Raw genomic sequence first — 56,189 nt, 5'->3', positions numbered from 1 at the left:
AAAAAAACTCGTTTACTCAGCTTCTTAATTCCAGTAGGAAGTTTTTTATCGGTTCTCTTTGTTCTAATTTTAGTTTATTCTCATGAAACTGAAGTAAATGGTAACGTCATTACTTATCAAGAAAAAGCAGAAAAGGCTGCTTTAGCAGGGGAATATAACAAAGCATTAGATTTTGTAGAAACCGGTCTTTCATATCGTAATAATTACGATATTCTAATAAATGAGAAAGAATTAATTTTAACAATTATCGAATTAAATGAAGATCTTACGGAAGTTGAACAAAAAATAATGGATGAACAGTATGAAAGTGCTCAGCGGGATCTTGATTTACTTAAGCGCCAAATGGCTACGAATCGATCACCATTATTTGTAAAACTTAGTCACGAAATTAAACAAGCCGAAACTTCCGTCAAGGTTGGGGAAATGAAAGAAGAAATAAATAAACTTGAATCTATTGATGAATTGGCTGATAAATTGGCCACTTTTTATTCGTTAGAATTACAAGAAGCTACTGAATTAAAACAACAGATTTATACGAAAATGGTCACAATTAGTTCGGTTAAAGCTGAAGAAAACTTGGCAAATAAACATTTTAACCAAGCGCTAAATATAGTAGATGAGGCATTACAGTATGTTGTCAATAATGAGAAACTGTTATCGCTAAAAGATCGAATTATAGAGGAAAAAGCCGGTTTTGAAAAAGCTGAACAAGAGCGAATTAATAAAGCTCTTCAAGCAGCTAAAATGGAAGAACAACATAATCTTACAAAAGCCGTGGAATTAACAGCAATCAATATAAAAGTTGATAAGTATGGTGATGCTTATATCAATGGTTCTGTGAAAAATAATGGGACAGAAACAGTACATTCCATTGTTATTGAGTTTACAGTTAGCGATGAAAAAGGAAAGGAATTAGAATCAGGTAAAACAAATGTGTTTCCAAATAAGCTGGAGCCAGGTGAAACTGGTGATTTTGAACATGTAACATATTCAACAAAAGAAAATGCAAAAGTTAACATTATGAATATTTCATGGCTATTAGAAGAGAAGAAAGGATAATTTATGAATAAGAGAATGATATATAGTATCATAGTATCCCTTCTAATTTGGATAGCAGGTGGGTTTGGCTATTTTTATATTAAAGAACAAACAACCAAAAATGTTTTTTCTGAGTCAACGATATTAAATAAAGTCGAAATTTCGAATAATGATCAAACTGTTCCGGAGATAAAGGAAATTATTCGTGAGGCTCAAAAGAAAGTTGTAATGGTGGAATTAGATGATGGTACTGTTGGTTCTGGCTTCTTATATAACGATAAAGGTGATATTATTACGAATGCACATGTTGTTAGTGGAGCTAGTGAGGTGAAAGTTAGAACAACAGATGCAAAAGGTTTAGATGGAAAAGTAATTGGAATAAGTACAGAAACTGATGTAGCAGTCGTTCGAGTTGAAGGTTTAAAGGATGTGGAGCCATTAAGTATATCACCAAATACCAAACTAGAAATTGGCGATGAAATATTGGCACTAGGTAGTCCATTAGGGTTTCAAAATACGGTTACAACTGGAATTATTAGTGGGACGGACAGAGAACTAAGTGTTGATCCGTATATTTATGAAGATGTGTATCAAATATCTGCACCCATTGCTCCAGGTAATAGTGGAGGTCCTCTGATTGACCGGCAAACAGGAGCTGTTATTGGAATTAATTCCGCTAGAATTGAGCAAGGAAATATCGGGTTTAGCCTCCCAATTAGTGCAGTATTACCACTTGTTAATAGTTGGTCGGAAACACCAATGAAGAACCTTCCTGTTGAACCTTCTATTGACGCAACCGTTGATATAGACGAAAATAAGATTATAGAAACATCAGATTATTTAATTAGCTACTTCATTGAGAGTATAACCTTTAATGATTTTGTCACTGCTTATTCCTTGTTAGGAAGTGAATGGCAGTCAAATGTCGATTATCAATCATTTCGTAAAAAGTATTTGAATATTTTATCTATAAGTATAAAAGAATTAAAAACCGTAAAAAAAGAAGAACAAATAGTCGTTGAAACAGTCCTTGAGATTGTGAAAAGAACAGGTAGTGGTCAAGAAACTTCTTCAACTTCTGTGAATTATGTGGTAGCTTACGAGAATGATCAGGCCAAAATTATATCAGAGAAAAAGCAGGATTGATTATTCATATATATATTCCTTGGATTGCTTAATAATATAAGGGGGTTATTATGAAAAACAAATTTGTTTTAATGGGAGTTGCAGCCATCATTATTGCGCTTATTTTCGGTGGAATTGCCTATCAGCATTTAGTTGCAGAAAATATGGATGAGGTGTACTTAAATGTCGCCTATAGCACATTGTGTTTGAGTATCGCAGTTTATGTATGGCATATTAAAGATGAAAAGCAAAAACATAAAAGTGAGAGTTAATTTATTAAAATGAGAGGGAAATCCCTCTCATTTTTTGTACACTAAAAGCATTAATTAGCAGCATTTGAAGAATTCCCACATAGTGCTAATTCTAAGTATAAAGTGTAAATGCAACTACTCATCACGCTTCATCTTTCAGGCTCACCAGTCAGCGAGCTTTCTAATTTAAATGTTTTATGATTATTCTGCTTCTTCTTCAGTTTGTTCAGTGCCCTCTTCAGTTTCTTCAGTACCTTCTTCAGTTTCTTCTACATTTGTTTCTTCTTGTTCAGTATCCTCTGTGTTGTTACATGCAGCCATTAAAAATACAGCAAGTAAAGAAGCTCCAACTTTTAATAATAAACTTTTATTCATTGTCTTTTCCTCCCATGTAACGTTGAGTAATTTATATGTGAACCAGTTGGCTCAACTTAATAATAATGGAAATTTCAGGTGTGCATAGACTTTTTACAGAATTTGTACATGATCTTAAAAAATTAAAAATCAATTAAAAATTCATTAATGATCTTTACAGTAATTTATTGTAAAACTAGTTCAATCGATACTTCCATTCCCTCTTCAATCAGACTGTGGTAGGAAAGTTTTTCATTTATTCATTGTCTACATAATTTCATCTTAAATGGAAAAAATGATGATAGCTATTAAGTAAAGGAGAGATAAGGTTGAAAAACAAAAATAAAAAATTAAGTTATGAATCAGATGGGAAAATGGGGAAGAAAGATGTGAAGTCCTCAAAAAAAGCCAAAACAGAAGACCCGATGTTTTTTAATATGACTCAAAATAGTGAGTGAAGAAAAGTGGAATAGATCTGCTCTTGACAGATTCTATTCCACTTATTTTCGTGATGTTAGTAAGACTGATTTATCTGTGCTCTTTTCACAAATGATATTTCGTCTTCAATTAAACCACAAGTTCCGCACTGTACTCGATAATTAGGACCTTTATATGAAACATGGAACGGATCTAAATTTGACTGCTGGAGCTCTTCTACTATATCTCCTGTTTGTGGGTTTAATTTAACCGGTTTTGCAAGCTGTTCAATAATATTAAACCGGGTCCGATTTGTTTTACAGTTTGGGCATAAATATGGTGAAGACATGATTCTGACCTCCGTAATAATTCTTATTTTCTTTAGTATGTATAAATTATTTTTTTATATGTAAAAAAGCTGTGGTTTGGATGTTCCACTCAAACCTACAGCTTTTAACAAATATATACTATTCTTTTAATAGTTTTTTAAATAATATAATGAAGTTTGCAATATCTTCATCACTAAAATCATTAAATTTTTCTAACAAAAAGTCCGTTTTCTTTTTTTCATATTGCTCAAGAATGCTCTTCCCATCTTCCGTTAAATGAATATCAACAATTCTACGGTCTTTGACAGAACGAACACGCTCAATCCAATTTTTTTCGATAAGCGAGTCAGTTACTGCTGTAATATGAGAAGCAGAAACATTTAGTATTTTGGATAAGTCAGATGACTTTTTTGGGCCAAGTTCATACAAAGTTTTTAAAATGAAAAATTCATTTCTAGACATTTCATTGTCATAAACTTGGTTCATTTCGTGACGAGTTTTCTTATAAACATCACGCATTAGGGCTTCCATCTCATACATCTTTTCTTGACGATTATTCAACCTAGTTTCCTCCGTACTATCAAAGTATCCTTTTAATTAGACTAAGGAATGTTATAGAAAGTGTCAAGGTTTATTAAAGAAAATGATGTTGGATGATAATATAGAGACTTTGCATAAAAAAGCTGTTTACTTTCTAAGTTTTATTGCATGATATATAATAGAATCCATTAGTTAATAGGAGGGAAGATAATCGATGAATAAGCACAAGTTGGAACTCGCTACATTTGCTGGTGGTTGCTTTTGGTGTATGGTCCAGCCCTTCGATGAGTTACCAGGTATCGAAAGCGTTATTTCGGGCTATACCGGGGGAAATAAGGAAAATCCTACATATGAGGAAGTTTGTTCAAATACAACAGGGCATCTTGAGGCTGTACAAATAACGTTTAATCCTGAAATATTTCCTTATGAAAAGCTGTTAGAATTATTTTGGCAACAAATTGATCCAACAGACCCAGGTGGTCAATTTTTTGATAGAGGAGAATCTTATAAAACAGCTGTTTTCTATCATACAGAAGAACAGAAGAAGTTGGCAGAAGCCTCAAAAGAGGAGTTAGAAAAAAGTGGAAGATTTTCGAAGCCTATTGTTACAATGATTCTTGAGGCAAAACCATTTTATCCTGCGGAAGAATACCATCAGGATTTCTATAAAAAAAGTACCGGTCGTTACAAACAATATCGAACAGGATCTGGTAGAGACCGATTTATACAAGAGCATTGGAAAGGTAATAACAAAGAAGATTTAAAATCTACTTTATCTCCTATCCAATATGAAGTGACTCAAAACAATGGCACAGAACCTCCTTTTCACAATGAGTTTTGGAATCACGAAGAAGAAGGTATTTATGTAGACATTGTTTCTGGAAAACCGTTATTCAGTTCAAAAGACAAATATGATGCAGGATGTGGGTGGCCTAGTTTTACAAAACCAATCCAAGACTTTGAAGTTGTCGAGAAAATGGATACAACGCATGGAATGATTCGTACAGAAGTTAGAAGTAAAACAGCTGATTCCCATTTAGGTCATGTATTTGATGATGGACCAGGTCCTAATGGTTTAAGATATTGTATTAATTCGGCTGCTTTAAGATTTATCCCTAAGGATGATTTAGAAAAAGAGGGGTATGGTAAATACGCTCAATTATTTGATAAATAGTGAAAAAGGCTGAATTGAGTTCGGCCTTTTTCTAGTATAGACACTCTTGCATTCTTTGTATTAAAATGGGAATAAAATAGAAAAAGAGGAGTAGAACAGATGTCAGTATTAGGCTTTGAGCATGTTGGAATACAAGTGGAAAATATTGAAAAAAGCATTACATTTTACAAAGATGTAGTTGGTCTTGAATTGCTCGATCAATTTTTACATACAGATGGAAAAATGAAGCTAGCATTTTTAGGTGTGGGAGGCAATATTATTGTTGAACTTATAGAAGGATATAATCCTAATTTACCTGATGAAGGAAAGGTTCATCATATTGCTTTTCAAGTTGATAATATTGAGAAAGAAAGAGATAGATTACGTGCGGCAAACGTAGAATGGATCTTTGAAGAGATCACAGAGTTGCCAAATGGAGCAAAGTATATTTTCTTTAGAGGTCCAGAAAAAGAATGGATCGAATTTTTTGAACGTTAAAGAAAGGAAACCGGGCTATGGATGTAGCCCGGTTTTTGCAATTCTTTTAAAAATTAGTTTTTTACCTACAAATAGGCGAATGCACATACGATACAACCCACCCATGACATAAAGTAAAGGGAAATCTAAATTCGATACGAGGAGTGAAACAATATGCATTGCTATTATGATTATGGATACCCAAGCACAGGTGGATATGGTTATGGAAATAGCTTCGTATTAATTGTTGTGTTGTTCATTTTATTAATTATCGTTGGTGCGGCTTACATTCACTAATTTTTTTGAAAAGGAGCTCCGATGTGAGCTCTTTTTTTGAGCCGATATAAGTTAGTTCATAATATAGCATTAAGTGTGCACCTATATTAGGAAAATATTATGCTTTTTATGTTAACTATAACGATAAAATGGTTGACATAACAATACCCATTCATTACCATTATTATAAGTAACCTAAGGGGGAATGGGAAAATGAATTGGGGATTATTGGCGGACGATGTGATAAATGGAAGAGCTTTAACCAGGGTAGAAGCGAAATCAATTTTAACGTGTGATGATGATGACTTATTATTACTATTAAATGGTGCATTTAAGATTAGAAAACATTATTATGGAAAAAAAGTGAAACTTAATATGATTATCAATACTAAATCAGGATTATGCCCTGAGAATTGTGGTTATTGTTCACAATCAGTTGTTTCAAAGGCACCAATAGAGAAATATAGAATGCTAGATAAAGAATCTATTTTAAAAGGTGCAGAGCAAGCTCATAACTTAAAAGTGGGTACATATTGTATTGTTGCAAGTGGCCGGGGGCCAAGTGATAAGGAAGTTGATCAAGTAACAACTGCTGTTGGTGAAATAAAGGACAAATATGGATTGAAAATTTGTGCATGCCTAGGTATCCTAAAACCAGATCAGGCAAGGCGTTTAAAAGAAGCTGGAGTAGATCGTTATAATCATAATATAAATACATCGAAAGAACATCATTCTTCTATCACGACTTCGCATACATACGAAGATCGTACGAATACAGTTGAGTTGGTAAAGCGAAGTGGTATTTCACCTTGTTCAGGTGTTATTGTTGGAATGCGTGAAACATTAGATGATGTGTTGAATATGGCATATAGTTTAAGAGAATTAGATGCAGATTCAATCCCGGTAAACTTTTTACATGCAATAGATGGCACACCTCTTGAAGGGACAAATGATTTAAATCCTAGATATTGTTTGAAAGTACTAGCTTTATTTCGTTACATAAACCCAACAAAAGAAATTAGAATTTCTGGGGGCCGTGAAGTGAATTTAAGGTCTCTACAACCACTTGGCTTATATGCAGCAAATTCCATATTTGTAGGAGATTATTTGACAACAGCGGGGCAAGAAAGCACTGCAGATCATAAAATGCTTAAGGATCTTGGATTTGAGATAGATTTTCAGTATGAAGAAATGAGTGTTTAAAATGAACCGAAACTAAACCACAGTAAATCTCCTGTGGTTTTACTTGTTTTATTTAAGAAATAACATTAATTAAGGGAGAAAATATAATCGAGGCTTGATTAAAGTTCTTCAGTTGTATTATCCTAGTCTTTAATAAGCAAAAACAACGGGGGAATAACGGATGAAGTCTTTTTATCATTATTTAATGAAATATCGTCATCCAAAACCAAAGGATGATTTATCTAAATTTGCCAATGATGCATATCTTGATCATGCTTTTCCGAAGACAACTGATCGTTATGATGAGCTGAGTTCTTATTTGGAGATGAACGGTCATTATTTACAAAGTATGTCAGTTTTCGACGATGCCTGGGATCGTTATCAGAATGAAATTTTAAGAAGAATATAACTAAAAGGACAAAGATGAACAAACGCTCATCTTTGTCCTTTTGGTTTTCCTTGTAAAAAACTATCCATGACGAATTTTAAGTTTCAGCATATACTATCTTATCCTTACAATCACGACAAAGGAGAGATGGAAATGAAAAATAAAAACAGACCAAAATTTAAAATAGGGGATATTGTCGTGATTATTATGTATGGAACCGTGGGTACCATAACTAAGCTCCATTTTGTTGATCATCAATATGCGTACGAAGTGAATTATGGTGATATTTTGTATTATGAAAATGCCCTTCAATTATTTTCTGATTATGAAGGATCTCTTATTGAGACAGAAAAAATAAACATTGATGTTCACTATCAAATAGGTGATATTGTTTTAGTTAAAGGATACGGAAGCTCTTTATTTCGCATTGTAGGTGTGAGAACAGAAGTGTGGAGATATGCGGAGGACGGGTGGGAAGAACTAACGTATGAATTAAACCGTATGTCCGATGGAGAATGGTTAGAAGCTACTGAGGATGAAATGAGCCTAATGATCAGCAATCAAGAGGCTGAGTCTTTTATGCAGCAGCTTCATTTGCATAATACAATTTCAGACGAAAGTCGATATTATGCTTCTATGATTCATAGTTACATTGGTCTTGAGTCAACAAAACAACCTGTTGAAGAAGAAAATTATAAAAAATTAATAGATGAAATGCTTGATATCTATAACGATTATGAAACCTTATTTAAAATGTTTCACGATGAAGAATACAAGGATATGATGAACTTAATTTTAAAGAGCTTATATAGATATAAAGACTAGTTTATAAGGCCAAAGAGATAATGAGATAAATAAGGTAAGGAACACAGAAAAAGACCATTCCATAAAATAGTGCTTTTAATGAAATCTCTAAAAGAGAATCAAAGCCGTTGCCATCAATAAAATCTAGTACACGTTGTTTAGAATTTTGTTGTTTCTTTTCACTATAAACTGAAGGATATTGAATGTCTTTTAACATATTGATTTCCGCCCCTTTTTTAGCTTGTCCACTTAAAACTATCTATATGTTGTCACTCTTTATTTATTCCTGTTCATTTTATAAAGTCCTATAAAAAAATTATTCATTGATTTGCATATGTCCCTTCAAATGGACATAAAAAATAGAAGGGGGGCGATATTGTGAAGGAAATAGAAGTAATTATTGATACTGAGGAGATTGCTGAGTTCTTTTACAATGAGCTCACAAAAAGAGGGTATGTTCCAGGTGAAGAAGAACTTGGAGAACTTGCAGATATAACATTCGATTACCTTCTTAACAAATGCATTATCGATGAAGATTTAGACTATGAAGAGAATGAATAGGAAGAATACTAGGGAGGCTGACATGAATGTATGTCAGCCTTTTTTATTATGTTAATAGATCTTTCATAGTTGACAATGCCTTAATAAGTTTTAAATCATGTTTCACATTTTTTGAGATAACCTGAAATTCAATATTAAATGGGGTATGAAAATGTCTTATTTGTGAAAAGTCAAAATACCAATCCTGGTATTTTTGGAATATGTGTGGAACATCCTCCCAAGCCTTACTTAGTGGTGGGCTGTAAATTTTATTAGCATTCATTTTGTTATTGGTGAAAATATGAGGCCAATAATCATGACGTGAAGCTGTGTGTTCATATTTAGTAGCAAATTGAGAAAATGAAGTAAGCCAATTTTTTGAAAAAAGGATGCTGTATAGTTTCTTACCAGTATCTATTCTAGTCTTAACAGAAGAAAAGTCATGAACTTCTAAACCTGCTAATGAATGCTTATTTAAAAAGCGATAGCGTTTAAAAGGAAAAAGCACATGTGTGAATCCTAATTTTTCCTGAAGCAAATACGTAAATGAATGTAGAACAGTTTTTTTTGTGAAAGGAAGTGTCATTAAGTGTTTTTCAACATAATGCTGTTCATTGGTTATTAATGCATATGTTAGCAGTGAAGATTGTTGTGAAGTAAAGAAGAATTTCCAAATTGGGATCATGAATTTAGAAACATGAAAATAAGGTAATAAATCGAAGTAATCAGTAGAATCTTCTTTGCTTTTTTTATAAAGTAATAGCTGTGGATAAGCATCATGAAAAATCAGAGCATTAGCTCTTTCTAAAAAATGAAACAGAATGGTTTGTTGCTTGCTTTCAACAAAAGATTCAAGTAAAGGACTTTTCAAATCAGTCATATTGTATCCACCATTGCGTGAAACCATATGCGCAAGAAAAGCCCAATGAATCTCTGGATGTTGATGATAAAATGTTAAATACGCATTTGTTCTAGTAAGATTATTTTTATTGTGAATTTTTGTTTCATTAGAAATAGTGTTGATTATTTCTCTTTCTTTTTGTGTAATAACAAAAGGAGGAGATTTTTTCAATATGTTCTTTAGTTGCTGCTCAAGAAACTGGTCGTTTGCTTTTTTATTTCTAAATTCGTCAATCATAATTAAACCGTCCTTTAAAGTAGGCTGTTTATTACAGTAGTTGTAGTTAAATTCCTATTTTATTTGTATGAAATTTTTGAAACCTTTGTTCTTTCTTGTCGTATATACTAATGAGATATAATAAAAAAAATAAAATTTTTAGAAAGAGGGATTTAATATGTTAAAGAAAATCCTTAAATCTTTATTATCTTCAAGTAAACATTCACATTCATATCGAAGAAGTTACAGTTCGAGTGATTTTAAAAGAAGAAAATCTCATCATTATCACCCGTCAAAATATGGACATCAACACTACAAAAGAAAGCATAAATCAAGTGGGTTTTTTAGTTCATATAGTAGTTAATGAATAAGTTCACCAAAAAGTGGATTGAACTAACAGAGCAACCATTAAAAGCTCATCAAACTGTAAATGAGAAATATGTCATTAAGAAGCTTTTAGGTAAAGGTAGCTATGGGTTCACATATTTAGTGAAAGATGAAGAAAATCAGCATAAAGTGCTAAAGCAATTACGGAAATATAAAATGCTTGAAAAGTCTGGAGAAGAATCTTTTAAACATGAAGTCACTATTTTAAGAACTTTAAACGATTCTTCTATTCCAGCTTTTTATGATGAATTTATAGAAAATCAAAAACACTTTATTGTGATGGAATATAAACAAGGTAAAACATATGAAGAACTTATTTTTTTAGAAAATATGACTTTTTCAGAAGAAGAAGCATTGAAGGAGCTTTATGACGTACTTGAATTAGTAAAATTGTTTCATGATATTGGATGGGTTCACCGCGATTTACGTATTCCTAATATTTTAAAAAACGGAGCAGAAAAGTACATTATTGATTTTGGTCTGGCTAGATTCATAAAGGATGATACTTCTGAACAATTTGATTCTTTAGAGAAAAAGTTGTTTCGAGAAGTTTCATTTAAAAGTGATTTTTATGCATTAGGTCATTTTCTTTTATTTTTGCTTTATTCCTCATTTCAACCAAAAACTAGGGAAAAAAGGTCATGGGAAGAAGAGTTGGATATTACAGACCATTCAAAAAGAATACTGCGTAAAATGCTTCAATTAGATGAACCATATGCTGAGGTCAATCAAATTATGAAGGATATTAAAGGGTTATAAAATGAGGAGGAAACAGAATGTCATTTTTTAATAAAATCCTGGCAAGTGTTGGAGTTGGTTCTGCAAAGGTTGATGCTAAACTTTCTAAATCATCCATCACGATTGGTGAAAAAGTAGAAGGAGTTATTGATGTACAAGGTGGAAATGTAGAACAAGCGGTAGATGAGATCTATTTAACAGTCAACACTAATTATGAAAAAGAACAAGATGATCGCGTAATCAATAAGCATGCTGTGATCGCAACCATTAAGTTAAATGAACCGTTTGTCATTATGCCTGGAGAAACTAAAACATTCCCTTTCCAAATTGAAATGCCATTAGACACACCGGTTAGTGTAGGTTCATCACAAGTATGGATTCAAACAGGTGTGGACATAAAAGGTGCTGTTGATCCACAAGATCGAGATGTTGTGACAATTTTACCTAATAAAATGATGGATCACATTTTAAATGTTTTGAAAGAATTAGGCTTTTCCTTAAGAAAGGTCAAAAACGAAGAGGCTTCATTTAAATTAAGAAAAAGATTACCGTTTGTACAAGAATTTGAATTTATTCCAACATCGGGTACGTATTATGGAAAATTCGATGAAGTGGAAGTTATGTTTTTCTTAATTGATGATCAAAAAATAGAAGTTGTAGTAGAAGTCGACCGCCGTGCAAGAGGGCTTGCTGGTCTTTTTTCAGAAGCACTTGATTTAGATGAATCTATTATTAAATTTACAATAGAAGAAAATGAACTAAATCAAGTTAAAAGCATTTTTAAGGAAATTCTAGAAAATCATAGTTAGAAAAGAAAAACTATTGGAACAGAATAGTGTTCCAATAGTTTTTGGCATGTATTTAAGCTGTTACATTATTTAATAATGTTTCTATATCCTGCTCCATGTCAATAGGATCTGTTGTACATTCAAAACGTTTTACAACGTTACCGTCCTGATCAATTAAGAATTTTGTGAAGTTCCATTTAATTGAGTAATTATCTGTTAAATATTCTGGGTGTTTTTCATTTAGTAACGGAATTAGTATTTTTGCAACAGGATGGAAAGGATTAAATCCCTCAAAAGGTTTACTTTGTGATAGATAATCGAATAATGGGTGAATGTTTTCATCTCTTACATTTGTTTTTTGGAATAATGGAAAACTAACCCCATAGTTTAATAGGCAGTTCGCTTGAATGGTATCATTTGAATCAGGTTCTTGGTTATCAAATTGATTACAAGGAAACCCTAAAATGACAAAATCTTTTTCTTTATAGCGATTGTATAGCTTCTGTAAGTCTTCATATTGATATGTAAATCCGCATCTACCTGCAGTATTAACAATTAATAATACTTTTCCTTTATACTCTTCAAGAGATCTTTCCATTCCATTCATTGCTTTTGCTGTAAAATTGTATATACTCACAAAAATTCCTCCACGGTTAATAGTTATTTTTTCCTAGGAAATTTGACTCAAACCCATTATACATGATTAATTTAATCAGTTAAATATAATTCATTCATACTAATCAACTTTTTTTGTACTAATAAAACATAAAGATTTACGATAGAATAATAGTGTAGGTAATTTGTTTTAAAAAAATGTAACAATTAGGTAGAAAATATCGTTATATGTATATTAAACTATTCTTATTTAAGCTCTAACTTATAGTTGCATTTATATGTTGAAGTTTTAGGTTTTAAAGTATGCTACATAGAGCACTTTTGTAAAAAGGGGAAAAAGAAATGGACGAGAAACATGCATCTCTATCAAGGGTAACAAATCGCAGGAAACGTAGAAGACTAAAAAAGGTTTATAGAAGGATTCTTTTTGGGATTATTTTTATTTTAATAGTTAGTTCTGCTTATTCACTCCTAAAATCAGAAAAATCAGCAGTTGTAACGACCTCAGAGCATGATGGAAAAGAGAGTGTTATATCTGAAAAACAACTAGTGGAAGTGCCAAGTGATGTAGATGCATCAATAAAAATTAGTGCTGCTGGTGATTTTACTCTAGGTATGGATGAAAACTTTGATTATAACGGTTCATTTGTTCAAACAGCTTCTACAAATGGTCTGTCTTACTTTTTAGAGGGACTTAATGATGTTTTTAAAGAAGATGACTTTACTACTGTTAATTTAGAAACAACCTTAACAAATGCAACAGAAAAAGCTGAGAAAACATTTCGTTTTAAAGGAGATCCTGAATATGCCCAAATTCTAAAACTGGGTGGAATTGAGGCAGTCAATTTAGCAAATAATCATATCTTTGATTATAAGCAAAAAGGATATGAAGATACAATTGAAGCTTTAAAAGAGAAAGAGGTTGGGTATTTTGGTTATGAAAATCAATATATAACAACCATTAATGAAGTTGAAATTGGTGCACTTGGTTACGAAGGATGGGAAGATACCGAAGAAATCCGTACAACAATCGAAAAAGATATACAGTCTCTAAGAGAGCAAGGAGCTCAAATCGTGTTGATCCACTTTCATTGGGGAGATGAGAAACAATATGTTCCAAATGAGGATCAAAAATCACTTGCAAGATTTAGTGTGGATGCTGGAGCAGACTTAATATTAGGTCATCATCCACATGTTTTACAAGGAATTGAAGAGTATAACGGAAAGTTTATTGTCTATAGTCTTGGGAACTTTATGTTTGGAGGAAATAAAAACCCTTCAGACAAAGATACGTTTGTTTTTCAGCAAACGTTTCATATAAAAAATGGAAAACTTACTGATAAAAAAGAAATTAATGTCATTCCGTTTTCGATTTCATCGGTTTCAACTCATAATGATTATCAACCAACCTTATTAAGTGGGGCGGAATATGAAAGAGTTAAGGATAAAATCATTCATTTTTCTAATCAAGTAAATGGATCTGATTGGATTGTTTATGATACAGAGGAAGTTTCAGAGTAATTTCTAGGGCAGGAAGGCTTTATTGCTTTTCTGTCTTTTTGTCATACTAATTAGTTTTTTTACTTTCCTTTTTCAACATTTAATATCTTTTAACATAATGAGTAAATAAGGTATAATAGAGTTTAGTGATTATGTTTAAAGGATTACAATATATAAGTTTTTAGTAGTAGATTTAACGTTGAAAGTGAGTGTTTTTAATGGGTCGTAAATGGAATAATATTAAGGAAAAAAAAGCTTCTAAGGATGCAAATACTAGTCGTATTTATGCGAAATTTGGTCGAGAAATATATGTTGTAGCAAAGCAAGGTGAGCCAGATCCAGAAGCTAACCAAGCATTAAAGGTTGTTCTTGAGCGTGCAAAAACATATAGTGTTCCAAAAACAATTATTGATCGAGCAATTGAAAAAGCAAAGGGTGGAACAGAAGAAAGCTATGATGAGCTTCGATATGAAGGATTTGGACCAAATGGTTCTATGGTCATCGTTGATGCTCTTACAAATAACGTGAATCGTACAGCTTCAGATGTTCGTGCTGCATTCGGAAAAAACGGTGGAAATATGGGCGTTAGTGGGTCTGTAGCTTATATGTTTGATGCAACAGCTGTTATTGGGGTTGAAGGAAAAACAGCTGATGAGGTGTTAGAACTTTTAATGGAAGCAGACGTTGATGCAAGAGATATTTTAGAAGAAGATGATTCTGTTATCGTTTATGCAGAACCGGATCAATTTCATGCTGTACAAGAAGCATTTAAAAGTGTTGGTGTAACGGAATTTACTGTCGCTGAACTAACGATGCTTGCGCAAAGTGATGTAACATTATCAGATGATGCAAAAGCTCAATTCGAAAAAATGATTGACGCGTTAGAAGATTTAGAAGACGTAAAACAAGTCTTTCATAATGTGGACTTAAGTGAATAATTCTTATACTAAACCTTCGTTTCTATTCTACGAAGGTTTTTTATTTGGATTGCTATGAAATGCATTAAATATAGTGAAATATTTCTAAAAAGAAGATCACAAAAAAGACCGATAAAAACAACGCTCTAATAGGATAAATATAATGAAATCTAATCATTGGAAACATAATTATGATAAAAAGAAATGACCATGCTAAGTTCCACCCATGATGATAGGTTAGAATTTCTGTCATCCTTCCAAACCATTCTCCAATAAAAAAAATTAGTACCCAACGTAAAATATAAAGAAATTTCTTAAAGGGAATAGTAGGATAATTTGATAAAAAGATAAAAGCTATTAGAGGGTTAATAATTAAATTATGTAAAAAATGAACATTCATATGTGAAATAAAAGGACCAGTTTCTAACTCCCAAAGATGGTAATGAGTATGCGATATATATTCATATAAAAAGCTAGCTAATGACATATAAAGCATTGTTGGATAATATTGCTCCCATTCATTCCACTTAGCTTTTTTAATAGCTAGATATATAACAAAGGATAAAATTAGGAAGTGCATATAATTACTCCTTAAATCATACTGAGCTTTATTATCTACATGTAATTTACAAATAATACCATAATTTAGTGTCGGTAATTTTTTTGAGCCTTTTTACCTATAATTTCTTTTGAAATAAGTTATTTACATTAACGTAACGTAAGGCTTTATGATTTTTATAAGGGGGGGCTAAAGATGGAATATACAGTAAAAAAGCTAGCAACATTAGCTGGAGTGAGTACAAGAACATTACGATACTATGATGAGATTGGAATTCTTAAGCCGGCAAGAATCAACTCATCAGGCTATCGTATATATGGACCTGCTGAAGTTAATATACTACAGCAAATCATGTTTTATCGTGAACTTGGGGTTGAGTTAGATTGTATTAAGCAAATCTTATCTTCTCCATCATTTGATCAAACAGCGGCCCTTGAAGAACATTTAGAAAATCTTTTATCTAAACGAGCACAACTGAATGTTCTAATTGAAAATGTAAGAAAGACAATTGCTACAGAGGAAGGGAGAATGAAAATGACTGACAAAGAAAAGTTTGAGGGCTTTAAAGATCAATTAATTGAAGAAAATGAACAAAAATACGGAGAGGAAATTAGATTAAAATATGGTGATGCAACAGTTGACAAATCAAACAATAAATTAAAAAACATGACTCAAAACCAATATTATCAAGTTGAACAATTAGGTGCTGAAGTTTTAAGCAGTATTAATGAGGCATTTAAAACAGGAGACCCAGGAAGTGAGATTGCTCAAAAAGCAGCAGATTTACATCGCCAATGGTTAAGTTTTTATTGGGATCATTATACAAAGGAAGCCCATGCAGGACTAGCACAAATGTATGTTGAAGATGAACGTTTTACAGCATACTACGATAAAGAAAATAAAGGAACTGCTGAATTCTTAAAAAATGCAATCTTGATCTATACAGGTCAAGTCAAAGCTGATGAATGAATATAAGGTCACCATTCTTTACAAATTCCGGGAAGGGCTAGGTGCCTGAATGAAAATCTCCATTTTAGCTAAACTAAAGATTGTGACACATTCTTTTTTGGAGGTACAACATGTCTAAGAAGAAAAACACACCATCATCAGAGGTAGATCAAAAGAAGCTTGTGGATGATAAGGCGAAGAAACTTAGAGAAAATGGCTTTGAAGATGATCATATTCGAAGAGTAACCTTAAATGGTGCCGATGGTCAATAAAATTTCCCCTCTTTATGAGGGGAGTTGACCTATGGTTATAGGAGTCCCCTAATTAACATGTGAATGTTTTTAATGAAGAAAGAGAAACTAACTCTGAATTAACTTTACTGAGTGAGGTGAGCGTCTTGTCTAAAAAACATCATAATAGTCCTGAACAAAAGGCCATAATGGCTCATAGAGATACAGAAACAGCAGAGGAATATGCTTATAAACAGAAGCCAGCACCCGGTCACCGCGAACAATCAAAGCATAAAAAGGTATAATCATCTATTTTTTATAATAGATTATAATTATAGAAAAAGACCGATACGTTCATAGTCGGTCTTTTTTACTTGATAGAATGTTTCCCTTTAAAGAAGTAAAAGGATTTGGAGGTAAGTGGTGTGAACTGGTTTGTAATTGCTGCATGTTTTATTTTTGTAACCTGTGCATCTGTTTATTCAACTGATTTTTTTTACAACGTAGATGTAAGTGTTACTCTTTTTTTTGAGAAATTACGCTTACCATTCTTAACAGACGTATTTTTGGTCATTACCGAACTGGGATCATTAAAGTTTTATTTACCACTATGTCTTGTTATTGGACTATATTTTTTATTTAAGCGAAAAATAGTTGGAGTCATTTTTTTATTTGTGACGCTTTACAGTGTTAGGCAGCTTAATTATCAATTAAAAGAGGTATTCTCGCGGGAACGACCATCGTTTGACGCCGTTTATGAAGCATCTCATTATAGCTTCCCTAGTGGACATGCTATGAATTCAGCAGCCATTTATGGATTTATTTGCTTTTTATTGGTATTTTACATAATAAAAGAACATAAAAAAAGAATGACAGCAGCTGTTATGACAGCTGTACTAGTATTTTTAATCGGTGTTAGTAGAATGTATTTAGGTGTTCATTATCTAACAGACGTATTAGCAGGTTGGAGTGTAGGTTTTATTTGGTTGGTTATTTTGTCTACAATATTTGCTAAAATCCATCAATTTATCGACAAAAATAGAAGGTATTAGATAAAGGAATTCCCCTCTTAATAGCTAATTATAATAGTATGAAATGGATTCGTAGAGGGGGAGAAATATGGTCTATTCCTTGTTAGTAAGAAAACGTACTTTATCTTTTGATATTACCATTTTCCAAACTCCAAGTTTTGGAGAGAAAAAAGGGTACAAAGATGTTTATCGGCTTATTCTTGAAGGAAATAACCACAAGGATGTTTTAGAAAAAGTATTTCAAACTTTTAATGTGGCGGATCGCATGCCTACAGATTATGATGCAAGGTATTTAAGCACAGGTGATATTGTTTTAATTGATGAGGGAAAAAAGGGGCAAACTTATTACAAGCTTTATCCACAAGGATGGCAGATTATCAACCGAATACATGTGAGATAAAAGCTGACAGAAACTTAATTCTGTCAGCTTTTTAATATTAAATATGATGACCAGGACCATTTTTACGTTTATCTGAAGTATGTTCTTTTGAATGAGCTGTTTCCTCAGCTGCAATCACTTCAGGGGGAATGTGATTATTTTTCTTAGGTGTATTTCTGTTTCGATGCTTTTTACCCATGATAACCCACCTCCTTAAATCTCATTAGATCTATTTGTCGCATGTGTTTTTTTCTTTTTAGCGTTCTTGGATTCATGAGGCTGAGTTCCATTTCGGGAACCTGGGTTTGTTTCATTTGCATGTTGTACGGCTTGTTCGAGTTTCTTTTTCATGCGAAATTACCTCCCTAAACTGTTTACTTTTATATCATGTCCATATCGGCTCACGATAAAGCTGACAAAATTTGTTTTGCATGAAAGGTTGAAGGAAGATTAATGTTAATTAATGTTTCCTATAATTTTTTAAAAATTTCATGTAATATGGTATAGTAAATTTACTCTTTGTACTATTAGAATTGGAGGTTTTATAAATGAGTGTACATATTGGAGCAAAAGAAAATGAAATAGCAGAAACGGTCCTCTTACCAGGTGATCCACTACGTGCTAAGTATATAGCAGAAACATTTTTAGAAGATGTATCTTGTTATAATGAAGTTAGGGGGATGCTTGGTTTTACTGGTACATATAAAGGTGAGCGTATTTCAGTACAAGGTACAGGGATGGGAGTCCCATCTATTTCAATATACATAAATGAACTTATGAACAGTTATGGCGTTCAAAACCTTATTAGAGTAGGTACATGCGGTGCCATTCAAAAGGATGTTAAGGTAAGAGATGTTATTTTAGCAATGAGTGCTTCAACAGATTCACAAATGAATCGCTTAACGTTTGGTGGAGTTGATTATGCGCCGACTGCTAATTTTGAGCTACTTAAAAAAGCGTATGATACTGGTCTTGAAAAAGGACTTAATCTTAAAGTTGGAAACATCTTTACAGCTGATATGTTTTATAATGATAACGCTGAACTTGAGAAATGGGCTAGATATGGCATACTTGCAATTGAAATGGAGTCTGCAGCATTGTATACATTAGCAGCAAAATTTGGTCGTAAAGCATTATCAGTTCTAACAGTTAGCGACCATATCTTAACTGGAGAAGAAACAACTGCTGAGGAACGTCAAACTACCTTTAATGATATGATTGTTGTTGCTTTAGATGCTGCAATAAAAAAAGAAATGTAATACTTAGTAATAGGAACCGCATTTAGATTTTATGCGGTTTTTATATTTATTTTAATTGAGTTAATTTCATAATTATGACTCTTAAATCAAAAAACGGACATTTTTCTCACCTTGAACATGTTAATAATCAATACACGGATAAAAACATTAATAAATGTGAAATTCATACGTTTTTTGGTAACAAATGATACCTTATGAAATTGATTCAATTATTACCTATTTTCCTATAAAGTAAAAAGTCTTGGTTTTTTTGTCGATAATAAAAAAATTTATATGTTTTAAGGAATAAGAGATGCGGAAATGATGTGATTAAGTGCTTTTTATCACATCATAAAGAAAAACGTGATGAATCGCCTATTATTGAATGATTAGATAGGGTGATCAAATGTTTTATCTAAAACTAACTCTTACATTTCTTTTTCTTTTTATGCTAACAGCCTGTTCCGTTATTTCAGGTGGATTATCCTTTAGTGGAGAACAAATTGGCAATTATATAAAAGGTAATACTGTACAAACAAATGAACTTTTATTAGAGTCTAAATTCTTTAATGAAGTCAAACAAGTAGATGGTAACATCGAAATAGAAAACCCTGACAATATTCTTGCTTTAGTAAATAAAACTTATGGTCTTCCTGCTGGTTACGAACCAAATGATTTGACAGTACCTAATGTTGAATTTTCGTTTGGTGATGAAGATGTACCTAAAAAATATTTACGTAAAGTGGCAGCAGATGCTTTGGAGGAACTTTTTGAGTATGCCAAAGAGGAACAAATTGAATTATTCGCAGTATCTGGTTATCGCTCTTACTCAAGGCAACAAGGAATTTTTAATGTGGAAAAAGAGCAAAGTGGCGAAGAGCATGCTTTAGAAGCTGTTGCTTTACCTGGAAAAAGTGAACATCAAACAGGTTTAGCAATGGATATTACAAGCAGAAGTGTAGACTTACAGATCACTCAAGATTTTGGTGAAACAAAAGAAGGAAAGTGGTTGCGTGACAATGCACATCGAGCTGGGTTTATTATCCGATATCCGCAAAACAAAGAAGTGGTTACTGAATATCAATATGAACCATGGCATATTCGATATGTTGGAAAAGAAAAGGCAACATATATCTATGAAAATAAATTAACATTAGAGGAGTACTTTAAAAAGGTAAGAAAAATATAGTTGGTGAGTATATGGAAAAAGACTTAGATAAACTCTCTAAAGGGTTAGATATTCTTTTTATAGGCTATAACCCTAGCTTAGTTTCTGGTGAAGTTGGTCATAATTATGCAAATAAAAATAATCGTTTTTGGAAAATTCTTCATGAAGCTGGATTAACAGATCGATTATACCTCCCTGAAGAAGATAGTTCCTTACTTAAGATGGGGTATGGATTTACAAATATTGTGGCTAGACCAACAAGAGCAGCAGATGAAATTACCCGAGAGGAATATCAAGAAGGAAGAGAAATTCTGAAGGAGAAGATATCATTTTATAAGCCAAAGATTGCCTTTTTTGTCGGCAAAGGTGTGTATCTTCAGTACAGTCAAAGTAAAAAGGCCGATTGGGGAAGACAAGATAAGAGTATGGTTGAAGGTGTTATAGATTATGTCGCACCCTCATCAAGCGGCTTAGTTCGAATGAAGATCTCTGATATCATATTAATCTATAAGGGTGTTAAGGATTTATTAGATTGCCCTAATAAAATTTAATCAACTAAAAAAGGAGAGCATAAGCTCCCCTTTTTAGATGGTTTACCACCATAAAAGTCCAGCCAAAGCAATACCGGTAATAAAGCCAATACCGATTCCATAAGCAGGGCCAAAGCCCCAGCCACCGCCATAAAATCCATATCCAAATTCGCCTCTACCACGGACCATAGGTTGAATAAAAACCCTATTCGGTGTAACACGGTGGATTTTTCCCACGTGTACACGTCCATTTCTATCATTAATTCTCACAACTTTTCCAGTATAACGACAACATAAATTATAATAATGCTGTGACAAAAAAATCCCTCCTTATCAGTTGTCTCAATATGATATGTCCTGAGAACAAGGAGGGATTGTACTTATATCCATAAGAAATTCATTTATTTCTTACGTGCAAAGAAAATTCGGTATGAAAGTTTATCTTGATATTTTACTGTAATATGCTCATGCATTGAAAGTATGTTAAAGGTTTTTTCCGGAATATGATCATTAAAGTGAAATTCTGTAGTAGGTTCTTCATGAGAAGGGAAGGTAAAGTCTTTTTCAGAGAGTATCTTGTAGGTCATTAGATTATAATTAGCAAATTGATCTTTCCATTCTTCAATGGAAAAAATAGACGGAAAGCCATAAAATGAAGAAATTTCCTCCAATTCCTCATTTGAAAGTAATTCATTTCGAATCATTTCGATCGCTATAACAATCCCATTTGGTTTTAATACTCTTTCTATTTCGGGAAGTGTTTCGCTAAGTGGTGTGAAGTTTAATACAGACTCACACATAACGATATCATAACTTTCATTTGGTTCTTTTATGTTTGATAAATCTTGATGTAGATATGGAATATCTATTTCCAAAGTGGCATTTCTTTTTTTTGCGTGCTCAATCATAACTGAATCTTTATCTAGTCCTTTTACTTCGTATCCTAACTGATATAGGTAACTTGAGCTTTGACCTGTACCACAGCCAGCATCAAGAATCTTAGAAGTAATCGGAAATTGCTCTTTTTCGAATATAGACTTTGTTAATAAAAGGCCACCAGGATGAGCGCCACCAACTCCTAACACAGAAAGCATTTGTAAATAATTCACACACCCAACCCCCACTATAGTTTCTACCTAATAGTATTCAGAAACTTATGGACTGGTGATTAGACACATGATAATAAGTGATGTTTTTCAAACAGTACGTCTAATTTTGGTTTTAACATTTTAAGAATTTCAATTCTATAAATATATCCAAGTGCCCTTTTTACATGTAATGTATGGATAAAATGATCGATTCTATCATTAATATAGCTAGAAACTTGGTTTTGATAAAAAAACACCTTATTTTTGATTTTACAATCAATTTCCTTTGCTAATGATATTGAAAAATGAATTAAGTCAAAATCTGTTTTTCCGATGTAGTCTGCTAATTGCATATGAATACCTCCTTGCATTTACATCCGTGTAATAAACTTTACAATAAATTAATAAAAAAGTATCGTGGTTTTTGTCGAATACAGAAAAATGTTTAAAAGTACTGATTTTTAGGAACTTTATGAAGGACATGTTTATACTGTGCAACTTTAATTTGTTGCTTAAAAAGATGTATTTAAAAATATATGTTATGACAAGCATTAGTCTTGACAATAATTTTTAAACGTAAATAAATTGTAAATTTTGTGTAAATGAATGAAGCGAATAAAGGAATGCCTAAAAGAAGTGCCTATATTAGCAGGGGAAGCATGAAAAAAGTGGTCCTACGACATAGAAACTCTTCTTTCCTTCAAAATAATTGACGTATTCTTGTACCTTAGACATAATAAGTACATACATAAAGGTGGTGCAGATAAGCAGTGAAGAATAGTAAATTACTTATTTCAGTTATCGTGACAGCAATCATTACAGCAGGAATTACCTATAATGTTGTACAACCTCGGGAAAGTGTTTCAAGTAATCCAGATGATCCCTTTTCGAAATTGCGGTCTACATACGATATTTTACAATCAAATTATTACAAAGATGTTGACACCAATAAGTTAGTAGAAGGTGCCATCAAAGGAATGGTTGATTCACTAGAGGACCCATACTCTGTATACATGGATGTTGAAGAAGCAAAAAGCTTTAGTGAAAACATTTCATCATCGTTTGAAGGTATTGGTGCTGAAATCCAAGAAAGCAATGGAAGCATTATGATCGTTTCACCAATAAAAGGATCTCCCGCAGAAGAAGTTGGATTAAAACCAAAAGATGTCATTCTTAAAGTAAATGACGAATCAGTTGAAGGTCTTTCAGTTAATGAGGCTGTTTTGAAGATAAGAGGAGAAAAAGGAACAAAAGTTAACCTCTTGGTACAACGAGCTGGTGTTGGTGAATTAACATTTTCGATTACACGAGACACAATTCCTCTAGAAACAGTTTATTATGAGGTAATAGAAGACAATATTGGTAAAATACAAATTACAAAGTTCTCTGAAACAACAGGTGAAGAACTTTCTAATGCATTAAAAGAACTACAAAGCAAAAATGTAAAGGGTCTAGTATTAGATTTGCGTCAAAACCCTGGCGGATTGATGGACCAAGCTCTTTTAATGTCTGATTTGTTTGTAGATAAAGGTGAAAATATTTTACAAGTCGAAGATCGGACAGGCGCAAAAGAAGTATATAAAGCAGAAAACGATAAAGTAGTTAATTTACCAGTAACAGTTATTATAGATGGTGGGACAGCAAGTGCAGGAGAAATTATGGCGGCTGCTCTTCATCAGTCTGCTGGAATTCCTTTAGTTGGAGAAAAAACGTTTGGCAAGGGAACTGTACAAACAGCAAAAGCATTTGATGATTCTTCATCTGTTAAATATACAACTGCAAAATGGTTAACACCTGATGGATCTTGGATTCATGAAAAGGGAATTGAGCCAACTGTAAAAGCGGAACTTCCGGCATATGCAAATCTCCCTTATATAAATCCGGATAATGTACTAAAATTAGGCGATTCAACAGCTGAGGTTAATGCAGCACAACAAATGTTAAAAGCACTTGGCTATACCGACATAAGTGAAAAAGGTTATTTTGATGAAAACACAGAAAAGGTCGTAAAACAATTCCAAGAAGACCAAGGCCTAACTGTTGACGGGAAAATAACAAAAGATACAACAATAAAATTAATTGAATTAATTCAAAACAAAATAAAAGATAACGACACTCAACTTGAAAAAGCAATTTCTGTATTAAAAGAACAACTTTAAGATAAGAAAGCAGCGCTCCTAAAGAAGCGTTGCTTTTCTTATTTTATCAAAAACATGATTATAATTTATAAATTGTGGTAAAGAATGTGTAAGAACGAAATATACTAAAGGTTGTTTTATACATACCTCAAGTTATTATTCCAAAGAAAAAGGAGCGATGATGAATGTCAAACGTTAAACTAGCAATCATTTATTACAGTTCAACAGGTACGAATTATAAGCTAGCACAATGGGCAGAGCAAGGCGCAAAAGAAACTGGAGCAGAAGTAAAGGTTCTAAAAGTTCCTGAGCTTGCTCCAAAAGAAGCGATTGAATCGAATCAAGCGTGGAAAAATCATTTAGAGGAAACTAAAAATGTACCTGAAGTAAAACTCGATGATCTAGAGTGGGCGGATGCGATTATCTTCAGCGTGCCAACACGTTTTGGGAATGTACCAGCTCAAATGAAGCAGTTCCTCGACACAACAGGTGGTCTTTGGTTTAATGGAAAGCTTGTTAATAAAGTTGTAAGTGCGATGAGTTCGGCAAACAACCTTCATGGCGGCCAGGAACAGACAATTTTAAGTTTATATACAACAATGTATCATTGGGGAGCAATTGTAGCTGCTCCGGGATATGCAGATCCTGTGACATTTGCTGCTGGAGGGAATCCATATGGCACTAGTGTAACAGTTGATTCAGATGGGAATATGAAAGAAGATGTGGAAGAAGCCGTTAAATTTCAGGCAAAACGAACAATATCAATTGCAGAAAAATTGAAATAGAAAGAATATAAGGGTGTCTCAGATTTAACGGGACACCCTATGTCTTTTGTTACAACCAAGTTGTTACAGTCTCAACATCTAAACGATTGCTTTTATGAGCTGGTTTAGCTGCCTGTCCAAGCGTGATTAACATAATCGGAACATATCTTTCAGAGATGGAAAATTCCTCAATGAATTGATCCTTGTTAAAACCACCGATAGCACAAGAGTCAAATCCTTTAGCTTTAGCGGCAAGTATAAGTTGCATCGCTGCTAAGGATGCGTTTGAAAATGCTGCATCTCTTGCAAATTCTTTATTTTCATATGCTCGGTTAATTTGTCCTGCTAGTGTTTCTTTAATTTCGGATGTCATATAGCCAGCATCAACGAGCGGATCATATACTGTATCTGTGTTAAGATTTGCTTCAAGATCACCTAATAATGCAACAACAGCAGATGATTCTACTATTTGGTTTTGATTATAGGCAATTGGTAATAGCTTTTGTTTAGATTCATCTGAATGAAAAACAGAGAAATGCCAATGTTGTAAGTTCCAGGCTGATGGAGCTTTAGTTGCTAATGTTAAAATCTCTGTTAGTTCTTCTTTTGTTATTTTCTTGTTTGGGTTATAGTGACGAACTGATGCCCGATTATTAATAACTGTTTTTACATCGTCTACGTAATCTGTATTCATGAGAAACCCTCCTAAGTTGAATTCATGTATCGCATGTTTTATACTAAAAGTAATAAACTAACTTTTAGTAAGTGTTTACTCATAAAACATATCTTAATTGAAGTGTTAAAATGAGTCAAGAGATACGAAGCAAGGAGTGATCACTTGAAAATCAATCTTTGTCCAAAAATGGAATCTGCATTTAGGGTTTTGGGAAAACGTTGGATTGGCATTATCATTCATGTTTTATTAGATGGACCAAAACGGTTTAAAGACTTAACTGATATTATCCCTAGTATTAGTCAAAAGATGTTATCTGAACGACTTAAGGAACTGGAAAATGAAGGTCTTTTAAAAAGAGTTGTTATCGACGATACTCCAGTAAAAGTGATATACGAGTTAACGGAAAAAGGGAAAGACCTAGAGGGAGTGATTAATGAAATAGGAATCTGGGCCAATAAACATTGTTTTGAACAAAAGGAGGACAATTAGGGATGAAAAAAACTGTGATTGTCACTGGTGGTGCAAACGGAATTGGCAAGGAACTTGTCCTGCAATATTCAGCGAAAGGGTATAATGTTGTGATTGCAGACATAGACGAGCAAGCTGGTTTGGATTTAGAACAAACTTGTAAAGAACAAGGATTGGAGGCCACATTTATAAGAACAGATGTATCAATTGTGGCTAATCTTGAAAATTTAATAGAGCAAGCAGTAGCAAAATATCTTACAGTAAATATTTTAATTAACAATGCTGGACTTTCTAAATGGATTTCACCATATGACATTTCTGTAGAAGAATGGGATAAGATGATTCATACTAATTTACGGAGTGTTATGTTTGCTTCAAGAGAAGCTGCAAAAGTGATGAAAATGAACAAAGGTGGAAAAATTGTTAATATAGCTTCAACAAGAGCACTTATGTCTGAAGCAAATTCTGAGGCATATGCTGCAACAAAAGGCGGGATTGTTGCCCTTACACATGCATTGGCGACTTCTTTTAGTTCAGATAATATTCAAGTGAATGCTATTTCTCCAGGGTGGATTGAAACGGGAGACTATCAAGCGCTTCGCGAATTAGATCATGCTCAACATTTATCAAATAGAGTCGGAAAACCATCTGATATAGCAAAGGCTTGTTTTTATTTAACATCTGAAGACAATGATTTTGTAACTGGTACTAACCTTGTTGTAGATGGTGGAATGACAAAAAAGATGATGTATGAGGAATAACATATTAAGCAGCAACTCGACATCAATTATTTACGGAACACCTAAAACCAAAAAATATATGTCATTTACCTAATAAAGTGGGTGTAAGCCCACTCCAATACCCCTCTGAATGAATATGAAGTAGTGTAGGTATAATTTAGAGGAGGTAAAAAAATGGCACCATATATGATGCGTAATGATTTTCGTAGACCTTATCCGGGTGGGAGATTTTTCTGGGGAGGTCCTTTTGTTGGAGGTTTATTAGGTGGGTTAGTTGGAAGTGCGATCTTTAGACCAAGACCACCATTCTATGGATATCCTTATGGTGGATATGGATACGGTTATGGTTATGGAACTCCTTATGGCGGTTATCCTTTCTATTAATGAGAAAAAACTACCTGCTTAAAGTAGGTAGTTTTTTCTTATTAATATGAAATATCAATTTCAGAAATATTACTTTCATCTAATCGAATAAATTGAATCTCAAGGTAATCATCTAAAAATCGAGCTCGAGTTCCTTTTCTCTTAACAGGGCTTGGCAACATGTATTTTGATTGCTCATTTTCTTTAGGGTAGTTTATAAGAATAAGCTGATGATTTGTATGTTGTAATTTTAAATTCTTGTTATCTTTGTTTGGCATGGGGAGCTTTACATAAACAAAATCATTTGTTTCAAAGATTTCCGGCTGGGGTTTCACTTGCGTCTCACTTTTTGAAAAATCTCCTTGAAAAGGAAATCCTGAAGGATCGTTACCTGTCATATTACCTTGAAAAGGAAATCCTTGTGTAAAATCCCCACTAAAAACATTTTTCATAACATTTTGGATATAGGATTCGACGTCTTTTGGGTTCATCTTGTTTAAATGCTTCATAAAACCGGATTGGTCAAATGGAAATTGTTTATTATTCCAAGGAAACATATCTTCACTTCCTTTACACCTGATTTGATATTATAGAGTATGCAGGGGAAGGGAAATAGGTTAGAAAGCTAATATGTTGTGAGACAGCTTCTAACAAGTTTATAATGAGTCTTAGGTGGAAAAGGAATAGTGTGTACTTTGAGATCGGAGATTGATTGAGAGAGGCAAAAGAATCGAGGTAAACGAAATGAATACAACAGAAGAAAATACATACAAGAAAGGGCTCTTTTACACAGCTTTTTCTTATATCCTCTGGGGGATATTACCTCTATATTGGAAAATGATTAACAATGTTTCACCTGAAGAAATTTTAGCACACAGAATCTTCTGGTCATTCATTTTTATGATTGCGTTGCTCACTTTTACGAAAGAATGGAAAAATGTAAAAGATGTAAGTAAAAGAATGATTAAAAATCCCGGATTGATTGTTTTACTAGTTGTTTCATCATTGTTAATTAGTATCAATTGGTTTGTGTATATTTGGTCCGTAAATAATGATCATTTAATTGAGGCAAGCTTAGGTTATTATATAAACCCGTTAATAAGTGTTTTACTTGGAATGCTGTTTTTTAAAGAAAAGCTAAATTTATGGCAGAAACTATCTTTCATAATTGCTGCAGTTGGTGTTTTAATTATGACCTTCCATTATGGGCAAATTCCATTTGTTGCGGTTACACTAGCGTTAAGTTTTGGATTGTACGGTTTAACCAAAAAAATAACAAAACTAAGCTCAGGAATCGGGCTTACTTTTGAAACAATGGCTGTTACTCCAATCGCGGTAATTTATTTAATCATGCTTGCTACTCAGGGAGAACTTGAATTTCTATCTTTTCATGTAACAACAAATTTACTTTTAATTGGAGCTGGTATTGCAACAGCAGTTCCTTTGCTACTTTTTGCAAGTGGAGCACAGAGAATTCCGCTGTTTATGGTTGGTGTTTTACAATACATAGCTCCTACAATTACCTTAATTATAGGTATTGTCTTGTATGAAGAACCATTTACAAAAATTGAAGTGATGACATTCTCATGTATTTGGACAGCTTTACTGTTCTTTACGTTATCAAATTCTAAATCCTTTAAAAAAGCAGAATTTAAGCTGAAAAATCGGAAATCACTGGGGATGTAAACTTTGAGTGGAGGTTTATATTGGAAACGAATGCTTTATTACATGCATACCGGCAGTTATGGACAAATCGTAAATTGCCGATTGAAAGAAATGAAACTGAGACGCTGATGGATGCTATCACAGTAGAATTGCTAGATGAAATGACTCATCCGCGTCTTCGTAAAAATATTCATCTAAAATTTCATTCTTCGGTTAAAAGAATAATCTCTTCTTCACTAAATCAAGACCAAAAACTAGGTCTAATCGAAATACATCTTAAAGTGATGGAAGACTTAACAAAAAATCCTACTTAGGGGGCAAACTTATGAAAAGAATTGTACCAGAAGATGTACAAGCATATTTAGATACATTTCTAAACAAATCAGTATATATTCATTTAGAAACAACTACTGGCTCTTATTCGGCACATAAAGATGAAAAAAGTATGACAGTTGTTGCGTTTATTCGAAATGCAAAAGTAAAATATCAGCATGCTAAAATTACAGGTAATGGTCCATATCGAATTGGATTGAAATTAGATGAAGGCTGGATCTATGCTGAAGGTTTAACAGATTGGGTGTATAACGATCATAACCAATTGTTAACTGCGGGGCATAATTCAGAGGGACAGTTAGCCATATCATTTCAAATAAGTGAAAAACCGTTTCATAATTAATAAGATCGGCAAAAGGAGTGTATTTAATGAGAGAACATGTTCTAGTAATCTTACCACATCCTGATGATGAAGCCTTTGGAGTAGCTGGGTTAATCGCGCAGAAAAGAAAAGCAGGAATTCCTGTTACATATGCATGTGGAACGTTAGGTGAAATGGGTAGGAATATGGGAAACCCTCTATTTGCCAACCGTGAGACATTGCCAGAAATAAGAAAAAAAGAATTAATGGATGCTTGTGCCGCTATGGATATTCAAGATTTGCGAATGCTCGGGCTGCGTGATAAAACACTTGAATTTGAAGATGATGAACAGTTAGCAGATCTTTTTGAGACAATTATTGATGAAGTTAAACCAACATTAATTGTAACCTTTTATCCGGGTCATGGTGTTCATCCCGATCATGATGCTTGTGGGGCAGGAGTTATTCGGGCATTACGCCGTAAACCTATTGAAAAACGACCAATAACGTATTGTATGGCAATTACGAAAAATCGTTTCGAAGTAATTGGGGAGCCTGATGTACAAATAAACATTACAGATGTAGCAGATATTAAATTAAATGCTTTAAAAGCTCACCGTTCTCAAACAGAAGGTATGTTAAAAGCAATGGAAGAAAAGTTCCTTAACAAAGATCCAGAAGTTATGCATTGGTTTGAAAATGAAGTCTATTATACGTATAAGTGGAATGATTAAGAGAAAAACCCCCAAAGTTGAACTTTGAGGGTTTTTCTTGTTATGAATTGCTTAAAGAAGCTTCGTTTCTACGTTGAATAAAAAATAACCTTGCTGAAAGACCTACAGCACCTGCTGCCAGACCTGATATTAGGCCGATCCAGTAGCCAAATGCGTCAAGGGAGGTATATGTTGCTAAAAGATATCCTACGGGTAATCCAATGACCCAATATGATATTAGAGCCATAATAAATGTAACATTCACATCTTTATAACCTCTAAGAACTCCTTGTATTGGTGCTGCTATTGCATCAGAAAGTTGGAAGAAAATTGCGTAAATTAAAAAGTCTTGTGTTAGTTTTAAGACAGCAGAATCTTCTGTGTAAATTGATGCAACTTCAGGTCTAAAGAAATAAATAAGTGCAGCTGACAAAATGGATAAAAAGATAGCCATGCTAATACCTAAATAACTATATTGTTTAGCATCTCTAATACGTTTCGCCCCAACCTCATGTCCCACAACAATTGTAAGGGCCATTGAAATACTAAGCGGTATCATATAAAGAAATGAGGCAAAATTTATTGCCGCTTGATGTGAGGCGATAGTAATTGTATTATATTGACTCATTAAAAGAGTAACAGCAGCAAAAATACTTGTTTCAAAGAAAATAGATAAACCGATTGGAACACCAATTACTAAAATTTCCATCCATGCTTTTAACGAAACAGAATAAAACGTTTTAAAAATACCATATTTTTTAAAAGGGGATTGCCTCATAACAATGATCACTGCTATTGCTGTGATACACCAATATGTAATAGCTGATGCAATACCTGCACCAATTCCACCTAGTTTAGGGAAGCCTAGTTTACCAAAGATAAATAAGTAATTAAATACAAAGTTAATTGGTAAAGAACAAAGCGTAACGAACATAGTTACCCTTGTATATCCTAGTGCATCAATAAAACATCTTAATACAGCGTAAATAAATAAAGGTAAGATGCCAAGTGACAACGAAATAAGGTACCATTTTGCAATATGTGAAACAGGTTTATCTAACCCCATATTTTGCAATATCGGATCTAAAACAATAACACCAAGTATAGTAACTATGATTGAAATCACAATACTAACGTATATTCCTTGTACAACCATATATGGTACATCTTTTGTCTTTTTTGCACCTACTAACTGAGCAACAATTGGTGTAATTGAAAGTAAAATTCCACTTAATCCTGTGTAAACAGGTACCCAAAGGCTTGAACCAATTGCAACGCCGGCAAGGTCGTTTGGATGAACTTTACCTGACATTGTTGTGTCAAAAAAGTTCATAGCATAAAGTCCAAGCTGAGTAACAAGAATGGGAAATAAAATGCTCGAAAAATAATTAAGCTTTTCCCGTTTTAAACTGTTATTTTTCATTTATACATCCTCATTTCTACTTAATACCTTGAGAATTATATCATGAAAAATTCGTGGTATGTTACTTTGGTTGATTATCAGATTTTCTTGATTCACCTTTAAACATCTGATAATAAAAAAATCCTAATGAAATAACACCAAGAATGCTAAATGTATACTGTAAAATTTTATGAGTAATCATGTAAACGCCTCCTATTATTAGTATGGTTTTTCAATTGGAAAAAATACACATGAACTTAGTCAACATAAGTTTTTTATCAATGAAAAGACTAAAGAAAAGGAGGCTTGATTACATATGCAAAATGAAAACAACACGTTTTCTTCTATTAAAAATCATATTTCTTTTCAACTTGAACAAATTATTGAAGAAGCCGAGAAAATGCAATTATCTATAGGAGAAAAGGAGTATTGTTTATTATGTGAACTCGCCCAAATAAGGGATCGATTTAATGAAATACAATCAACAGCGTCTTTTTTCTATTTAAAGGCATATATTGCGGAATTTACGAGTCAGTACATAGAAATTGCTAAGGCAATTCAAAATCTATCTGAACGACGACATGGTGCACTAATTGTTGTAGAGCGACATCAAAATGTAGATCATCTAATTCAAGAGGGAATACAATTAAATGCAACCTTATCAAACAGACTAATTGAAAGCATCTTTTATCCTGGTAATCCCCTTCATGATGGTGCTGTTTTGATTAAAGGAGACTATATGATCTCAGCTGCAAATGTGTTGCCCCTATCTTCACAAGACTTTGGCCAAGAAAAGGTTGGGACAAGGCATCGCGCAGCTATTGGGTTATCTGAAATAACAGATGCTTTAATATTAATTGTTTCTGAAGAAACAGGGAAAATGTCATTTGCTCTTGAGGGAACATTATATCCAATTAGTACTCCTGATTCGAATCTCCAATAAAGTATTTATTTCGTATAGCGAAATAAAAATATCGGTGTTATAGTTTAATTATTAGGTGAATTTTATTGGAAGAAGCTGAGAAGATGTGGAAGAATAAAAATGTTTGGATTTTGTTGGTTGGAGAACTTGTTGCTGGTCTTGGTTTATGGCTGGGAATTATCGGAAATTTAGAATTTATGCAGAAATATGTTCCTTCAGATTTTATGAAATCAATGATTTTGTTTATAGGATTACTTGCAGGGGTTATGGTTGGACCACTTGCTGGTAGAGTGATTGACAGTTACTCAAAAAAGAAAGTTCTAATTTATGCAGGATTTGGAAGAACTTTAAGTGTATTATTCATGTTTTTAGCATTAGAGTTCGAATCGATTATCTTAATGATTTGTTTTATGATCAGCATTCAAATTAGCGCAGCCTTTTATTTTCCAGCGTTACAGTCTGTCATACCTTTAATAGTAGAAGAGAATGATTACATTCAAATGAATGGGGTTCATATGAATGTATCAACAATCTCACGTGTCGCAGGGACAGCTCTTGGTGGAATTTTATTAGTTGTTATGGATATTAGTTTTCTTTATATAGGATCAATGATTGCTTATATTGTGATATTAGCTACAACATACTTATTATCATTCGAAGAACCCGAATCAAATAAAGTAAAGGGTACTAAATCAGGGAGTTTTACTGAGATAATACCAGTTTTGAAACGTACACCGGTTGCTATGATGGCACTTGTGTTGACATTTGTTCCTGTCTTGTTTCTTGGCGGCTTTAACTTAATGGTAATTAATATAAGTGAAACACAAGGAGATGCTGCGATTAAAGGTCTTCTTTATACTGCAGAAGGTGTTTCATTTATGATCGGTGCTTTCTTTGTCAAACGAATAACACATCTTGTAGAGCCAATTACATTAATGTTTATTTTCTCCTTTGTTATATCTTTGGCTCACCTTTCATTATTCTTTAGTGATGTGAAAATAATGTCGCTTATTTCTTTTGGGATTTTTGGCTTTGCAGTTGGTTGCTTTTTCCCGATTGCAGCGACTATCTTTCAAACAAAAATTGATAAAGAATATCACGGGCGTTTCTTTTCGTTTCGAAACATGTTTGATCGCATTATGTTTCAAGTAGTTTTATTAGGTACTGGATTATTTCTTGATACAATTGGTCTAAAATATATGGTAATTGTATTTGGTTTGATTTCATTAGTGGCAGTATTCACTTTTGGTGTGCAGTATTTTAAAATTGGGGCAAATAAGAGATTACTAGATAATCATAAAAAAGTAGTTTAATAATAGGTCGTAGGCCGGGAATCAATACGGCCTTTTTTATTTGTATAATTTACTAACTATAAATTAAGCTTCTTCTTCTTAAAAGAAATGATTGTCTATACGTGTAATGTTTTGTATGATAAAAATAAAAGTTTTGTTTCTTTTTTCCTGTTTTACTGTAAATCTACTATTCAATGAAATATTTGGTCATTTATTGTTGTTAATCTATCAATTTATAAGACCTAGGAGGTACCTTTAAAGATGAAGTATAAGATATTAGGGTTAACAGCAACAGCTGTAGTTAGCTCCTCATTATTTGTAACTATGGCAGAAGCCGAAAGCATTAATGTAAAGAGTAACGACACTCTATGGGGATTATCCCGCCAATATAATACGACAGTGGATCAACTAAAAAAAGCTAATGGGCTAACAACTGATGTTCTTAGGATAGGACAAACACTTCAGGTTCCCGGGACAAAATCTTCTAATGAAACTACTACCCCAGAACCAGTCAAATCAGTTTCAAAAACTGTTAGTAATGTAACATACATAGTTAAGGGCGGTGATTCCTTATGGGTAATTGCCAGATCATATAATACAACAGTTTCAGAATTGAAGAAAGCAAATAATTTGAATAGTGATGTTATTTATGTTGGGCAAAAGCTACTCATAAAACAGGAAACAACACAAACTAATCAAACCAAACAAGAAGAAGAAAAAAAGAGTGAACCAACAAAACAGCAAGTTATATCAAATCCAAATACATCTACATATACTGTTTCTTCTGGTGATTCTTTATGGAAAATCGCCAATAAATTTAACATAACGATTGCCGAGCTAAAAGTATTAAATAATATTAAGTCAGATGTGATTATTGTTGGACAAGTTTTGAAGGTGTCTGGAGATGCTACTATTGACAATAGCACTGAAAAAACAGCACCTCAAAATCAAAACAATAAGGTTGAAACAATGTTAACAGAGGCAAAGTCACTTTTAGGAGTACCATATCGTTGGGCAGGTAATACTCCTAGTGGTTTTGATTGTAGCGGTTTTATTTATTATGTATTAAATAAGGTTACTTCCGTTTCTCGCCTTAGCACTGCAGGGTATTGGGATATGATGAAAGCAATAAATGAACCTTCTAGAGGTGATTTTGTTTTCTTTACTACATATAAAGAAGGTCCATCACATATGGGAATATATTTAGGGGATAATCAATTTATCCACGCTAGTAGTTCAGGTGTAAGTATATCCAGCTTAAATAACTCTTATTGGAAACAACGTTACTTAGGAGCTAAGCGATTTTAATGAAAAAAGAACCGAACTGGTTCTTTTTTTTTTTGGCTCTATTAACTTAGGAAAACCTTCAGCGTTTATTTCTTTAGAACCTGGCAACAATGATTAATAAGCACAATTATCTAGGAGGGGCTTACGTTGAAAGGATTATCTATCGTTTTTATATCACTTATGACTTTATCCATTTTTATTGTCTTAGTAACAGAAAGAAATACTAATAACAACACTCATACTAAAAAGGAGTCAATTACAGCCTCTGAGCCTGAATTAAATCAGCAAAAAGTAGAATTAATCAATCAAAAAGGAAAAAATGTAGGAAATATCATTCTAAACGAAACAGCAGAAGGTGTAACCATTCGGTTAATTGGACAAAATCTACCACCAGGCAAGCATGCTTTTCATATCCATTCAATAGGAATCTGTGAAAAACCAACTTTCGCATCTGCTGGCAATCACCTTAGCTTCTCAAATCATGAACATGGCTTTGATAATCCTAAAGGACAACATGAGGGAGATCTACCAAATATTGAAGTTGGTGCAGATGGGAAGATTGATATTGAGCTTCTTGCATCTTCTGTAACATTAAAAAAAGGAGAACAGTTCTCTCTTTTGGATAAAGATGGAAGTTCCTTTATTATTCATGAAAAACCAGATGATTATGTAACAGATCCATCCGGAAATGCAGGGGATAGAATTATCTGCGGATCACTAAATACCAACAAAAGCATATAACTAAGAAAAAGCTACCTACATTCTTTAAAAGGGTAGCTTTTCGTTTTTAATTAAAAGAGTTAAGACTTTTAATTATTTCTTTTCTTTGAATCTCAATATACTTTTTAGTATACTCATGGTTGATATAAAACCGTATCAACTTAACTTTATATAGATGAAAGAAGGCGTACAATGAATAATTTACAAGCTTATCCACTACCGGTAGAAATTAAAGAGAGAATTCAAAACAGATCATTAAAACCAAAAGATGAAGAAGACGCTTTATTAATTGGAAAAAGTGGTTATACTCCATCAGATGAATCGATTCTACTAGATGCAATGATCGCTCTTGCTCTTGGTAAAAATGTCTTATTAAAGGGTCCAACTGGTTCTGGGAAAACAAAGTTGGCAGAAACATTATCATCTTTGTTTAATCAACCTATGCATAGTGTGAACTGTTCTGTTGATATGGATGCTGAAGCTCTTTTAGGCTTCAAAACAATTGAAAATCGAAATGGTGAAACATCCATTGAATTCGTTTCAGGTCCTGTTGTAAAGGCAATGAAAAAAGGCCATTTATTATATATAGACGAAATAAATATGGCAAAGCCAGAAACATTACCGATATTAAATGGTGTGCTAGATTACCGGAGAATGATTACAAATCCATTTACGGGTGAAGTGATCCGTGCAGATGAAGATTTCGGTGTTATTGCGGCTATTAATGAGGGATATGTGGGAACAGTTCCCTTAAATGAAGCACTCAAAAATCGCTTTGTTGTTATTGAAGTACCATATATCCAAGGGAAAGAGCTAAAAATAGTTTTAGAGAATCAATCACAGCTGTCTGATCAACGTTTATTAGAAACGTTTACTAGTCTTTCTTCAGATCTACTAACTCTCGTAAAAAATGGGCAGGTTTCAGAAGAGGCGGCATCGATTCGTGCACTTATTGATACATGTGATTTAGCTTGCTATATGCCACCAAACCGTGCTGTAGAAAGAGGGATTGTTAATAAGCTCGAAGATGAAAGAGAAAAATCCGCCATTCGAAATCTAGCAGAAACGTTATTCGAGTGAGGGGATAAAATTGAGATTTATAAAATTTAATGATCAACAGGTAGATTCTTTTTTATTTATGGCTTTATCAGATTTAGCGAAGGGCTTAACGAAAAATCCAGACATTGAGGTTGATTACAGCGTTCAGTCATATCTAGATCCATTTGAAAAAAAAGTATATGTTAGTCATTTCTGGGATCACCGTGAGAAGGAAGAAACAGAACTAGCGTTAAAAAGCGATATTTATCTTAGAAGCATTGGTAATTATTATTATACAGATTTTAAAGAATTAGGTGTTTTTATTGAAAAGACTCAAAAATTAAAGCTAAAGAGCTTTGCAAAGCAATTATGCATGCTTTTGGAGGACCTTCGATTAGAGGAAAAATGCAGAAGAGAAAGACGCGGTACGAAAAAAGCGTTTAATATTCGAAGAGAGCTTTATCGTAAACATTTCCAAAGTCAGTTAATTATTCATCAAGAGCGAAGTATGTTAACGGATGCGCTTTTTAATAGTATCTATTTAACACTAACAGCACAATCCACAATCGAGTCAATCCCATCTTTATCTGAGAGTATTGACAGATCGATTCCTTATATTGAGTCAAAGCTTTTTCAAGTGTTTGAAGTAGCCTCTACTAAGCAGGTTATTGATATTGTCTTAGAAATTGTTGATGTTTTAGAGGAAATATTGGAAAAAGATATGCTAAATACCTATTTTTACTTAGCGGAACTACCTTACAATACCATTCTGTCTAGCAGCCTATATGATGAATTAAAAAGAAAATCTAAATTAAAAAACAAAGATGCGTTAGAGAATGCTAAGCAAGGTGATGAAGATGTACATGGTGACAAATTACCAACATGGCATAGTGAAACAAGCAAGCCTACAAAAAGTTTTCTTCAATTCGATTTAGAACAAGGAACAAATACGACGATAAATGGAGACGGTGCTGTACGTGAGGGAGAAGACGGTGACCAGGCTCTAGCGATGGTTCAAGGAACTTCGAAAAAAGCAAAAAGAAATGATTACTCCAAAATGAAAGCATTGGAGAATCAAAAAGAAGATCGAGCTAGTAGCGGGGATGCATCGTATGGTAAAGAAAATAAATATGCTGTACCTGTGTTTCAAGAAGCTAAGACTCCAACAATATCAGATATTGAGCAATATCAAAAAGATCGAATGGATATTCAAGTGTATCAAAATAAGCTGAAGCTAATGATTCAAAAAACATTGGAGCATAAAAGAACAATGCCAAGGTCTGATCTTCAAATTGGAAGACTAAACAAAAAACTACTCCGAATTATAACAGATGACAATCCGAAGCTATTTTATAAAAAACAGGAAAAATCTCCTGATATTGATGCTGTTTTTACTCTATTAGTTGATTGTTCTGCATCCATGTTCGATAAAATGGATCAATCAAAGCTTGGAATTATCTTATTTCATGAAACGTTAAAATCAGTAAGAGTCCCACATAAAATTGTTGGATTTTGGGAGGACACGAACGAATCGACAAAAACACGCCAGCCAAATCATTTCTATGAGGTAATCTCTTTTGAGACCTCTTTAAATCAGCAGTCAGGACCTGAAATTATGCAACTCTCACCAGAAGAAGATAATCGTGATGGATATGCTATAAGACATATGACAGAACAACTAATGAAGAAAAATGAAAAACAAAAATTTCTCCTTGTTTTTTCAGATGGTGAGCCCGCTGCAACAGGTTATGAACGGAATGGGATCATTGATACACATGAAGCGGTTTTAGAGGCTAGAAAAATGGGTATAGAAGTAATCAATGTATTTTTGTCAAATGGCAAAGTTAATGAAGCAACACAAAAAACAATACAAAATATTTATGGGAAATATAGTGTGTTTGTCGATAAAATTGAAGAGCTCCCAGAGCAATTATATCCGCTTCTTAAGAGATTGTTATTAAAAATGTTATAAAAGGATAAAGGTTGACCAAAACGACATGTCTGTAAGATTATTTGTAAAAATGCTGAAAGAAGAATAAGTATCTCTCTGTTATTAACACTAACTGAAAATCCATATTGTGACAAAGTTTGCAAAATAGTAAAAACCTCTAATTTATTTATAAAATAGAGGTTTTTATTAAAATTACATGAAGAAAATTAGCCTAAAAAAGTAGGGAAGACACTAATAATCATTCAAAATAAACATAAATTTCATTAATACTAAAAAAATTTAATTAATTTACATTAAAATAATAAAAATTGTACTTTTTTCCATGGTATATGTTGTATGATGGAGTAAAGATAGTGATATATTTGTTGGATAATTCCAATTATTCCGAACAATTAGACGGTCTAAGGAAATCCACAAGAAAAAAGATACATTTTTTTTCGATTTTTCTATTAACTATCTTGGAATGTGAAGGTAGCAATGTTAAAATAGTATTGGAAGCGTTTTAATATCATACTACTATACTCGTAAGAGTGGTTAATATCGTAGGATAATTTTATCCTTCCTACGTATCAGGAAAATTATTTCTGATCACTTATGAATCGTTGGGGGTAATGTTAGATGGCACAAGGCAATAGCAAGAAGAATTTCCCTTGGGAAGACTTCCATGGTCCTAACCTCGGCTATGTCATGGAACAATATGATCAATATAAACTTGATCCAAATTCTATTGATATAGAATTAAAAGAAATATTTGATACCTGGGGTTCTCCTTCAATCACAACAAAAGACACGACAATATCAGCTGAAAATGAAACAATCAGTACTGATAAAATGAAAAAAGTTGCTGAAGCAGTTCGATTAGTGACAAATATTCGTAGATATGGTCACTTAAACGCAGCAATTTTTCCTTTTGAGGACCGAAATGAAAAGAATGAGTTTCTTCGCCTTGAAGAATATGATTTAACTGAAGAAGATTTAAAAGATATACCTGTAAACCTATTATGTGAAGATGCTCCTGCACATGTGACCAATGGGCTTGAAGCATATCAATACTTAAAAGAAGTTTATAAGAAATCAATTGCTTTCGAATTTAGTCATGTTCATAACTATGAGGAAAAAACATGGCTTGTAAAAATGGTGGAATCAGGAGCGATTTTTGAAAATTTATCAAAGGAAAAACGTATATCTATCTTAAAAAGACTCACAGAAGTTGAAGGGTTTGAACAATTCCTTCACCGTACCTTTGTAGGTCAAAAACGTTTTTCTATTGAAGGTTTAGATATGCTTGTTCCGGTACTTGATGAATTAATCTCAAATGCCGTTCAAGCTGGAACTGATACAATAAATATCGGAATGGCACACCGTGGTCGTTTAAGCGTTTTAGCTCATGTACTTGGAAAGCCGTATGAAATTATCTTTTCTGAGTTTCAACATGCACCTAATAAAGAACTGGTTCCATCAGAAGGTTCTATTGGAATCAACTATGGCTGGAGTGGTGATGTTAAGTATCATCTTGGTGCAAATAAACAAATTAAAGATGAAAGTACAGTGCGTGCAAAAGTAACATTAGCTAATAACCCAAGTCATCTAGAGTTTATCGATCCAATTGTTGAAGGATATACTCGTGCTGCACAAGAAACTCGCACAGAAAAAGGTTATCCAAAACAAAATGAAAATAATGCTATGGCTATTCTAATCCATGGGGACGCTGCATTCCCGGGTGAAGGAATTGTTGCAGAAACATTGAACTTAAATAAGCTGACTGGTTATCAAACGGGTGGCACTATACATATTATTGCGAATAATATGATCGGTTTTACAACTGAAAGTCGCGATTCCCGTTCAACAACATATGCAAGTGACCTTGCAAAAGGATATGAAATTCCTATTGTACACGTTAATGCAGATGATCCAGAGGCATGTATTGCTGCAGTGTTCATTGCAATGGAATACAGAAATAAGTTTAAGAGTGATTTCTTAATCGACCTTATTGGTTATCGACGTTTTGGTCATAATGAAATGGATGAGCCGTCCATGACACAACCAAAACTTTACGAAAAAGTTCGTAAACATCCAACTGTACGTGAACTTTATGCAAAATCACTACAAGGTGGAGGAATTGTTAAGCCAGAAGATGTTGAAAAGATTAGTGATGAGGTTCAAACCGTTTTAGAAAAGGCATACCAAAAAGTTCCTGATAAAAAGGTAGCACAAACACATGAAATACAACTACCGGAATTCATTAACAGTGGCCTTCCTAAGTTGAAAACAGCTGTTGAAAAGGATAAGTTACTTCAATTAAATGATGAGCTTGTAAAATGGCCGGAAAGCTTTAATGTGTTTTCTAAGCTTCAGAGAATTCTAGAAAGAAGAGCAAAAGCACTTAAAGAAGACGGAAAAGTGGAATGGGCTTTAGGTGAAGCGTTAGCGTTTGCATCCATTTTAACAGATGGAACTCCTATTCGATTAACAGGACAGGATTCACAGCGTGGAACATTTGCGCAGAGACATATTGTTTTACATGATGTTGATACTGGTGAGTTTTATTCACCATTACATCGACTAGATGACGCCAAAGCATCATTTGCAATCCACAATAGTCCATTATCTGAAGGGTCAGTTATTGGTTTTGAATATGGTTACAATGTATTTGCCCCAGAAACATTAGTTTTATGGGAAGCACAATACGGAGACTTTGCAAATGCCGCACAAGTATTCTTTGATCAGTTTATTGCTGCAGGTCGTGCAAAATGGGGTCAAAAATCTGGTCTTGTTATGTTATTACCACATGGATTTGAAGGACAAGGTCCTGAGCATTCGAGCGGCAGGTTGGAGCGTTTCTTACAGTTAGCTGCTGAAGATAGCTGGCAAGTTGCTAATTTAACAAGTGCAGCTCAATATTTCCATATACTACGTCGTCAAGCTGACTTGCTAAAACGTGAAGAAGTAAGACCACTTGTCATTATGACGCCAAAGAGCTTACTTAGAAATCCACAAACTGTATCAGATCTAAATGAATTATGTGAAGGAGAGTTCAAGCCAGTTATTGAACAACCAGGACTAGGCACTTCTCTAGAAAAAGTAAAAAGACTTCTTTTATGCACTGGTAAGATCGCTACAGACCTAACTGATAAGTTAAACACAATCGAAGGTGACCTAGATTGGGTTCACATGCTAAGAGTTGAGGAACTATATCCTTTCCCTAAAACAATAATTACGTCCGTTTTGGAGCGTTTACCATCGCTTGAAGAAATTGTTTGGGTTCAAGAGGAGCCTCAAAACATGGGAGCATGGACATTTATTGATGCAAAACTAAGAGAAATCGCACCAGAAGGAATTCCGGTGAAATATATAGGTAGAAGAAGAAGACAGAGTCCTGCAGAAGGTGATCCGAATATCCACAAAACGGATCAAGAACGTATTGTTACAGAAGCATTAACTTGGAATAAATAATTATTTGACCATTAATCATCATTTAAATTGAAAAAATGCGAGGCTTGCTGTTATCATATTATCGCGTTAAATTGATATAGATGTAATAGTGATTCTTTTAACAAGCAAGTTTCTCAAGGGGGAACCAACAATGGCTGAAATTAAAGTACCAGAACTAGCAGAATCTATTACTGAAGGAACTATTGCACAATGGTTAAAACAACCAGGTGATGTTGTTGAGAAAGGTGAATACCTTTTAGAAGTTGAAACAGATAAAGTAAATGTTGAATTAACTGCTGAATTTTCTGGAGTTTTAAAAGAGCTACACAAAGAATCAGGTGATACTGTTCAAGTTGGAGAAACAATCGGGATAATTGATGAGAGTGGTGAAGCTTCTCCTTCACAACCAGAGCAAACAGAAACTAAACAAGAAGCACCAGCGCCACAAGAAGTTCAACAAAACAATGTTGAAGTAACGGAAGATGAGAAAAAACAACGTACAATTGCCTCACCAGCAGCACGTAAGTTAGCTCGTGAGCGTGGAATAGATTTACAACAAGTTCAAACAGTTGATCCCCTTGGCCGAGTACGTAAACAAGATGTTGAAGCACACTCTGGTCAAGAAGCACCAAAACAAGAATCAAAACCAGCTGCACCAAAAGCTACTACGCCAGCCGTACAGGATGAAAAACCTGGCAAACCGGTTGAAAGACAAAAAATGTCTAGACGTAGACAAACAATTGCAAATCGCTTAGTAGAAGTTCAACAAACAGCGGCTATGTTAACAACATTTAATGAAGTAGATATGACAGCGGTTATGGAAGTTCGTAAACGCCGTAAAGACAAGTTTTTCGAACAGCATGATGTTCGTTTAGGCTTCATGTCCTTCTTTACAAAAGCTGTTGTTGCTGCATTAAAGCAATATCCACTGCTTAATGCAGAAATTCAAGGCAATGAAATCTTAGTGAAAAAATTCTATGATATTGGAATTGCAGTATCAGCTCCAGATGGCTTAGTTGTACCAGTTGTTCGTGATGCAGATCGCTTAAACTTTGCAGGAATCGAAGGAGAAATCCTTAATCTTGCTAAGAAAGCACGTGATAATAAGTTAAGCCTTTCAGATTTACAAGGAGGAACTTTCACAATTACAAACGGCGGTGTTTTCGGATCATTAATGTCAACACCTATCCTAAACGGACCACAAGTTGGTATTTTAGGAATGCACAAAATTCAGCTTCGTCCTGTTGCAATCGATGAAAATACAATGGAAAATCGCCCAATGATGTACATTGCGCTTTCATATGACCACCGAATTGTTGATGGAAGAGAAGCGGTAAGCTTCTTAGCAACAGTGAAAGAATTGCTCGAAGACCCAGAATCATTATTATTAGAAGGATAAGTCTTTTAATAAGCTTGAGGAGGCTGGCACTAGGTGTGTCAGCCTTTTTGTTGCTTTTCTTTTACTTGAGGAAATAATTATAGAATAAACAAATAAGTGAAAATAACAGGAGATCCTAGAGTGTTAATTCCTGTTTGAAGGTCATTATTTGGATTCAACCTATGTGAAATACTAGGACTCATTAACATAATGATAGTATTATTTTAAAATTTAATTTAAATTATCCTAGTAAAATGATAAAATGTGTATTTATATAATATATTTTTCAAAGGTTGATTTTATATTCTTTTGAAAGAAATCTTTGATCAGTAGGATTTTGAGGTGATGTTATGAATAATTCTGTAGAACAATGGTCGTCGAAGCTCTCTTTTATTCTTGCGGCTGCCGGGTCTGCAATTGGTTTAGGAGCGATATGGAAGTTTCCTTATGTTGCGGGGACTAGTGGGGGCGGTGTATTTTTTCTAATCTTTATTTTATTTACTTTACTAGTAGGACTACCACTTCTATTAGGAGAGTTTGTGATAGGTAGAAGTACGAAAAAAGATGCCATTCAAGCATATAAACAAATTGCTCCGAATTCCTCTTGGCACTTAATTGGAAGACTTGGTGTAGTGACTTGTTTTATCTTGTTGTCTTTTTATAGCGTAGTGGGTGGCTGGATTTTAATTTATCTATTTAAAGCAGTAACAGGAAATCTTAGTGGATTAACAGAGCAGGAGTATGGTGAGTTATTTGGTACTAGCATTTCGGATCCGTTTTTAACAGTTTTTGCACAGTTATTATTTTTACTTATTACAAGCTTTGTTGTTTCAAAAGGTGTTTCAAATGGGATTGAAAAAGCAAGCCGAATTATGATGCCTGCTTTGTTTATATTATTTGTCATCTTGATTGTTCGTTCTATTACACTAGATGGCTCCATGGAAGGAATTCTTTTCTTTTTAAAACCTGATTTTACAAACGTAACATCTGAGACGATTTTATATGCAATGGGACAATCCTTTTTTGCCCTAAGTGTAGGGGTATCAGTTATGGTAACGTACAGTTCTTATTTGTCTAAGAATGAAAATTTACCACAATCGGCCGTATCGATCGTCGTTCTCAACTTATTAGTTGCGTTTTTAGCAGGATTAGCTATTTTTCCGGCCGTGTTTTCTTTTGGTTTAGCTCCGGATGCAGGTCCAGTGTTATTGTTTAATGTATTGCCAACAGTGTTTAATCAAATGCCGTTTGGAACAATCTTTTTGATCGCATTTTTATTATTGTTTTTATTTGCTACTTTAACATCTGCTTTTTCAATGCTCGAAATAATTGTGGCTCCAATCGCGAAGGGGAATGATTCTAGAAGGATAAAAGCTTCTTGGTTAGTAGGAATATCCATTTTTATCGTAGGAATTCCATCAGCACTTTCTTTCGGACTACTTGGACACATAACCTTGTTTGATAAGTCTATTTTTGACGCTGCTGATTTCCTAGTAAGCAATATTCTTATGCCACTTGGTGCTCTTTTAATTTCAATATTTGTTCCATTAAAGATATCAAAAAAAGTTTTATTTGATGAACTTTCACAAGGGTCATCTCTTAGCAAGAAGATCTTTACAATTTGGTATCTGCTATTAAAGTATGTATCACCGATTGTTATTATCTTTGTCTTTTTAGATGCTTTAGGTATAATATAGAATCAAAAAAGGCAGATTTTTCTTTATAAGAAAATCTGCCTTTTTCCTATACTAAAATGGTTTCCATTTTAGTTGTTGTGCTTCATGAAAACGTCTTTCTACTTCACGCCAATTTACTACATTCCACCAATTTTCAACGTATTTCTTTCGTTCATTTTTATATTGAAGATAATAGGCATGTTCCCAGACATCTAATGTAAGTAGGGGGATAACATCCCATTGACTTAAGTTTTGATGCTTTTCTGCTTGAAGAATTTCTAATCTACGGGAACGTGGTGCCCAAACTAAAATTGTCCACCCAACTGCTTCAACATTTTTGGCTGCTTCTGAAAAGTGAGTTTTGAATTTTTCGAAACTTCCAAATGTTTGATTAATCTCTCTCATTAACATTCCAGATGGCATACCACCGCCATTAGGACTCATTACATTCCAAAAGATTGTGTGGAGGTAATGACCGGCACCATGAAATGCTGCTTCACGTTCCCAATGCTTAATTAATTCAAAGTTATTTGTTTGACGAGCTTTTTGCATCTCTTTTTCGGCTTTATTTAAACCATCAACATAGCTTTGATGATGCTTGTCATGATGTAATCTCATAATTTCGCGGTCAATATAAGGCTCTAATGCATCATAACTGTACGGCAATGGTGGTAACGTATGACCTCCAATTGGAACCGTTCCTGCTTCGTTATGGGCACGTAATATGCTTTCTTGTTCATTACCTTCAGCTTCAAAATATGCTTCAAACTGTGTGAAAAGCTGATCAGCACGTTCATAAACGTCCTTGTTATCGAGAAATTCATCTTTGTGTAGTTGGGCTTGAAAGGTTTCAAGCTCACTTTTCCAATTTTCTAATGTATTTTTGTGATGGTTTCGGCTTAGTTCATCATAGGAATGATGATAACTTTCTAAAATTTCCTCACACCATTTTTGCATAGATAAGATGTACTGCTCTGACATTATTTCTCCCTCCCTGACATCAGTCGTAGACAATATATGCACTTTTCCTAAAAGGTTGATCTTTTTTCTAAATAAACCTGTTATGATCTTTTTTGGTAGTGTGCAAGTGTTAGTAATGGAAAAAGTAGATTGTAGCTATGGTAAGTGATGTAAAATTGCCCTGGTAGTCCAATGCCGGTTGGATATGTTCTTCCTTCTTCGGTAAAAGAGGAGTCATTTATTAAATGAGATATACCCTTTTGTACAGATAATTTAGAAAAGGCACTACTCTGAATTAATGCATCTAATGCCCATGATGTTTGTGAAGGGGTACTAAATGAAAGGGGGACATATCTTTTCTCCTCACTACTTGCACATGATTCACCCCAACCTCCACTGTTTAATTGTATGCTTTCCAGCCAATTGATTGCCTTTTTTATAGCAGGTGATGTGGGGGATATGCCAACAGCTAGTAATCCTGTCACGGCAGCCCAAGTTCCATAAATATAGCAAACTCCCCATCTTCCATACCAAGAGCCGTTATCTTCTTGATTTTCCATCAGCCAATTGATTGCCGCTTTTACACTTGGGTGAGTTTTTGTTAATCCAGCATAGTTTCCTAAAAACTCTAGTACTCTACCCGTTAAGTCAGGAGTTGACGGATCAATAGCGGCGTCCTCTGCGTTATCTAAAGGAAGATAAGTGAGCATTTCAAAATCTGTATTTTTTTCAAACGCTGCCCATCCACCATCAGCATTTTGCATAGAGAGAAGATAAGTAACTCCTTTATACCAAGCATTGCGAACCTTTTGTTCTTTTCGTGCTTGACGTGTTAAGGCTCGTAATGCTGCTGAGGTATCATCATTGTCAGGATTAATAGTATTATTATGGGAAAAACCCCATCCACCTGGAGTGATATTAGGGTTATGAATTTTCCAATCACCTTTTTTTGTATGCTGCATTGATAAGAGATATTCTACAGATTTGTTAATCATTGGCGAAGTGCTGGAAACATTTGCTTCTTGAAGGGCATAGCTAAGTAAGGCTGTATCCCAAACAGTAGAGGTTGAGTTTTCAAGATGAATACCTTCACAATTGGTTGAAATTAAATGCTTTAATCCGTTTATAGCATTTAATACCGTTGGAGAAGACTGTTTATGGCCTAAAGATAGTAGGGCATAAATCATGAAAAAAGTTGAACTAGCATAGCTGTAAAGAGTTCCATCATCTTCAAGTCTTTTTAACATATAACTCTCTGCTTTTTGATAGCCCAAACGGTGTAAATATTCAGGTAGTCGCAGAAGTTTGTTCATTTCATTTGTAAACGATGAATTGGTACGTGTTGCAAATGGAAGTTCCCAGTTTTCATTAGCAGAAGAAGAACGAATAATCAGGTGATTCAAGTTTGGTGTATAACTTGATTTAATCGTGTATTTTTTATTTGCAGCAACCATCATTGGAATAAAATGAATTCTGGCATAGTTACTGAATTGATAAAAATTTAAGGGAAATGAAGGTGGAATTAGAAGGAAGGTCATCGGTATATAAAATAGAGTTGGCCATGGATATAGTCCATTTACAGCTAACATCCATTTCGTCAAAAAATGGGAATTACCCAATCCACCATTCTTTAAGATAAATGCTTCAGCTTTTTTTAAGCCAGGATGTTCTTGTGTGAAGTAACCTGAATATAAAAGAGCACAATATGCTTGTATGGTGATAGAAAGGTTCCCACTTTTCTCATCAGAATAAGCCTTCCATACCCCTGAGCTTGTTTGTAACGAATAGATACGATCTGTTAGTCGTTGTATTAGCCTTTCTTCATTTTTTATATCCAAAGCACGCAATGTTATAATCATAAAAGCGTCAGTCATTAATCCGCCTTCAAAACAGTATTTCCAAGAACCATCTTTTCGTTGAGTAGCTCTTAATTTTTCGATCATTTCTTCTATCTTCTGATCAATACTTTCATTCGTATACATAGCTTCGTTCACCTCTCCATACATTATGCGGTCATTCTGATTGTTATGAAACCCAACGATTTTATCTATTTTTCTACTATTCTTTTTTCCATTTTCAGGTATAATAAATTATTATTCTATTAGAAGATGGAAGGGAACATAATGTGGAAACAGTTAAAAGATGTTAGTCCGGTTACATTGAATATTTTAATCGGGACTTTATTTGGACGTTTAGCAACATCGATGTGTATACCGTTTTTAGCCATATACTTAACACAGGAAAAACATGTATCACCGTCTACAACAGGTGCTATCATCGCAATTAGCTCTCTTGTTGGCATTGCATCAAGCTTTTATGGTGGATATTTATCAGATTTATGGGGAAGAAAAAGAGTTCTGTTAATCTCTGTTTTTGCTTGGGGACTCGTTTTTGTAGGGTTTGCTTTTACTCATTCCATTTTAGGTTTTTTTATGATGAATGCATTAAACGGTTTATGTCGTTCTGTTTTTGAACCAACTTCCAGGGCCATGCTTTCAGATTTAACGGTTGAAAAAAATCGTTTAGTGATCTTCAATCTTCGCTATACAGCAATAAATGTCGGTGTTACATTTGGACCGTTAATCGGACTTAAACTTGGGGCAGCTGCTAGCACAACTCCATTTATATTTGCGGGAATAACGTATTTTCTATATGGAATGGTTTTACTATATACGTTGAGGAAATACAATGACAAAGTAAACATAACGAATAATAACCTTGTTCAGTTAAAAGATGCAGTCCAAATTGTCCGTAAAGATCATATTTTTTTATATAGTCTTGTTGGACTTGTATTATGTATTACCGGATATTCTCAATTTAGCTCAACACTGCCGCAATACTTTTCAAGCTCGGAGTTATTCAAAAATGGAGCAGAATTATTTTCATATTTACTAACTTTAAATGCAATTACAGTTATTGTTTTGCAATTTCCATTAATAAAAATTGGAAAAAAATATTCCCCGCTTGTTTCAATAATGATTGGGAATGTGGTCATTTGCTTAGGACTTTTAGGTTTTGCTTTTAGTCAAGAATTGCCACTATTAATTATGATGATGATCATTTTTACGATTGGTGAAATCTTAATGTTCTCTATGACAGATTTACTTATCGATCAGCTTGCAAAGCCTGATCTAAAAGGAACATATTTTGGTGCTATGGGTTTTACACAACTTGGGAATGTCATCGGTCCATGGATTGGCGGAATTTTATTAGAGCAATTTGGAGCGAACAAGCCATTTTATCTTTTTGGTACTTTAGTGATGATAACAATTGTCGCTTTGCCAATCTTACTTTATGTAAAATATGAAATGAAAAAGAAAAGTGTGGCTGTTGAAGTTGCCATTCCACAATAATTGGCTTTTTAACTATTATCAGCTAAAATAAAAGAAGAAATAAGAGAGGTGATAGATATGATACATAAAACATGGCAAAATTCTAAAGCAGTTAAGAAAGTAAAATGTATTCATACGAATGCTGAAAAATATATGGTAGATCGAGCTTTAACAGCAGGAAATGAGTATGATGTACAAAATGAAACAGAGGAATTTTTCTTTGTTATTGACAATACCGGTAAAGTCGGTGGGTATTACAAAGACTATTTTGAAGTGATTGAATAATTCGTTGAAGAGTGACGGGAAACTGTCATTCTTTTTTGTTTTAGTAGAAAATCTATATTATTTGACATGAAGTATATTATTATTATAATTGATAATGATAACTATTGTGTTATAGAGGTTATTTTTATAAGGGGGAGTCACCTCAGTGGATTCAAAAGCTAAACTAATCCTTCATCCAGTAAGAATGAAAATCGTTCAAACACTAATAGGAAGCAAAGAATATACTGTTCAGCAAATTGCAGCTAGATTAACAGATGTACCACAAGCAACATTATATCGTCATCTAAATAAATTATTAGAGGCTGAAGTTATAAAAGTTGTAAAGGAGAACCAAATAAGAGGTACGGTCGAAAAAATCTATGCCTTAAATGAACATGAGGTATCTAATAAGAGAGAGTTAACAAAATTATCTAAAGATGAACATTTAAACTTATTTTTAACCTTTATGACTCATCTACTTGGACAGTATGAAAATTATTTAAACCAAGAAAATATTGATCTAATAAAAGATGGAGTAAGTTATCGGCAGGCTATGGTGTACTTAACAGATCAAGAATTTCAAGAATTTATTCAAGAACTTTCACAAGTATATAAAAAAGTATTAGATAATGAACCATCAAATGATCGAAAAGCTCGACATCTGTCGACAATTTTTGTTCCGGAAGCAAAAAAGTAGTTTTTGTCTACCCTTTTTTATTTTATAATAAGAAGACGACGTTATTTGACGAAAGGAAAGACAGAATATGAGTGAACAGAATCGTAGAATAAGAGATGCAAATCTTGATGACCTTCCTAGGATTGTTGAAATATATAACAGCTCTATTCCAGGGCAGCTTGCAACAGCTGATTTACAAGAGGTGACTGTAGAAAGCAGATTAAAGTGGTTTCATGAACATAACGCACATCAACGACCATTATGGGTGTTAGAAGAGGATGGCACTATTGTTGGCTGGCTAAGCTTTCAATCTTTTTATGGGAGACCTGCTTATGATGCAACAGCAGAAGTAAGTATTTATCTTGATCCTTCGGTTCACGGAAAAGGCTACGCTCGTGTTTTAATGGAGCGGGCTATATCTCAAAGTCCCGAGCTGGGATTAAAAACGTTGTTAGCGTTTGTATTTGGTCACAATTCACCTAGTATTAAGCTCTTTGAAAGCTACAATTTTGAAAGATGGGCACACCTACCAAGAATTGCAAACATGGATGGTGTAGAACGAGATTTAGTTATTCTCGGTAAAAGAGTATGTGATTAAAAAACAGAGGAAACATTGGGCCTATCTGGTCCTTTGTATCCTCTTTTTGTTTTAAAAATAGGTAAAAATTTTAAAATAGATTGAATAGATCAATCATTAAAACAAATACTTACATATATTGAAATCAATTTTAACCATGTTGAGGTAGAAGGTGGATTTATGAAAAAAATTTTATTATCACATAATGATTTAGATGGGGTAAGTTGTGGCATTCTTGCTAAATTTGCGTTTAAGGAAGATGTTGAAGTACATTACCATTCTGTCAATAGTTTAGATTATCATGTTGAGCAATTGCTTGATCAGCAGGACTTAGATAAGGAAGTATACATAACTGATTTATCTGTTAATAAAGAAAATGAGGAGAAGTTAGAAAAGTTCTCCAAAAATGGAGGACAGATAAGATTAATTGATCATCATAAAACAGCTCTTCACTGTAATCAGTATGAGTGGGGAATTGTGAAGGTAGAAGAAAAAGAAGGAAAGTTGGCTTCTGCTACATCACTTCTTTATTCCTACTTAGTTGAGAACAACATTATATCGTCTCGACCAATCTTGGATGAGTATGTTGAACTAGTACGTCAATATGATACGTGGGAATGGGAAAAGAATGAGAATATTCAAGCTAAAAGATTAAATGATCTTCTATATATGCAATCAATAGAAGAGTTTGAAGCAAGCATGTTAGATAGGTTGTTAACATTTGATCATTTTTCATTTAGTGAGTTTGAAGGGAAAATTCTCGATATTGAAGAAAAGAAAACGGAACGTTACATTAGACGTAAAAAAAGAGAGTTAGTGCAATCGTTTTTAGGTGATGTATGTATAGGGATTGTTCACGCTGAATCTTATCATTCTGAATTAGGAAATGAATTAGGAAAGGAACATCCACACCTTGATTGTATTTCAATATTAAATATGGGAAATAAAAAGATTAGTTTTCGGACAATACATGATCATACTGATGTTTCTGAAATTGCCTCAAGATATGGTGGTGGGGGGCATGCAAAAGCAGCTGGATGTTCCTTAACAATCGATGCTTATAAAGAATTTATTGAAAAACCTTTTTCAATAAAGCCATTACGCACAGACTTCATTCACAATAAAATGAACTTAAAAAATCATTGTTCGCATTTCGAAAATGCTGAAAAGGATCAATTCTTACTTTACAAAAATAAAGAAGATATTTGGAATATCGAAAAAAATCATAAGTTACTTTCAAATCAATTCTCAAGCTATGAAGAAGCAGAACGCTTTGTTAAAAGAACTTATTCTGTTCATTTATCAAAAGATGAGAAGCTCGTTCAATATTTATTAGATTCCTATGAGCGATCTAAGTAAGATAACTGTATAAAAAAAGCAAAGCACAATACGCTTTGCTTTTTTTCCTTTTATGATTAACTTGAAAAAATTCAGTTTATGCACTAGATTCAAGCGGTGATACCTCGGAATGGTGGACTAGTATGATATCATCAATCTCAGATTCGAGTTTTTTAAGCTCTATGTATCCACTGGTGTATGTATAAAATATTTCATATAATTCCTCTTTATAGATGACAATCTTCAAAACTACTCACCCTTGCCTTTCTTCTTTGATATCTGTTAAATACCCGCTTGTACACTAAATAAACTAGGTATTATTACCTGTTTTTAACTAAGAATTGATAAAGTGTTTAATCAACAACAATGTATGCAATCATTGGGACTTGTTGACCATCATGAGAGTGCGTATCACAAATAAGACGATAAGTTCCTTCTTCCTTGAAATGAAGTGGAATAACTGTCTCTTCTCCTTTTTTAACAGTACCTTTAATATCAGTACCTTCTATATAAAAAGGATGCTCCTCACCGTTCACACCAATAATACTTAGTGTAATATCTTTATCTCGTGGAATAACAATTGTACCTGGATCCCAGCGATAAGCTTCAATTTTCTTACCATCTGATGTTGTTGTCGTAAATTCTCCGGTTACCATATTTATAACAATGTTCGTATCTTTTTCAGCGCTATTTTGAAATGTTGGCACAACATCATTCGAGAAGTAATACAAGCTACCCATGACAATTGCGACAAAAAGAAAAAACAACCAGCTCTTGCGAATAAAAATAAACCGCATCATATCCCCCCTAAGCATGTCTCAATTTAACTATATGACTTTAGAAAGGAGAACTTGTCTAATTTGTACAAAAAGTTTAGAGATAATCGGTAAGTGAGGGTAGCTTGAAAGTAATGAGGGTAATGAAAGGGGACAGGGAGCTCTAATATTCTAGAGCTCCCTGTCATTTACATTATACTAAATGATATTGTTCAGCATTTGTTACAATTAATAAAGCTTTTCCTTCATCAAGTTTTTCTTCATATGTTTGTGCTTCATCTTCTGATAACCCTATTTCATATAATTGATTTCGGAGTTCGTCACCTTTTTTACTAAAAAAGTTTTCAACAGCTTGATTTAAACCTGTTTCCTCAATACCAATCACATTTGTTTCTGCTTTATCAGAAATTCTTTCTGTTCGTTCGTCATCATGTGTTAACACATAAAGGTCATTAGCCTGTACACCTTTATTTTTAAGATTATTAACAGCTTGCTCCAGCTTGTCTTCATTTTGGAATTCTTCAATATAAGGTTTCATATCCTAACTTCCTCCTTTAAATGTTATAGTAGTCTATTACACAAAATAAGATGAATTAAACATAAAATGCGTGTTACTAGTTAATTTGGTAGTATTGGACTAACTTTCTTTTATTGTGATTAAATAAAGAAAATTTCGGGTATATCTTCTTCTTAAATTTTCCTCTTTCCTTATTGCTAGCATTATGTTATATTTATCTAGCGATGAGCTGAATTGTGTAAGTCGAAAAACATGCCGGAAGGCTAAATGCACGATGTGGCGTGCAGTTTTTCGCCTCAATACGCAGGAGACGTCTTTATAGGCGTCTCCTTTTATTATGTAAAAAAGTCAAATAAGTATCAATATACTATTGTTGTGGCCTTTTAGACTTAACAGTTTAACTTGAAGAATTTTTCAAAATAACATATCGTAATAGGAAATAAAATATGAGAAGAAAGAGGTAAAGGATGAAAAATTCGATTTTATTTATTGGTGCAGGCAGAATGGCTGAGGCAATCATATCTGGGCTATACCAAAAAAGCGATGAACAAATAAATTATATATATGTTTCGAACAGATCAAATCCAGAGAGACTTACTGAATTAGCTAAAAAGTATAAAGCTAATGCAATACATGATATTGAAATGTTTATTAAAAGAGTAGATGTTATTGTTTTGGCGATACCACCCGGTGAACATAAAGATATTCTTAAGAGAATAAGTCCTTACATAACTAACCAGTTAATTGTAACAGTAGCAGCAGGAATTGGACCTGCCTATTTAGAGGCTAACCTTCCACCTAACACTCCTGTTGGATGGATTATGCCAAATACGGCGGCTACTATCGGTCATTCCATATCACTTTATACATATGGAAAGTTTGTCACAGATAAACATAAGAAACAAATGGAAATGCTAGTAAATGCGATTGGGGCATCACAATATTGCACGGAACAACAAATTCATGACTTAACTGCCGTTACAGGGAGTGCACCAGCTTTTGTTTATCTCTTCGTTGAAACACTAATAGAGTTTACAGAAAAGATGGGGGTATCATCTGAAGTGGCTGAGAAATTAGTGAACGAAATGGTAATAGGATCGGCAGAGATGCTTAAAGGAAATCTTTCTGCGCGGGAACTAAGGGAACAAGTAACAACACCCGGAGGTGCGACAGCAGAAGGGATCAAGGTGTTACAACATGGTCAGTTTACTCAACTTGTCCAACAGGCTGTTATTGCAACAAATAAAAAAGCAAAGGGAGAAGAATAACAAAAGGGCACGCACCATTAGCAGCGTGCCTTTCTTGTGATGATTATAATTAGCCCTAGCGATTTATATTTAGTTCATTCTATTTTTATTGCTATATAATTCTTGTTTTCTTCTAAAGCCAGTTACTAGTAAGTAAAATTGATAGCTTTTGCGAATTCTTTCTAGTAGCCAATAAGGGAAAGGGATACGAATGTTTTTAAATAATGGTAGATAGATTAAATAGTAACACTTTTTAAAGTGCTTCCACTTAGGGCAGGAATAGGTTTTTAGAAAGTCAGAAACATCAACTATATACCCTTTACCGTCCTTCATTGTAATATTCTTTCCATGTATATCAGTAGGATTTAGTCCTTTTGATTTAGCAAATTGTAAGGCACTGTCTACATCCTTAATTACAGTTTTTGGTATAAATGTTCCCATTCTAAGAGCTTGGTAAAGCGTAATTCCTACTAAATTTTTAAGAACAAGATATCTTTCACCATACTCATATAATCTTGAATATGCATTGTGTTTTCCAAGTTTTTGATAAACCATGATTTCTTCTGTAATTCCTTCACGGTTTTCAGCATAAACCTTTACTACTTTTCCGTCTAAAGAAGGATGAGTAAATACAGCTGCAAAATTACCTCTACCAATTAGTTTCCATCCGTTCGGTATGTTTTTTACAACAACGGGATCGAATGGATCTACTGTACACAAAAATATGCTTCATAAGTTGTTCATCAATCCAAGACATTTTACACCTCAGGTTACCTTCATTGTTTCCTCGCAATACTATGCGGCAAACCTTCTTAACAGACAATATACTACATATTGCATAATTCGTCCTGAAATAAAATAAAATTCCATGTAAAAACATGGAATTTTATTTTGAACAGTATTACTGTTGTGTATGAAATTATTCCTTTTTGTGGCTCACAGCGGAAAAATTCTCTAGAACAGGTAATGTGCGTTCTCCTTCAATCATTGCGTGTCCACAAAGAGGACAATCAGGCTCTTCGTTTGATTTAAAATTATCACGCATCCAACCGTTACAATCTTCTGATCCACAAGTCCAAATTTTTAAGCTTACCTCTGGTGGTTTTTCAACTTGTTGTTGAAATCTCATATCAACA

Annotated in this window: 69 protein-coding genes and 1 pseudogene (1 of these 70 running past the window's edge); 48 read left to right on the top strand and 22 right to left on the bottom strand. The window is 33.6% G+C overall.

Features of this window, described 5'->3' with window-relative positions:
• The 3 genes in view from D9842_RS10535 to ypmT are tightly spaced (at most 50 nt apart) and all read left to right on the top strand, a layout consistent with a single transcriptional unit that may run on beyond the window.
• A protein-coding gene (locus D9842_RS10535) for an FxLYD domain-containing protein (protein WP_121662493.1) crosses the window boundary here: on the top strand, positions 1–1,059 show its 3' portion. Its footprint begins 99 nt before the window's first position; the window shows 1,059 of its 1,158 coding nt (coding positions 100–1,158); its start codon lies beyond the left edge, outside the window; its stop codon occupies positions 1,057–1,059.
• Positions 1,060–1,062: 3 nt separating this feature from the next.
• On the top strand, positions 1,063–2,184 hold the full coding sequence (locus D9842_RS10530; protein WP_121662492.1) for a S1C family serine protease: 1,122 nt from the start codon (positions 1,063–1,065) through the stop codon (positions 2,182–2,184).
• Positions 2,185–2,234: 50 nt separating this feature from the next.
• Complete coding sequence (gene ypmT / locus D9842_RS10525) at positions 2,235–2,435, top strand: protein YpmT (RefSeq protein ID WP_121662491.1); 201 nt, start codon at positions 2,235–2,237, stop codon at positions 2,433–2,435.
• Between the two features lie 180 nt (positions 2,436–2,615).
• Here ypmT and D9842_RS25870 read toward each other — a convergent pair whose 3' ends face one another.
• Positions 2,616–2,789 carry a hypothetical protein gene (locus D9842_RS25870; RefSeq protein WP_162987246.1) on the bottom strand — a complete coding sequence of 58 codons (174 nt, stop codon included), beginning with the start codon at positions 2,787–2,789 and terminating at the stop codon, positions 2,616–2,618.
• A 308-nt stretch (positions 2,790–3,097) separates the two neighbouring features.
• Between D9842_RS25870 and D9842_RS26330 the strand changes: the two genes are divergently transcribed.
• Positions 3,098–3,226 carry a hypothetical protein gene (locus D9842_RS26330; RefSeq protein ID WP_257536029.1) on the top strand — a complete coding sequence of 43 codons (129 nt, stop codon included), beginning with the start codon at positions 3,098–3,100 and terminating at the stop codon, positions 3,224–3,226.
• Positions 3,227–3,282: 56 nt separating this feature from the next.
• Here the strand turns inward: D9842_RS26330 and D9842_RS10520 are convergent, their stop codons facing one another.
• Both D9842_RS10520 and D9842_RS10515 read right to left on the bottom strand, forming a co-directional pair.
• A complete protein-coding gene (locus tag D9842_RS10520; protein ID WP_121662490.1) occupies positions 3,283–3,534 on the bottom strand; it encodes a DNA alkylation repair protein in 252 nt (83 codons plus the stop codon).
• A 118-nt stretch (positions 3,535–3,652) separates the two neighbouring features.
• A complete protein-coding gene (locus D9842_RS10515; RefSeq protein ID WP_121662489.1) occupies positions 3,653–4,075 on the bottom strand; it encodes a MarR family winged helix-turn-helix transcriptional regulator in 423 nt (140 codons plus the stop codon).
• Positions 4,076–4,268: 193 nt separating this feature from the next.
• Between D9842_RS10515 and msrB the strand changes: the two genes are divergently transcribed.
• The 6 genes and pseudogenes from msrB to D9842_RS10485 all read left to right on the top strand — a co-directional run bounded on the left by msrB (position 4,269) and on the right by D9842_RS10485 (position 8,355).
• On the top strand, positions 4,269–5,228 hold the full coding sequence (gene msrB, locus D9842_RS10510) for a peptide-methionine (R)-S-oxide reductase MsrB (protein WP_121662488.1): 960 nt from the start codon (positions 4,269–4,271) through the stop codon (positions 5,226–5,228).
• A 99-nt stretch (positions 5,229–5,327) separates the two neighbouring features.
• Positions 5,328–5,705, top strand: coding sequence for a VOC family protein (locus D9842_RS10505; protein WP_121662487.1), 378 nt, complete (start codon positions 5,328–5,330; stop codon positions 5,703–5,705).
• 198 nt (positions 5,706–5,903) lie between these two features.
• Positions 5,904–5,981: pseudogene (locus D9842_RS26325) on the top strand (YjcZ family sporulation protein); the annotation flags it as partial.
• A 192-nt stretch (positions 5,982–6,173) separates the two neighbouring features.
• Entirely contained in the window at positions 6,174–7,163 is a 990-nt protein-coding gene (gene bioB / locus D9842_RS10495; RefSeq protein WP_121662485.1) for a biotin synthase BioB, read from the top strand.
• A gap of 160 nt (positions 7,164–7,323) precedes the next feature.
• The gene (locus D9842_RS10490; RefSeq protein WP_121662484.1) at positions 7,324–7,551 is read left to right on the top strand and encodes a YozE family protein; all 228 of its coding nucleotides are present in this window, start codon (positions 7,324–7,326) and stop codon (positions 7,549–7,551) included.
• A gap of 132 nt (positions 7,552–7,683) precedes the next feature.
• Positions 7,684–8,355 carry a hypothetical protein gene (locus tag D9842_RS10485; protein ID WP_121662483.1) on the top strand — a complete coding sequence of 224 codons (672 nt, stop codon included), beginning with the start codon at positions 7,684–7,686 and terminating at the stop codon, positions 8,353–8,355.
• Position 8,356: 1 nt separating this feature from the next.
• Here D9842_RS10485 and D9842_RS10480 read toward each other — a convergent pair whose 3' ends face one another.
• Positions 8,357–8,551: a hypothetical protein gene (locus D9842_RS10480; protein ID WP_121662482.1), complete on the bottom strand. Its 195-nt coding sequence runs from the start codon at positions 8,549–8,551 to the stop codon at positions 8,357–8,359.
• A gap of 161 nt (positions 8,552–8,712) precedes the next feature.
• On the opposite strand from D9842_RS10480, the gene D9842_RS10475 reads away from it, so the two are divergent.
• Complete coding sequence (locus D9842_RS10475; protein ID WP_098799498.1) at positions 8,713–8,895, top strand: YozD family protein; 183 nt, start codon at positions 8,713–8,715, stop codon at positions 8,893–8,895.
• A 46-nt stretch (positions 8,896–8,941) separates the two neighbouring features.
• Here D9842_RS10475 and D9842_RS10470 read toward each other — a convergent pair whose 3' ends face one another.
• A complete protein-coding gene (locus D9842_RS10470; RefSeq protein ID WP_121662481.1) occupies positions 8,942–10,012 on the bottom strand; it encodes a DUF2515 family protein in 1,071 nt (356 codons plus the stop codon).
• Between the two features lie 157 nt (positions 10,013–10,169).
• Here D9842_RS10470 and D9842_RS10465 point away from each other — a divergent pair, with 157 nt between their 5' ends.
• From D9842_RS10465 to D9842_RS10455, 3 genes are read left to right on the top strand one after another with little or no spacing between them, the layout of a single operon-like run.
• Positions 10,170–10,355 carry a hypothetical protein gene (locus D9842_RS10465; RefSeq protein ID WP_098799500.1) on the top strand — a complete coding sequence of 62 codons (186 nt, stop codon included), beginning with the start codon at positions 10,170–10,172 and terminating at the stop codon, positions 10,353–10,355.
• Positions 10,355–11,137, top strand: a complete 783-nt coding sequence (locus D9842_RS10460; protein WP_121662480.1) for a serine/threonine protein kinase — start codon at positions 10,355–10,357, stop codon at positions 11,135–11,137. The genes D9842_RS10465 and D9842_RS10460 overlap by 1 nt, the downstream gene beginning before the upstream one ends.
• Positions 11,138–11,154: 17 nt before the next feature.
• Positions 11,155–11,925, top strand: a complete 771-nt coding sequence (locus tag D9842_RS10455; RefSeq protein ID WP_121662479.1) for a sporulation protein — start codon at positions 11,155–11,157, stop codon at positions 11,923–11,925.
• A gap of 52 nt (positions 11,926–11,977) precedes the next feature.
• Here D9842_RS10455 and D9842_RS10450 read toward each other — a convergent pair whose 3' ends face one another.
• Positions 11,978–12,541: a glutathione peroxidase gene (locus tag D9842_RS10450; protein ID WP_121662478.1), complete on the bottom strand. Its 564-nt coding sequence runs from the start codon at positions 12,539–12,541 to the stop codon at positions 11,978–11,980.
• Positions 12,542–12,861: 320 nt separating this feature from the next.
• Here D9842_RS10450 and D9842_RS10445 point away from each other — a divergent pair, with 320 nt between their 5' ends.
• Positions 12,862–14,040 (top strand): CapA family protein, encoded by a 1,179-nt coding sequence (locus tag D9842_RS10445; protein ID WP_121662477.1) that lies wholly within the window; start codon positions 12,862–12,864, stop codon positions 14,038–14,040.
• Positions 14,041–14,237: 197 nt separating this feature from the next.
• Positions 14,238–14,957, top strand: coding sequence for a YebC/PmpR family DNA-binding transcriptional regulator (locus tag D9842_RS10440; RefSeq protein WP_121662476.1), 720 nt, complete (start codon positions 14,238–14,240; stop codon positions 14,955–14,957).
• A gap of 64 nt (positions 14,958–15,021) precedes the next feature.
• On the opposite strand, the gene D9842_RS10435 is transcribed toward D9842_RS10440, so the two are convergent.
• A complete protein-coding gene (locus D9842_RS10435; RefSeq protein WP_121662475.1) occupies positions 15,022–15,516 on the bottom strand; it encodes a CBO0543 family protein in 495 nt (164 codons plus the stop codon).
• Between the two features lie 174 nt (positions 15,517–15,690).
• Between D9842_RS10435 and D9842_RS10430 the strand changes: the two genes are divergently transcribed.
• From D9842_RS10430 to D9842_RS10415, 5 genes are all read left to right on the top strand, one after another.
• Positions 15,691–16,464, top strand: coding sequence for a MerR family transcriptional regulator (locus D9842_RS10430; protein ID WP_121662474.1), 774 nt, complete (start codon positions 15,691–15,693; stop codon positions 16,462–16,464).
• Between the two features lie 110 nt (positions 16,465–16,574).
• Positions 16,575–16,715, top strand: a complete 141-nt coding sequence (locus D9842_RS25865) for a hypothetical protein (RefSeq protein WP_162987397.1) — start codon at positions 16,575–16,577, stop codon at positions 16,713–16,715.
• 125 nt (positions 16,716–16,840) lie between these two features.
• Positions 16,841–16,978: a hypothetical protein gene (locus D9842_RS10425; protein WP_162987396.1), complete on the top strand. Its 138-nt coding sequence runs from the start codon at positions 16,841–16,843 to the stop codon at positions 16,976–16,978.
• 120 nt (positions 16,979–17,098) lie between these two features.
• Positions 17,099–17,725, top strand: coding sequence for a phosphatase PAP2 family protein (locus tag D9842_RS10420; protein WP_162987395.1), 627 nt, complete (start codon positions 17,099–17,101; stop codon positions 17,723–17,725).
• Positions 17,726–17,792: 67 nt separating this feature from the next.
• Entirely contained in the window at positions 17,793–18,104 is a 312-nt protein-coding gene (locus D9842_RS10415; RefSeq protein WP_121662471.1) for a YodL domain-containing protein, read from the top strand.
• A gap of 37 nt (positions 18,105–18,141) precedes the next feature.
• Here the strand turns inward: D9842_RS10415 and D9842_RS25860 are convergent, their stop codons facing one another.
• Both D9842_RS25860 and D9842_RS25855 read right to left on the bottom strand, forming a co-directional pair.
• The gene (locus tag D9842_RS25860; protein ID WP_162987394.1) at positions 18,142–18,282 is read right to left on the bottom strand and encodes a hypothetical protein; all 141 of its coding nucleotides are present in this window, start codon (positions 18,280–18,282) and stop codon (positions 18,142–18,144) included.
• A 14-nt stretch (positions 18,283–18,296) separates the two neighbouring features.
• The gene (locus tag D9842_RS25855; protein WP_162987393.1) at positions 18,297–18,434 is read right to left on the bottom strand and encodes a hypothetical protein; all 138 of its coding nucleotides are present in this window, start codon (positions 18,432–18,434) and stop codon (positions 18,297–18,299) included.
• 197 nt (positions 18,435–18,631) lie between these two features.
• On the opposite strand from D9842_RS25855, the gene deoD reads away from it, so the two are divergent.
• The 3 genes from deoD (at position 18,632) to D9842_RS10400 (ending at position 21,040) form a co-directional block, all read left to right on the top strand.
• The gene (deoD, locus tag D9842_RS10410; protein ID WP_121662470.1) at positions 18,632–19,342 is read left to right on the top strand and encodes a purine-nucleoside phosphorylase; all 711 of its coding nucleotides are present in this window, start codon (positions 18,632–18,634) and stop codon (positions 19,340–19,342) included.
• Positions 19,343–19,727: 385 nt separating this feature from the next.
• The gene (locus D9842_RS10405; protein WP_121662469.1) at positions 19,728–20,510 is read left to right on the top strand and encodes a M15 family metallopeptidase; all 783 of its coding nucleotides are present in this window, start codon (positions 19,728–19,730) and stop codon (positions 20,508–20,510) included.
• A gap of 11 nt (positions 20,511–20,521) precedes the next feature.
• Complete coding sequence (locus D9842_RS10400; protein WP_121662468.1) at positions 20,522–21,040, top strand: mismatch-specific DNA-glycosylase; 519 nt, start codon at positions 20,522–20,524, stop codon at positions 21,038–21,040.
• A 42-nt stretch (positions 21,041–21,082) separates the two neighbouring features.
• Here the strand turns inward: D9842_RS10400 and D9842_RS10395 are convergent, their stop codons facing one another.
• The 3 genes from D9842_RS10395 to D9842_RS10385 form a co-directional block, all read right to left on the bottom strand.
• On the bottom strand, positions 21,083–21,337 hold the full coding sequence (locus D9842_RS10395) for a hypothetical protein (protein ID WP_121662467.1): 255 nt from the start codon (positions 21,335–21,337) through the stop codon (positions 21,083–21,085).
• An 83-nt stretch (positions 21,338–21,420) separates the two neighbouring features.
• Positions 21,421–22,128, bottom strand: coding sequence for a class I SAM-dependent methyltransferase (locus tag D9842_RS10390; protein ID WP_121662466.1), 708 nt, complete (start codon positions 22,126–22,128; stop codon positions 21,421–21,423).
• A gap of 59 nt (positions 22,129–22,187) precedes the next feature.
• A complete protein-coding gene (locus D9842_RS10385; protein WP_121662465.1) occupies positions 22,188–22,460 on the bottom strand; it encodes a hypothetical protein in 273 nt (90 codons plus the stop codon).
• Between the two features lie 417 nt (positions 22,461–22,877).
• Here D9842_RS10385 and D9842_RS10380 point away from each other — a divergent pair, with 417 nt between their 5' ends.
• Positions 22,878–24,266: a S41 family peptidase gene (locus D9842_RS10380; protein ID WP_121662464.1), complete on the top strand. Its 1,389-nt coding sequence runs from the start codon at positions 22,878–22,880 to the stop codon at positions 24,264–24,266.
• Between the two features lie 164 nt (positions 24,267–24,430).
• Complete coding sequence (wrbA, locus tag D9842_RS10375; protein ID WP_121662463.1) at positions 24,431–25,030, top strand: NAD(P)H:quinone oxidoreductase; 600 nt, start codon at positions 24,431–24,433, stop codon at positions 25,028–25,030.
• Between the two features lie 49 nt (positions 25,031–25,079).
• Here wrbA and D9842_RS10370 read toward each other — a convergent pair whose 3' ends face one another.
• Positions 25,080–25,703 carry a nitroreductase family protein gene (locus tag D9842_RS10370; RefSeq protein WP_121662462.1) on the bottom strand — a complete coding sequence of 208 codons (624 nt, stop codon included), beginning with the start codon at positions 25,701–25,703 and terminating at the stop codon, positions 25,080–25,082.
• A 144-nt stretch (positions 25,704–25,847) separates the two neighbouring features.
• Between D9842_RS10370 and D9842_RS10365 the strand changes: the two genes are divergently transcribed.
• From D9842_RS10365 to D9842_RS10355, 3 genes are all read left to right on the top strand, one after another.
• Positions 25,848–26,174, top strand: coding sequence for a winged helix-turn-helix transcriptional regulator (locus D9842_RS10365; protein WP_121662461.1), 327 nt, complete (start codon positions 25,848–25,850; stop codon positions 26,172–26,174).
• Positions 26,175–26,176: 2 nt separating this feature from the next.
• The gene (locus D9842_RS10360; RefSeq protein WP_121662460.1) at positions 26,177–26,914 is read left to right on the top strand and encodes an SDR family oxidoreductase; all 738 of its coding nucleotides are present in this window, start codon (positions 26,177–26,179) and stop codon (positions 26,912–26,914) included.
• 153 nt (positions 26,915–27,067) lie between these two features.
• Positions 27,068–27,277 carry a hypothetical protein gene (locus tag D9842_RS10355; protein WP_098799808.1) on the top strand — a complete coding sequence of 70 codons (210 nt, stop codon included), beginning with the start codon at positions 27,068–27,070 and terminating at the stop codon, positions 27,275–27,277.
• Between the two features lie 41 nt (positions 27,278–27,318).
• On the opposite strand, the gene D9842_RS10350 is transcribed toward D9842_RS10355, so the two are convergent.
• Complete coding sequence (locus tag D9842_RS10350; protein ID WP_121662459.1) at positions 27,319–27,813, bottom strand: Hsp20/alpha crystallin family protein; 495 nt, start codon at positions 27,811–27,813, stop codon at positions 27,319–27,321.
• Positions 27,814–28,000: 187 nt separating this feature from the next.
• Between D9842_RS10350 and rarD the strand changes: the two genes are divergently transcribed.
• Genes rarD through bshB2 form a run of 4 tightly spaced genes read left to right on the top strand, consistent with a single transcriptional unit; the run spans position 28,001 to position 30,289 of the window.
• On the top strand, positions 28,001–28,942 hold the full coding sequence (gene rarD / locus D9842_RS10345; protein ID WP_121665029.1) for an EamA family transporter RarD: 942 nt from the start codon (positions 28,001–28,003) through the stop codon (positions 28,940–28,942).
• Positions 28,943–28,962: 20 nt separating this feature from the next.
• Positions 28,963–29,235, top strand: a complete 273-nt coding sequence (locus D9842_RS10340) for a hypothetical protein (protein ID WP_121662458.1) — start codon at positions 28,963–28,965, stop codon at positions 29,233–29,235.
• Between the two features lie 11 nt (positions 29,236–29,246).
• A complete protein-coding gene (locus D9842_RS10335; RefSeq protein WP_121662457.1) occupies positions 29,247–29,597 on the top strand; it encodes a YojF family protein in 351 nt (116 codons plus the stop codon).
• Positions 29,598–29,623: 26 nt separating this feature from the next.
• Positions 29,624–30,289 carry a bacillithiol biosynthesis deacetylase BshB2 gene (gene bshB2 / locus D9842_RS10330; protein ID WP_121662456.1) on the top strand — a complete coding sequence of 222 codons (666 nt, stop codon included), beginning with the start codon at positions 29,624–29,626 and terminating at the stop codon, positions 30,287–30,289.
• A gap of 40 nt (positions 30,290–30,329) precedes the next feature.
• Here bshB2 and D9842_RS10325 read toward each other — a convergent pair whose 3' ends face one another.
• Positions 30,330–31,691, bottom strand: a complete 1,362-nt coding sequence (locus D9842_RS10325; RefSeq protein ID WP_121662455.1) for an MATE family efflux transporter — start codon at positions 31,689–31,691, stop codon at positions 30,330–30,332.
• Positions 31,692–31,986: 295 nt separating this feature from the next.
• On the opposite strand from D9842_RS10325, the gene cdaS reads away from it, so the two are divergent.
• The 9 genes from cdaS (at position 31,987) to D9842_RS10280 (ending at position 45,387) form a co-directional block, all read left to right on the top strand.
• Entirely contained in the window at positions 31,987–32,613 is a 627-nt protein-coding gene (gene cdaS / locus D9842_RS10320) for a sporulation-specific diadenylate cyclase CdaS (RefSeq protein ID WP_121662454.1), read from the top strand.
• Between the two features lie 83 nt (positions 32,614–32,696).
• The gene (locus tag D9842_RS10315) at positions 32,697–33,905 is read left to right on the top strand and encodes an MFS transporter (protein WP_121665028.1); all 1,209 of its coding nucleotides are present in this window, start codon (positions 32,697–32,699) and stop codon (positions 33,903–33,905) included.
• A gap of 240 nt (positions 33,906–34,145) precedes the next feature.
• Positions 34,146–35,192 carry a C40 family peptidase gene (locus tag D9842_RS10310; protein WP_121662453.1) on the top strand — a complete coding sequence of 349 codons (1,047 nt, stop codon included), beginning with the start codon at positions 34,146–34,148 and terminating at the stop codon, positions 35,190–35,192.
• Positions 35,193–35,318: 126 nt separating this feature from the next.
• The gene (locus D9842_RS10305; protein WP_257536028.1) at positions 35,319–35,912 is read left to right on the top strand and encodes a superoxide dismutase family protein; all 594 of its coding nucleotides are present in this window, start codon (positions 35,319–35,321) and stop codon (positions 35,910–35,912) included.
• Between the two features lie 171 nt (positions 35,913–36,083).
• On the top strand, positions 36,084–36,971 hold the full coding sequence (locus D9842_RS10300) for an AAA family ATPase (protein WP_121662452.1): 888 nt from the start codon (positions 36,084–36,086) through the stop codon (positions 36,969–36,971).
• Between the two features lie 10 nt (positions 36,972–36,981).
• The gene (locus tag D9842_RS10295) at positions 36,982–38,901 is read left to right on the top strand and encodes a vWA domain-containing protein (protein WP_121662451.1); all 1,920 of its coding nucleotides are present in this window, start codon (positions 36,982–36,984) and stop codon (positions 38,899–38,901) included.
• A gap of 597 nt (positions 38,902–39,498) precedes the next feature.
• Positions 39,499–42,333 carry a 2-oxoglutarate dehydrogenase E1 component gene (gene sucA / locus D9842_RS10290; protein ID WP_121662450.1) on the top strand — a complete coding sequence of 945 codons (2,835 nt, stop codon included), beginning with the start codon at positions 39,499–39,501 and terminating at the stop codon, positions 42,331–42,333.
• A gap of 130 nt (positions 42,334–42,463) precedes the next feature.
• Positions 42,464–43,711 (top strand): 2-oxoglutarate dehydrogenase complex dihydrolipoyllysine-residue succinyltransferase, encoded by a 1,248-nt coding sequence (gene odhB, locus D9842_RS10285; protein ID WP_121662449.1) that lies wholly within the window; start codon positions 42,464–42,466, stop codon positions 43,709–43,711.
• Between the two features lie 329 nt (positions 43,712–44,040).
• On the top strand, positions 44,041–45,387 hold the full coding sequence (locus D9842_RS10280) for a sodium-dependent transporter (protein WP_121662448.1): 1,347 nt from the start codon (positions 44,041–44,043) through the stop codon (positions 45,385–45,387).
• 51 nt (positions 45,388–45,438) lie between these two features.
• Here the strand turns inward: D9842_RS10280 and D9842_RS10275 are convergent, their stop codons facing one another.
• On the bottom strand, positions 45,439–46,347 hold the full coding sequence (locus tag D9842_RS10275) for a superoxide dismutase (RefSeq protein ID WP_121662447.1): 909 nt from the start codon (positions 46,345–46,347) through the stop codon (positions 45,439–45,441).
• Positions 46,348–46,427: 80 nt separating this feature from the next.
• Positions 46,428–48,308 carry a terpene cyclase/mutase family protein gene (locus D9842_RS10270; protein ID WP_121662446.1) on the bottom strand — a complete coding sequence of 627 codons (1,881 nt, stop codon included), beginning with the start codon at positions 48,306–48,308 and terminating at the stop codon, positions 46,428–46,430.
• Positions 48,309–48,449: 141 nt separating this feature from the next.
• Here D9842_RS10270 and D9842_RS10265 point away from each other — a divergent pair, with 141 nt between their 5' ends.
• The 5 genes from D9842_RS10265 to D9842_RS10245 all read left to right on the top strand — a co-directional run bounded on the left by D9842_RS10265 (position 48,450) and on the right by D9842_RS10245 (position 52,534).
• The gene (locus D9842_RS10265; protein WP_121662445.1) at positions 48,450–49,679 is read left to right on the top strand and encodes an MDR family MFS transporter; all 1,230 of its coding nucleotides are present in this window, start codon (positions 48,450–48,452) and stop codon (positions 49,677–49,679) included.
• Between the two features lie 57 nt (positions 49,680–49,736).
• Entirely contained in the window at positions 49,737–49,943 is a 207-nt protein-coding gene (locus tag D9842_RS10260; RefSeq protein ID WP_121662444.1) for a DUF6501 family protein, read from the top strand.
• Positions 49,944–50,088: 145 nt separating this feature from the next.
• Positions 50,089–50,619, top strand: coding sequence for a helix-turn-helix domain-containing protein (locus D9842_RS10255; RefSeq protein ID WP_251395900.1), 531 nt, complete (start codon positions 50,089–50,091; stop codon positions 50,617–50,619).
• Between the two features lie 67 nt (positions 50,620–50,686).
• Complete coding sequence (locus D9842_RS10250) at positions 50,687–51,196, top strand: GNAT family N-acetyltransferase (protein WP_121662443.1); 510 nt, start codon at positions 50,687–50,689, stop codon at positions 51,194–51,196.
• A gap of 159 nt (positions 51,197–51,355) precedes the next feature.
• Positions 51,356–52,534, top strand: a complete 1,179-nt coding sequence (locus D9842_RS10245; RefSeq protein ID WP_121662442.1) for a DHH family phosphoesterase — start codon at positions 51,356–51,358, stop codon at positions 52,532–52,534.
• Positions 52,535–52,610: 76 nt separating this feature from the next.
• Here D9842_RS10245 and D9842_RS25850 read toward each other — a convergent pair whose 3' ends face one another.
• From D9842_RS25850 to D9842_RS10235, 3 genes are all read right to left on the bottom strand, one after another.
• Positions 52,611–52,760, bottom strand: coding sequence for a hypothetical protein (locus tag D9842_RS25850; protein ID WP_162987392.1), 150 nt, complete (start codon positions 52,758–52,760; stop codon positions 52,611–52,613).
• A gap of 106 nt (positions 52,761–52,866) precedes the next feature.
• On the bottom strand, positions 52,867–53,310 hold the full coding sequence (locus tag D9842_RS10240; RefSeq protein ID WP_121662441.1) for a cupredoxin domain-containing protein: 444 nt from the start codon (positions 53,308–53,310) through the stop codon (positions 52,867–52,869).
• A gap of 172 nt (positions 53,311–53,482) precedes the next feature.
• On the bottom strand, positions 53,483–53,827 hold the full coding sequence (locus D9842_RS10235; RefSeq protein WP_121662440.1) for a YflT domain-containing protein: 345 nt from the start codon (positions 53,825–53,827) through the stop codon (positions 53,483–53,485).
• 446 nt (positions 53,828–54,273) lie between these two features.
• On the opposite strand from D9842_RS10235, the gene proC reads away from it, so the two are divergent.
• Positions 54,274–55,074: a pyrroline-5-carboxylate reductase gene (gene proC / locus D9842_RS10230; protein ID WP_121662439.1), complete on the top strand. Its 801-nt coding sequence runs from the start codon at positions 54,274–54,276 to the stop codon at positions 55,072–55,074.
• 69 nt (positions 55,075–55,143) lie between these two features.
• On the opposite strand, the gene D9842_RS10225 is transcribed toward proC, so the two are convergent.
• Both D9842_RS10225 and D9842_RS10220 read right to left on the bottom strand, forming a co-directional pair.
• Positions 55,144–55,773: a serine/threonine protein kinase gene (locus D9842_RS10225; RefSeq protein ID WP_121662438.1), complete on the bottom strand. Its 630-nt coding sequence runs from the start codon at positions 55,771–55,773 to the stop codon at positions 55,144–55,146.
• A 199-nt stretch (positions 55,774–55,972) separates the two neighbouring features.
• Positions 55,973–56,182, bottom strand: a complete 210-nt coding sequence (locus D9842_RS10220) for a cold-inducible protein YdjO-related protein (protein ID WP_098799306.1) — start codon at positions 56,180–56,182, stop codon at positions 55,973–55,975.
• Positions 56,183–56,189 lie beyond the last annotated feature (7 nt).

Origin of the sequence: Metabacillus litoralis, assembly GCF_003667825.1 — a bacterium.
Classification (GTDB): domain Bacteria; phylum Bacillota; class Bacilli; order Bacillales; family Bacillaceae; genus Metabacillus; species Metabacillus litoralis_B.
Note: the sequence above shows the minus strand (reverse complement) of the source record. Positions and strands in the feature narration are given on the sequence as shown.

Excerpts from the sequence above, each read along its gene's own strand:
- D9842_RS25855 (WP_162987393.1), bottom strand. The coding sequence starts at position 18,434 with ATGAAAAAGAAACTCGAACAAGCCGTACAACATGCAAATGAAACAAAC.
- D9842_RS10385 (WP_121662465.1), bottom strand. The coding sequence starts at position 22,460 with ATGCAATTAGCAGACTACATCGGAAAAACAGATTTTGACTTAATTCAT.
- D9842_RS10435 (WP_121662475.1), bottom strand. The coding sequence starts at position 15,516 with ATGCACTTCCTAATTTTATCCTTTGTTATATATCTAGCTATTAAAAAA.
- D9842_RS10355 (WP_098799808.1), top strand. The coding sequence starts at position 27,068 with ATGGCACCATATATGATGCGTAATGATTTTCGTAGACCTTATCCGGGT.
- D9842_RS10335 (WP_121662457.1), top strand. The coding sequence starts at position 29,247 with ATGAAAAGAATTGTACCAGAAGATGTACAAGCATATTTAGATACATTT.
- D9842_RS10325 (WP_121662455.1), bottom strand. The coding sequence starts at position 31,691 with ATGAAAAATAACAGTTTAAAACGGGAAAAGCTTAATTATTTTTCGAGC.
- D9842_RS10440 (WP_121662476.1), top strand. The coding sequence starts at position 14,238 with ATGGGTCGTAAATGGAATAATATTAAGGAAAAAAAAGCTTCTAAGGAT.
- D9842_RS10455 (WP_121662479.1), top strand. The coding sequence starts at position 11,155 with ATGTCATTTTTTAATAAAATCCTGGCAAGTGTTGGAGTTGGTTCTGCA.
- D9842_RS10280 (WP_121662448.1), top strand. The coding sequence starts at position 44,041 with ATGAATAATTCTGTAGAACAATGGTCGTCGAAGCTCTCTTTTATTCTT.
- D9842_RS10505 (WP_121662487.1), top strand. The coding sequence starts at position 5,328 with ATGTCAGTATTAGGCTTTGAGCATGTTGGAATACAAGTGGAAAATATT.
- D9842_RS10370 (WP_121662462.1), bottom strand. The coding sequence starts at position 25,703 with ATGAATACAGATTACGTAGACGATGTAAAAACAGTTATTAATAATCGG.
- D9842_RS10260 (WP_121662444.1), top strand. The coding sequence starts at position 49,737 with ATGATACATAAAACATGGCAAAATTCTAAAGCAGTTAAGAAAGTAAAA.
- D9842_RS10310 (WP_121662453.1), top strand. The coding sequence starts at position 34,146 with ATGAAGTATAAGATATTAGGGTTAACAGCAACAGCTGTAGTTAGCTCC.
- deoD (WP_121662470.1), top strand. The coding sequence starts at position 18,632 with ATGAGTGTACATATTGGAGCAAAAGAAAATGAAATAGCAGAAACGGTC.
- D9842_RS10465 (WP_098799500.1), top strand. The coding sequence starts at position 10,170 with ATGTTAAAGAAAATCCTTAAATCTTTATTATCTTCAAGTAAACATTCA.
- sucA (WP_121662450.1), top strand. The coding sequence starts at position 39,499 with ATGGCACAAGGCAATAGCAAGAAGAATTTCCCTTGGGAAGACTTCCAT.
- D9842_RS10350 (WP_121662459.1), bottom strand. The coding sequence starts at position 27,813 with ATGTTTCCTTGGAATAATAAACAATTTCCATTTGACCAATCCGGTTTT.
- D9842_RS10490 (WP_121662484.1), top strand. The coding sequence starts at position 7,324 with ATGAAGTCTTTTTATCATTATTTAATGAAATATCGTCATCCAAAACCA.
- D9842_RS10430 (WP_121662474.1), top strand. The coding sequence starts at position 15,691 with ATGGAATATACAGTAAAAAAGCTAGCAACATTAGCTGGAGTGAGTACA.
- D9842_RS10485 (WP_121662483.1), top strand. The coding sequence starts at position 7,684 with ATGAAAAATAAAAACAGACCAAAATTTAAAATAGGGGATATTGTCGTG.
- D9842_RS10300 (WP_121662452.1), top strand. The coding sequence starts at position 36,084 with ATGAATAATTTACAAGCTTATCCACTACCGGTAGAAATTAAAGAGAGA.
- D9842_RS10460 (WP_121662480.1), top strand. The coding sequence starts at position 10,355 with ATGAATAAGTTCACCAAAAAGTGGATTGAACTAACAGAGCAACCATTA.
- D9842_RS10315 (WP_121665028.1), top strand. The coding sequence starts at position 32,697 with ATGTGGAAGAATAAAAATGTTTGGATTTTGTTGGTTGGAGAACTTGTT.
- D9842_RS10250 (WP_121662443.1), top strand. The coding sequence starts at position 50,687 with ATGAGTGAACAGAATCGTAGAATAAGAGATGCAAATCTTGATGACCTT.
- msrB (WP_121662488.1), top strand. The coding sequence starts at position 4,269 with ATGAATAAGCACAAGTTGGAACTCGCTACATTTGCTGGTGGTTGCTTT.
- D9842_RS10245 (WP_121662442.1), top strand. The coding sequence starts at position 51,356 with ATGAAAAAAATTTTATTATCACATAATGATTTAGATGGGGTAAGTTGT.
- D9842_RS10405 (WP_121662469.1), top strand. The coding sequence starts at position 19,728 with ATGTTTTATCTAAAACTAACTCTTACATTTCTTTTTCTTTTTATGCTA.
- D9842_RS25870 (WP_162987246.1), bottom strand. The coding sequence starts at position 2,789 with ATGAATAAAAGTTTATTATTAAAAGTTGGAGCTTCTTTACTTGCTGTA.
- D9842_RS10235 (WP_121662440.1), bottom strand. The coding sequence starts at position 53,827 with ATGAAACCTTATATTGAAGAATTCCAAAATGAAGACAAGCTGGAGCAA.
- proC (WP_121662439.1), top strand. The coding sequence starts at position 54,274 with ATGAAAAATTCGATTTTATTTATTGGTGCAGGCAGAATGGCTGAGGCA.
- odhB (WP_121662449.1), top strand. The coding sequence starts at position 42,464 with ATGGCTGAAATTAAAGTACCAGAACTAGCAGAATCTATTACTGAAGGA.
- D9842_RS10530 (WP_121662492.1), top strand. The coding sequence starts at position 1,063 with ATGAATAAGAGAATGATATATAGTATCATAGTATCCCTTCTAATTTGG.
- bshB2 (WP_121662456.1), top strand. The coding sequence starts at position 29,624 with ATGAGAGAACATGTTCTAGTAATCTTACCACATCCTGATGATGAAGCC.
- D9842_RS10265 (WP_121662445.1), top strand. The coding sequence starts at position 48,450 with ATGTGGAAACAGTTAAAAGATGTTAGTCCGGTTACATTGAATATTTTA.
- D9842_RS10220 (WP_098799306.1), bottom strand. The coding sequence starts at position 56,182 with ATGAGATTTCAACAACAAGTTGAAAAACCACCAGAGGTAAGCTTAAAA.
- D9842_RS10275 (WP_121662447.1), bottom strand. The coding sequence starts at position 46,347 with ATGTCAGAGCAGTACATCTTATCTATGCAAAAATGGTGTGAGGAAATT.
- cdaS (WP_121662454.1), top strand. The coding sequence starts at position 31,987 with ATGCAAAATGAAAACAACACGTTTTCTTCTATTAAAAATCATATTTCT.
- D9842_RS25865 (WP_162987397.1), top strand. The coding sequence starts at position 16,575 with ATGTCTAAGAAGAAAAACACACCATCATCAGAGGTAGATCAAAAGAAG.
- D9842_RS10360 (WP_121662460.1), top strand. The coding sequence starts at position 26,177 with ATGAAAAAAACTGTGATTGTCACTGGTGGTGCAAACGGAATTGGCAAG.
- D9842_RS10240 (WP_121662441.1), bottom strand. The coding sequence starts at position 53,310 with ATGCGGTTTATTTTTATTCGCAAGAGCTGGTTGTTTTTTCTTTTTGTC.
- wrbA (WP_121662463.1), top strand. The coding sequence starts at position 24,431 with ATGTCAAACGTTAAACTAGCAATCATTTATTACAGTTCAACAGGTACG.
- bioB (WP_121662485.1), top strand. The coding sequence starts at position 6,174 with ATGAATTGGGGATTATTGGCGGACGATGTGATAAATGGAAGAGCTTTA.
- rarD (WP_121665029.1), top strand. The coding sequence starts at position 28,001 with ATGAATACAACAGAAGAAAATACATACAAGAAAGGGCTCTTTTACACA.
- D9842_RS25860 (WP_162987394.1), bottom strand. The coding sequence starts at position 18,282 with ATGGGTAAAAAGCATCGAAACAGAAATACACCTAAGAAAAATAATCAC.
- D9842_RS10480 (WP_121662482.1), bottom strand. The coding sequence starts at position 8,551 with ATGTTAAAAGACATTCAATATCCTTCAGTTTATAGTGAAAAGAAACAA.
- D9842_RS10415 (WP_121662471.1), top strand. The coding sequence starts at position 17,793 with ATGGTCTATTCCTTGTTAGTAAGAAAACGTACTTTATCTTTTGATATT.
- D9842_RS10520 (WP_121662490.1), bottom strand. The coding sequence starts at position 3,534 with ATGTCTTCACCATATTTATGCCCAAACTGTAAAACAAATCGGACCCGG.
- D9842_RS10470 (WP_121662481.1), bottom strand. The coding sequence starts at position 10,012 with ATGATTGACGAATTTAGAAATAAAAAAGCAAACGACCAGTTTCTTGAG.
- D9842_RS10270 (WP_121662446.1), bottom strand. The coding sequence starts at position 48,308 with ATGTATACGAATGAAAGTATTGATCAGAAGATAGAAGAAATGATCGAA.
- D9842_RS10445 (WP_121662477.1), top strand. The coding sequence starts at position 12,862 with ATGGACGAGAAACATGCATCTCTATCAAGGGTAACAAATCGCAGGAAA.
- D9842_RS10400 (WP_121662468.1), top strand. The coding sequence starts at position 20,522 with ATGGAAAAAGACTTAGATAAACTCTCTAAAGGGTTAGATATTCTTTTT.
- ypmT (WP_121662491.1), top strand. The coding sequence starts at position 2,235 with ATGAAAAACAAATTTGTTTTAATGGGAGTTGCAGCCATCATTATTGCG.